Source organism: Polynucleobacter sp. AP-Nino-20-G2, assembly GCF_018688235.1.
GTDB lineage: Bacteria > Pseudomonadota > Gammaproteobacteria > Burkholderiales > Burkholderiaceae > Polynucleobacter.
This window is the reverse complement of sequence record NZ_CP061313.1, coordinates 1,741,186-1,798,056: the sequence shown is the minus strand read 5'-3', so window position 1 is coordinate 1,798,056 and position 56,871 is coordinate 1,741,186. Positions and strand designations below refer to the sequence as shown.

At 46.6% G+C, this 56,871-nt stretch carries 57 protein-coding genes, 1 tRNA gene and 1 pseudogene (2 of these 59 cut by a window edge); 31 read left to right on the top strand and 28 right to left on the bottom strand.

Annotation, left to right across the window (positions count from 1 at the left end; genetic code table 11):
* The 6 genes in view from glyQ to FD960_RS09295 are tightly spaced (at most 60 nt apart) and all read right to left on the bottom strand, a layout consistent with a single transcriptional unit that may run on beyond the window.
* A protein-coding gene (gene glyQ, locus FD960_RS09320; RefSeq protein ID WP_215298898.1) for a glycine--tRNA ligase subunit alpha crosses the window boundary here: on the bottom strand, positions 1-386 show its 5' end (the start). Its footprint begins 499 nt before the window's first position; the window shows 386 of its 885 coding nt (coding positions 1-386); it begins with the start codon at positions 384-386; the stop codon falls past the left edge of the window.
* Between the two features lie 60 nt (positions 387-446).
* On the bottom strand, positions 447-1,970 hold the full coding sequence (gene lnt / locus FD960_RS09315; RefSeq protein ID WP_251369785.1) for an apolipoprotein N-acyltransferase: 1,524 nt from the start codon (positions 1,968-1,970) through the stop codon (positions 447-449).
* A gap of 8 nt (positions 1,971-1,978) precedes the next feature.
* Positions 1,979-2,818 (bottom strand): HlyC/CorC family transporter, encoded by an 840-nt coding sequence (locus FD960_RS09310; RefSeq protein WP_215298896.1) that lies wholly within the window; start codon positions 2,816-2,818, stop codon positions 1,979-1,981.
* A 56-nt stretch (positions 2,819-2,874) separates the two neighbouring features.
* Positions 2,875-3,357 (bottom strand): rRNA maturation RNase YbeY, encoded by a 483-nt coding sequence (ybeY, locus tag FD960_RS09305; protein WP_251369784.1) that lies wholly within the window; start codon positions 3,355-3,357, stop codon positions 2,875-2,877.
* On the bottom strand, positions 3,347-4,693 hold the full coding sequence (gene miaB / locus FD960_RS09300) for a tRNA (N6-isopentenyl adenosine(37)-C2)-methylthiotransferase MiaB (protein ID WP_215298889.1): 1,347 nt from the start codon (positions 4,691-4,693) through the stop codon (positions 3,347-3,349). Before miaB ends, ybeY begins: the two co-directional genes overlap by 11 nt.
* A gap of 49 nt (positions 4,694-4,742) precedes the next feature.
* Positions 4,743-6,005, bottom strand: coding sequence for a putative Na+/H+ antiporter (locus FD960_RS09295; RefSeq protein WP_215298887.1), 1,263 nt, complete (start codon positions 6,003-6,005; stop codon positions 4,743-4,745).
* 83 nt (positions 6,006-6,088) lie between these two features.
* Here FD960_RS09295 and FD960_RS09290 point away from each other — a divergent pair, with 83 nt between their 5' ends.
* Positions 6,089-6,499 carry a rhodanese-like domain-containing protein gene (locus FD960_RS09290; RefSeq protein WP_215298885.1) on the top strand — a complete coding sequence of 137 codons (411 nt, stop codon included), beginning with the start codon at positions 6,089-6,091 and terminating at the stop codon, positions 6,497-6,499.
* Between the two features lie 111 nt (positions 6,500-6,610).
* Here FD960_RS09290 and FD960_RS09285 read toward each other — a convergent pair whose 3' ends face one another.
* Complete coding sequence (locus FD960_RS09285; RefSeq protein ID WP_215298883.1) at positions 6,611-6,898, bottom strand: glycine zipper domain-containing protein; 288 nt, start codon at positions 6,896-6,898, stop codon at positions 6,611-6,613.
* 52 nt (positions 6,899-6,950) lie between these two features.
* Complete coding sequence (locus tag FD960_RS09280) at positions 6,951-7,313, bottom strand: Rap1a/Tai family immunity protein (RefSeq protein WP_215298882.1); 363 nt, start codon at positions 7,311-7,313, stop codon at positions 6,951-6,953.
* A 139-nt stretch (positions 7,314-7,452) separates the two neighbouring features.
* Here FD960_RS09280 and FD960_RS09275 point away from each other — a divergent pair, with 139 nt between their 5' ends.
* From FD960_RS09275 to FD960_RS09265, 3 genes are read left to right on the top strand one after another with little or no spacing between them, the layout of a single operon-like run.
* Entirely contained in the window at positions 7,453-8,655 is a 1,203-nt protein-coding gene (locus FD960_RS09275; RefSeq protein ID WP_215298880.1) for an ammonium transporter, read from the top strand.
* Positions 8,656-8,691: 36 nt separating this feature from the next.
* Positions 8,692-9,216 carry a gamma carbonic anhydrase family protein gene (locus FD960_RS09270; protein WP_215298878.1) on the top strand — a complete coding sequence of 175 codons (525 nt, stop codon included), beginning with the start codon at positions 8,692-8,694 and terminating at the stop codon, positions 9,214-9,216.
* Between the two features lie 14 nt (positions 9,217-9,230).
* Entirely contained in the window at positions 9,231-10,160 is a 930-nt protein-coding gene (locus FD960_RS09265; protein WP_215298877.1) for an AEC family transporter, read from the top strand.
* Here FD960_RS09265 and maiA read toward each other — a convergent pair.
* Positions 10,131-10,811 carry a maleylacetoacetate isomerase gene (gene maiA, locus FD960_RS09260; RefSeq protein WP_215298875.1) on the bottom strand — a complete coding sequence of 227 codons (681 nt, stop codon included), beginning with the start codon at positions 10,809-10,811 and terminating at the stop codon, positions 10,131-10,133. The two genes, FD960_RS09265 and maiA, sit on opposite strands and share 30 nt — an antisense overlap.
* An 81-nt stretch (positions 10,812-10,892) precedes the next feature.
* On the opposite strand from maiA, the gene FD960_RS09255 reads away from it, so the two are divergent.
* Positions 10,893-11,522 (top strand): trimeric intracellular cation channel family protein, encoded by a 630-nt coding sequence (locus FD960_RS09255; protein ID WP_215298873.1) that lies wholly within the window; start codon positions 10,893-10,895, stop codon positions 11,520-11,522.
* Here FD960_RS09255 and ggt read toward each other — a convergent pair.
* Positions 11,509-13,107, bottom strand: a complete 1,599-nt coding sequence (gene ggt / locus FD960_RS09250) for a gamma-glutamyltransferase (protein ID WP_215298871.1) — start codon at positions 13,105-13,107, stop codon at positions 11,509-11,511. The genes FD960_RS09255 and ggt overlap by 14 nt on opposite strands.
* A gap of 309 nt (positions 13,108-13,416) precedes the next feature.
* Here ggt and FD960_RS09245 point away from each other — a divergent pair, with 309 nt between their 5' ends.
* Complete coding sequence (locus FD960_RS09245) at positions 13,417-15,087, top strand: MFS transporter (protein ID WP_215298870.1); 1,671 nt, start codon at positions 13,417-13,419, stop codon at positions 15,085-15,087.
* Between the two features lie 76 nt (positions 15,088-15,163).
* Here the strand turns inward: FD960_RS09245 and FD960_RS09240 are convergent, their stop codons facing one another.
* Positions 15,164-15,775 (bottom strand): MOSC domain-containing protein, encoded by a 612-nt coding sequence (locus FD960_RS09240; RefSeq protein WP_215298868.1) that lies wholly within the window; start codon positions 15,773-15,775, stop codon positions 15,164-15,166.
* A gap of 67 nt (positions 15,776-15,842) precedes the next feature.
* Here FD960_RS09240 and FD960_RS09235 point away from each other — a divergent pair, with 67 nt between their 5' ends.
* The 9 genes from FD960_RS09235 (at position 15,843) to FD960_RS09195 (ending at position 22,400) form a co-directional block, all read left to right on the top strand.
* Complete coding sequence (locus tag FD960_RS09235; protein WP_215298866.1) at positions 15,843-16,232, top strand: hypothetical protein; 390 nt, start codon at positions 15,843-15,845, stop codon at positions 16,230-16,232.
* 77 nt (positions 16,233-16,309) lie between these two features.
* Positions 16,310-16,386, top strand: a tRNA-Met gene (locus FD960_RS09230).
* 50 nt (positions 16,387-16,436) lie between these two features.
* Positions 16,437-16,973: a DUF2878 domain-containing protein gene (locus FD960_RS09225; RefSeq protein WP_215298864.1), complete on the top strand. Its 537-nt coding sequence runs from the start codon at positions 16,437-16,439 to the stop codon at positions 16,971-16,973.
* 122 nt (positions 16,974-17,095) lie between these two features.
* Positions 17,096-18,178, top strand: a complete 1,083-nt coding sequence (recA, locus tag FD960_RS09220) for a recombinase RecA (RefSeq protein ID WP_371817454.1) — start codon at positions 17,096-17,098, stop codon at positions 18,176-18,178.
* Positions 18,179-18,185: 7 nt separating this feature from the next.
* Entirely contained in the window at positions 18,186-18,722 is a 537-nt protein-coding gene (locus FD960_RS09215; protein ID WP_215298860.1) for a RecX family transcriptional regulator, read from the top strand.
* A 189-nt stretch (positions 18,723-18,911) separates the two neighbouring features.
* On the top strand, positions 18,912-20,081 hold the full coding sequence (gene sucC / locus FD960_RS09210; RefSeq protein WP_215298859.1) for an ADP-forming succinate--CoA ligase subunit beta: 1,170 nt from the start codon (positions 18,912-18,914) through the stop codon (positions 20,079-20,081).
* Positions 20,082-20,096: 15 nt separating this feature from the next.
* Positions 20,097-20,990 carry a succinate--CoA ligase subunit alpha gene (gene sucD, locus FD960_RS09205; protein ID WP_215298857.1) on the top strand — a complete coding sequence of 298 codons (894 nt, stop codon included), beginning with the start codon at positions 20,097-20,099 and terminating at the stop codon, positions 20,988-20,990.
* 82 nt (positions 20,991-21,072) lie between these two features.
* Positions 21,073-21,780 (top strand): TerC family protein, encoded by a 708-nt coding sequence (locus FD960_RS09200; RefSeq protein ID WP_215298855.1) that lies wholly within the window; start codon positions 21,073-21,075, stop codon positions 21,778-21,780.
* Between the two features lie 122 nt (positions 21,781-21,902).
* Positions 21,903-22,400 carry a pilin gene (locus tag FD960_RS09195; RefSeq protein WP_305849559.1) on the top strand — a complete coding sequence of 166 codons (498 nt, stop codon included), beginning with the start codon at positions 21,903-21,905 and terminating at the stop codon, positions 22,398-22,400.
* 75 nt (positions 22,401-22,475) lie between these two features.
* Here the strand turns inward: FD960_RS09195 and FD960_RS09190 are convergent.
* Positions 22,476-22,625: pseudogene (locus FD960_RS09190) on the bottom strand (cyclic pyranopterin monophosphate synthase MoaC); the annotation flags it as partial.
* Positions 22,626-23,230: 605 nt separating this feature from the next.
* Between FD960_RS09190 and FD960_RS09185 the strand changes: the two are divergent.
* Positions 23,231-23,779 (top strand): hypothetical protein, encoded by a 549-nt coding sequence (locus FD960_RS09185; protein WP_215298851.1) that lies wholly within the window; start codon positions 23,231-23,233, stop codon positions 23,777-23,779.
* Between the two features lie 434 nt (positions 23,780-24,213).
* Positions 24,214-24,627 (top strand): hypothetical protein, encoded by a 414-nt coding sequence (locus FD960_RS09180; protein ID WP_215298849.1) that lies wholly within the window; start codon positions 24,214-24,216, stop codon positions 24,625-24,627.
* A 324-nt stretch (positions 24,628-24,951) separates the two neighbouring features.
* Here FD960_RS09180 and FD960_RS09175 read toward each other — a convergent pair whose 3' ends face one another.
* Positions 24,952-25,935, bottom strand: coding sequence for a site-specific integrase (locus FD960_RS09175; protein ID WP_215298847.1), 984 nt, complete (start codon positions 25,933-25,935; stop codon positions 24,952-24,954).
* A 74-nt stretch (positions 25,936-26,009) separates the two neighbouring features.
* A complete protein-coding gene (gene moaC / locus FD960_RS09170; protein ID WP_215298845.1) occupies positions 26,010-26,489 on the bottom strand; it encodes a cyclic pyranopterin monophosphate synthase MoaC in 480 nt (159 codons plus the stop codon).
* Between the two features lie 29 nt (positions 26,490-26,518).
* Between moaC and FD960_RS09165 the strand changes: the two genes are divergently transcribed.
* Complete coding sequence (locus FD960_RS09165) at positions 26,519-28,231, top strand: M48 family metalloprotease (RefSeq protein ID WP_371817429.1); 1,713 nt, start codon at positions 26,519-26,521, stop codon at positions 28,229-28,231.
* Here FD960_RS09165 and FD960_RS09160 read toward each other — a convergent pair whose 3' ends face one another.
* The 5 genes from FD960_RS09160 to FD960_RS09140 are packed head-to-tail and all read right to left on the bottom strand — an operon-like array spanning position 28,232 to position 31,523.
* Positions 28,232-28,846, bottom strand: coding sequence for a DUF2946 family protein (locus tag FD960_RS09160; RefSeq protein ID WP_215298841.1), 615 nt, complete (start codon positions 28,844-28,846; stop codon positions 28,232-28,234).
* A gap of 24 nt (positions 28,847-28,870) precedes the next feature.
* Positions 28,871-29,305: a nuclear transport factor 2 family protein gene (locus FD960_RS09155; protein ID WP_215298839.1), complete on the bottom strand. Its 435-nt coding sequence runs from the start codon at positions 29,303-29,305 to the stop codon at positions 28,871-28,873.
* Positions 29,306-29,307: 2 nt separating this feature from the next.
* On the bottom strand, positions 29,308-30,348 hold the full coding sequence (gene waaF, locus FD960_RS09150) for a lipopolysaccharide heptosyltransferase II (RefSeq protein WP_215298837.1): 1,041 nt from the start codon (positions 30,346-30,348) through the stop codon (positions 29,308-29,310).
* Positions 30,349-30,393: 45 nt separating this feature from the next.
* Entirely contained in the window at positions 30,394-30,585 is a 192-nt protein-coding gene (locus FD960_RS09145) for a zinc-finger domain-containing protein (RefSeq protein WP_215298836.1), read from the bottom strand.
* A 14-nt stretch (positions 30,586-30,599) separates the two neighbouring features.
* Positions 30,600-31,523: a branched-chain amino acid transaminase gene (locus FD960_RS09140; RefSeq protein ID WP_215298834.1), complete on the bottom strand. Its 924-nt coding sequence runs from the start codon at positions 31,521-31,523 to the stop codon at positions 30,600-30,602.
* 213 nt (positions 31,524-31,736) lie between these two features.
* On the opposite strand from FD960_RS09140, the gene FD960_RS09135 reads away from it, so the two are divergent.
* The 7 genes from FD960_RS09135 to FD960_RS09105 all read left to right on the top strand — a co-directional run bounded on the left by FD960_RS09135 (position 31,737) and on the right by FD960_RS09105 (position 39,293).
* A complete protein-coding gene (locus FD960_RS09135) occupies positions 31,737-32,948 on the top strand; it encodes a phosphoglycerate kinase (RefSeq protein WP_215298833.1) in 1,212 nt (403 codons plus the stop codon).
* Between the two features lie 2 nt (positions 32,949-32,950).
* Positions 32,951-34,387, top strand: coding sequence for a pyruvate kinase (pyk, locus tag FD960_RS09130; RefSeq protein WP_215298831.1), 1,437 nt, complete (start codon positions 32,951-32,953; stop codon positions 34,385-34,387).
* A gap of 62 nt (positions 34,388-34,449) precedes the next feature.
* The gene (fba, locus tag FD960_RS09125) at positions 34,450-35,514 is read left to right on the top strand and encodes a class II fructose-bisphosphate aldolase (protein ID WP_215298829.1); all 1,065 of its coding nucleotides are present in this window, start codon (positions 34,450-34,452) and stop codon (positions 35,512-35,514) included.
* A gap of 7 nt (positions 35,515-35,521) precedes the next feature.
* A complete protein-coding gene (locus FD960_RS09120) occupies positions 35,522-36,418 on the top strand; it encodes a phosphoribosylaminoimidazolesuccinocarboxamide synthase (RefSeq protein WP_215298828.1) in 897 nt (298 codons plus the stop codon).
* A 93-nt stretch (positions 36,419-36,511) separates the two neighbouring features.
* Positions 36,512-37,006 (top strand): 5-(carboxyamino)imidazole ribonucleotide mutase, encoded by a 495-nt coding sequence (gene purE / locus FD960_RS09115; protein WP_215298826.1) that lies wholly within the window; start codon positions 36,512-36,514, stop codon positions 37,004-37,006.
* Between the two features lie 5 nt (positions 37,007-37,011).
* Positions 37,012-38,196 (top strand): 5-(carboxyamino)imidazole ribonucleotide synthase, encoded by a 1,185-nt coding sequence (locus FD960_RS09110; RefSeq protein ID WP_215298824.1) that lies wholly within the window; start codon positions 37,012-37,014, stop codon positions 38,194-38,196.
* A 2-nt stretch (positions 38,197-38,198) separates the two neighbouring features.
* Positions 38,199-39,293 carry an L-threonylcarbamoyladenylate synthase gene (locus FD960_RS09105; RefSeq protein ID WP_215298823.1) on the top strand — a complete coding sequence of 365 codons (1,095 nt, stop codon included), beginning with the start codon at positions 38,199-38,201 and terminating at the stop codon, positions 39,291-39,293.
* On the opposite strand, the gene dacB is transcribed toward FD960_RS09105, so the two are convergent.
* The 4 genes from dacB to FD960_RS09085 all read right to left on the bottom strand — a co-directional run bounded on the left by dacB (position 39,239) and on the right by FD960_RS09085 (position 44,752).
* Positions 39,239-40,738: a D-alanyl-D-alanine carboxypeptidase/D-alanyl-D-alanine-endopeptidase gene (gene dacB, locus FD960_RS09100; RefSeq protein WP_215298822.1), complete on the bottom strand. Its 1,500-nt coding sequence runs from the start codon at positions 40,736-40,738 to the stop codon at positions 39,239-39,241. The two genes, FD960_RS09105 and dacB, sit on opposite strands and share 55 nt — an antisense overlap.
* 117 nt (positions 40,739-40,855) lie before the next feature.
* Positions 40,856-43,294, bottom strand: coding sequence for an ATP-binding protein (locus FD960_RS09095; protein WP_215298821.1), 2,439 nt, complete (start codon positions 43,292-43,294; stop codon positions 40,856-40,858).
* Between the two features lie 7 nt (positions 43,295-43,301).
* Positions 43,302-43,925 (bottom strand): response regulator transcription factor, encoded by a 624-nt coding sequence (locus FD960_RS09090; protein ID WP_215298820.1) that lies wholly within the window; start codon positions 43,923-43,925, stop codon positions 43,302-43,304.
* On the bottom strand, positions 43,925-44,752 hold the full coding sequence (locus FD960_RS09085) for a diguanylate phosphodiesterase (RefSeq protein ID WP_215298819.1): 828 nt from the start codon (positions 44,750-44,752) through the stop codon (positions 43,925-43,927). The genes FD960_RS09090 and FD960_RS09085 overlap by 1 nt, the downstream gene beginning before the upstream one ends.
* Positions 44,753-45,069: 317 nt before the next feature.
* On the opposite strand from FD960_RS09085, the gene FD960_RS09080 reads away from it, so the two are divergent.
* The 3 genes from FD960_RS09080 to oxlT all read left to right on the top strand — a co-directional run bounded on the left by FD960_RS09080 (position 45,070) and on the right by oxlT (position 48,522).
* The gene (locus FD960_RS09080; RefSeq protein ID WP_015421939.1) at positions 45,070-45,360 is read left to right on the top strand and encodes a co-chaperone GroES; all 291 of its coding nucleotides are present in this window, start codon (positions 45,070-45,072) and stop codon (positions 45,358-45,360) included.
* Between the two features lie 27 nt (positions 45,361-45,387).
* Positions 45,388-47,040, top strand: coding sequence for a chaperonin GroEL (gene groL / locus FD960_RS09075; protein WP_215298818.1), 1,653 nt, complete (start codon positions 45,388-45,390; stop codon positions 47,038-47,040).
* Between the two features lie 213 nt (positions 47,041-47,253).
* Positions 47,254-48,522, top strand: a complete 1,269-nt coding sequence (oxlT, locus tag FD960_RS09070; RefSeq protein WP_215298817.1) for an oxalate/formate MFS antiporter — start codon at positions 47,254-47,256, stop codon at positions 48,520-48,522.
* A gap of 77 nt (positions 48,523-48,599) precedes the next feature.
* Here oxlT and FD960_RS09065 read toward each other — a convergent pair whose 3' ends face one another.
* The 4 genes from FD960_RS09065 to FD960_RS09050 all read right to left on the bottom strand — a co-directional run bounded on the left by FD960_RS09065 (position 48,600) and on the right by FD960_RS09050 (position 52,570).
* On the bottom strand, positions 48,600-49,565 hold the full coding sequence (locus tag FD960_RS09065) for a tripartite tricarboxylate transporter substrate binding protein (protein ID WP_215298816.1): 966 nt from the start codon (positions 49,563-49,565) through the stop codon (positions 48,600-48,602).
* A 110-nt stretch (positions 49,566-49,675) separates the two neighbouring features.
* The gene (locus FD960_RS09060) at positions 49,676-51,043 is read right to left on the bottom strand and encodes an NAD(P)(+) transhydrogenase (Re/Si-specific) subunit beta (RefSeq protein WP_215298815.1); all 1,368 of its coding nucleotides are present in this window, start codon (positions 51,041-51,043) and stop codon (positions 49,676-49,678) included.
* 32 nt (positions 51,044-51,075) lie between these two features.
* A complete protein-coding gene (locus FD960_RS09055) occupies positions 51,076-51,414 on the bottom strand; it encodes a proton-translocating transhydrogenase family protein (RefSeq protein ID WP_011903634.1) in 339 nt (112 codons plus the stop codon).
* Between the two features lie 25 nt (positions 51,415-51,439).
* Entirely contained in the window at positions 51,440-52,570 is a 1,131-nt protein-coding gene (locus tag FD960_RS09050) for a Re/Si-specific NAD(P)(+) transhydrogenase subunit alpha (RefSeq protein WP_215298814.1), read from the bottom strand.
* 174 nt (positions 52,571-52,744) lie between these two features.
* Between FD960_RS09050 and mnmA the strand changes: the two genes are divergently transcribed.
* Positions 52,745-53,860 carry a tRNA 2-thiouridine(34) synthase MnmA gene (gene mnmA / locus FD960_RS09045; protein ID WP_215298813.1) on the top strand — a complete coding sequence of 372 codons (1,116 nt, stop codon included), beginning with the start codon at positions 52,745-52,747 and terminating at the stop codon, positions 53,858-53,860.
* A gap of 24 nt (positions 53,861-53,884) precedes the next feature.
* On the opposite strand, the gene FD960_RS09040 is transcribed toward mnmA, so the two are convergent.
* On the bottom strand, positions 53,885-54,496 hold the full coding sequence (locus tag FD960_RS09040) for a glutathione S-transferase N-terminal domain-containing protein (protein WP_215298812.1): 612 nt from the start codon (positions 54,494-54,496) through the stop codon (positions 53,885-53,887).
* Positions 54,497-54,592: 96 nt separating this feature from the next.
* Here FD960_RS09040 and purB point away from each other — a divergent pair, with 96 nt between their 5' ends.
* On the top strand, positions 54,593-55,972 hold the full coding sequence (gene purB, locus FD960_RS09035) for an adenylosuccinate lyase (RefSeq protein WP_371817428.1): 1,380 nt from the start codon (positions 54,593-54,595) through the stop codon (positions 55,970-55,972).
* Positions 55,969-56,871, top strand: the 5' portion of a protein-coding gene (locus FD960_RS09030) for a 3-deoxy-D-manno-octulosonic acid transferase (protein ID WP_251369783.1). 480 nt of this gene lie beyond the right edge of the window; the window shows 903 of its 1,383 coding nt (coding positions 1-903); the start codon lies at positions 55,969-55,971; its stop codon lies off the right edge, out of view. The genes purB and FD960_RS09030 overlap by 4 nt, the downstream gene beginning before the upstream one ends.

Below are 56,871 nucleotides of genomic sequence, written 5' to 3'. Positions count from 1 at the left end.
TCCCAGCCCAGACCCCAGGCGCCCAAAGTTGGGTTTTCCCAGTCATCCTCAACAAAACGCACATCATTTTTTTGAAGATCTAGACCTAAGGCGGCAAGAGATCCCAGGTAGAGCTCGAGAATATTTTCTGGAGCTGGTTTGAGCACAACTTGATATTGATAGTAGTGCTGTAAGCGGTTTGGGTTTTCTCCGTAGCGACCATCTTTCGGTCTGCGCGAAGGTTGAACGTAGGCCGCCTTCCATGGCTCAGGGCCGATGGCCCTCAAGAAAGTGGCTGTGTGAGAAGTACCGGCACCGACCTCAAGGTCAATAGGTTGCAATAGGGCGCAACCTTGTTGGTCCCAGTAATCTTGGAGTTTGAGAATGATTTGCTGAAAAGTAAGCATGATTAACCTGGCTAAGCCTTTGATTTTACATGGCTAAGCTGGTGAACTATGAAATAACTGCTAAATCCGTCTTTGTCGAATTGCGCCTAGGACTAGCAGGAGGCAAGAAAGCCCCAAAATGGGGGCATTCCCCCACATGACATAAGGGGTTAGTCCAGAATAAGCCTGTACTTTGAACTCTAGAACACCTTGGGTGAATTTTGGCAGCTCAGCGAGAACTTGGCCGTTTGGCCCTAATACTGCTGTGATGCCGGTGTTGGTTGCCCGCACTGACGGTAGTCCGGTTTCTAGTGAGCGCAATTGTGAAAGCCTGAGCTGTTGTCCTGGCGCTTGAGAATCCCCAAACCACGCAAGATTAGTCATATTGATGAGTAAGTTGACTGGTTTGCTGCTTCCACGAATTCGCGTGGCTAGTTCGCCGCCAAATACGTCTTCGTAACAGATGGTGATAGCGGCATTAATGGTTTCTTGTTGGGCGCGCTGAATGCCAAAAGGAGCTTGGTCTGGCTTGCCGCGGGCAAAGTCACTCATGGGGACATTGAAGGCGTTTACAAACCAATGAAAACCAGGGGGGATAAATTCGCCAAACGGTACAAGGTGTGATTTGTCGTATTGATAACTTGGCATATTGGGGGAGATACCAAGCGCACGGTTGGTGTACTGCGAATCTTGGGATTGGGAAGTCTCACCAATGAGTCCAATCAATACATTGCTGAAGGAGTGGTTTGAGAAATCTTGCAATGATTGAATCAATCCCGAAGGAAGATTATTTTGAGGCCATGGATATGCAGTCTCTGGCGTAATGATGAGGTCGGCAGCCTGTTTTTTGATTGCAGCCGTATAAAAAATAAATTGCTCTTGAATCGCTTGAGGATTGAATTTAAGGCTTTGTTCAAAATTGCCTTGAATCAGTCGAATACTCAGCGGCTCTCCTGTGGGTTTGGTGAACGCCCAAATACCTACTAATTGCGAAAGCACAATCGCAGAGATGATGCATATGCCGCTAAAGCGAGCTTGTTTTTTCAATTGAAGGATTTCCCAAGAAATCCATATAACGAGAAAAGTGCAAACAAGGCCACCAAAGATGGGTGTGGCAGGGGCAAACGGGCCGTTGACTTGTGCCTCGGCAAAGCCCATCCACGGAAATCCAGTAAAAATGGTGCCCCGGATATATTCCACAATAACCCAGCTAGAGGCCAGCACTAGGCCCCTCAGGCGTGATGCTGTTTTGAGGTAGAGGGGTAAGCAAGCGCAGGCAAAAAATAATCCCATCCCAGTGGCCAGTAATAAAACTGCTGCCGCGGAGATGATGGCATGCATTCCCCCAACATCATGAAGGCTGATATATATCCACCAGAGGCCAATAACAAAATAGCCTAAGCCGAATGACAGGCCAGAAATCAGACTGCCTTTAATTGAATGAATGTGATTTTTTTGTAGTTGCCACCAAACTAAGCTGAGGATAGGGATTTGAATCCATCCGCCAAAGGGGAGTTCAGCGGCCCCGGCGAGTAGCGCGCCAAGCAGGGCGATGATGAGCAGTCTAGAGCCTCTGAAGGGGCTTACCGTTTGCCGATCACTCAAGTCAACGCTCAATCAGGTTTTTTGGGAAGTTGCCGAGCAAGTAGGATGTGAATTTGTCGTGGGTCAGCACGTTGCACTTCAAATTCAATCCCATCGATCTCAATGCGCTCACCAATTTTAGGTACTCGGCCCAAATGCTGAATCACTAAGCCGGCAACCGTTTCAATGTTTTCAACGTCGAATTGAGTGCCAATTACTTCATTAAATTGCTCGAGTTCGGTAATACCCTTGACTCGAATATCGCCGTTATCTAGAGAGATCAGGTTATCTGCCTCTTCATCGATATCGTGCTCATCTTCAATATCACCCACGATTTGTTCAAGCACATCTTCAATCGTAATGATTCCAGCAACACCGCTATATTCATCCACCACAATCGCCAGATGATTGCGATTATCTTTAAAGTCTCGCAACAACACACTCAGGCGTTTTGATTCAGGAATAAATACTGCAGGACGCAACCAATCACGTACCTGAAAATCTTTTTCTGTCGAGTGGCGCAATAAATCTTTTGCCAGTAATGTGCCAATCACATTGTCGCGGCTACCTTCAAATACCGGGAAGCGTGAGTGGGCTGCAGTGATAACGCTTTTGATGATATCTGGCAGCGGGAGATTGATGTCGATCCAATCGATTTGGGCTCTAGGTACCAGGATGTCGCGGGCGGATAGCCGACCCACCTGAAAAACTCCCTCAATCATGGAGAGCGCATCTGCATCAATTAAACCTTCAGTCTGCGCTTCCCTCAGGGTGTCAATCAGTTCTTGGCGTCGTTCGGCCGGACTGGTCGGTTGAGGCGTTAAAAAATCAGCTAGGCGCTCTAAAAGGGATTTATTGGGGTCAGGCATATGGCAAGAATATCGCAGAAATAAGTAACTTCAATGAAGTGCGGCCTCAAGAGGCTTTAAATGGGGATATATGGGTTAGTAAAGCCCAAAGACTGGAGGAGCGCAATTTCTCGGGCTTCCATTTTTTTGGCTTCTTTCTCCAACTCATGATCGAGTCCTTGCGCATGCAGGCATCCATGAATCACTAAATGGGCTAAATGGGCCTTCGCTGCTTTGCCTTGCTCGCGAGCCTCTTTTGTAATGACTGGCAAGCAGAAAATAATATCGGCCATTACCGTTTCTTTAGTCAACCCATAAGGGAAGGTTAGTACATTAGTGGCCTTATCTTTATTCCGAAAAGCCGCATTCAATTTTTTGCCTTCTGCTTGATTCACAAAGCGCAAAGTAATTAAGCCCTTATGGGGAGTTGCTGCTTTCACCCATTTTTTGATGAGGTTTGCTGAAGCAATGGTGCTGAGCGTATTTTCAATCGCCGCACTAGCAAGCTGAATCTCAATTTCTAATTTTGGTGAAATCTTGGCTGGCATCTTAATGGGCATGGGTATTTACCAACTCGCCTCTGAGAGTGTAGTTGAGTACTTCGGTAATGTGAATATCGACCATTTGTCCGATAAGAGTTTCGATATCTTCATCGGGCGCGGTGAAATGAATGACACGGTTATTGGCGGCACGCCCCTGCAGGTTAACGCCATCTTTAGCTAGACCTTCAATAAGTACCCGCTCGGTATTACCAAGCATTTTTTGACTAATGCGATTTGCTTGAGACTCTACAAGCGCAAGCAATGTCTGCAGTCGCTTTAGCTTTACCTCATAAGGGGTGTCATCGCTTAAGTTAGCTGCTGGTGTTCCAGGGCGAGCGCTAAAGATGAAGCAAAAGCTGTTATCAAAATTGAGCTCTTCAACCATTTTTAATAGCTTTGCAAAATCTTCATCAGTCTCGCCAGGGAAGCCCACAATAAAGTCGCTAGAGAGGGTGAGGTCCGGTCGAACAGCGCGCATCTTACGAATAATGCTTTTATATTCGAGGGCCGTATAACCACGCTTCATAGCTGATAGTACTGAATCAGAAGCATGTTGGACTGGTAGGTGAAGATGGCTTACTAGCTTAGGAACTTTTGCATACACATCAATTAAGCGCTGGGTAAATTCTTTAGGATGGCTAGTAGTGAAACGAATTCTTTCCACCCCCGGAATTTCTGCGATGTACTCAATCAGTAATGCAAAGTCAGCAATTTCTTCTGTGCCACCCATCTTGCCAAGATAGGCGTTTACGTTTTGTCCTAGTAAAACAATTTCTTTTACACCTTGCGCCGCAAGGCCGGCAACCTCAGTCAGCACATCATCAAATGGACGTGAGACTTCTTCCCCGCGGGTGTAGGGAACGACACAGTAGCTGCAATATTTGGAGCAACCTTCCATGATGGAGACATAAGCCGACCCACGAGTTTGTCGAGAAGAAGGAAGGTGATCAAATTTTTCAATTTCGGGGAAAGAAATATCTATTTGCGATCTTCCAGTCTCACGTCTTTGGGTGATGAGGTCAGAGAGGCGATGCAAGGTTTGCGGGCCAAAGACAACATCTACATAGGGCGCGCGACTAATGATTTGTTGACCCTCTTGGCTGGCAACGCATCCACCTACGCCAATTAATAAATTGGGCTTGGTTTTCTTCAGTTCGCGCAAACGACCAAGATCGGAAAACACTTTGTCTTCTGCTTTTTCCCGAATAGAGCAGGTATTCAATAGAACAACATCCGCATCTTCCGGAGAGTCTGTGAGTTCCATGCCCTCGTCGGCATGTAGGAGGTCGGCCATCTTGCCCGAGTCGTACTCGTTCATTTGACAGCCGAAGGTTTTGATATAGAGCTTTTTCATATGCCGTTCTCAGGTTTATAGCTGGGGGCGAAGCTCAGATTTTACCGTTTTACAACAGTCTATAGGCCAGAATCGCTACGAATGTTGGGGGAAGGGCGGCAATCAGGAGATAGAGTGCTGATACGGCACCATTCGGAAAGTGTGGGCGCAAAATGGCAATGCCGGCTGGATTGGGTGCATTGGCGATCACAGTGAGCCCTCCGCCGGCGACTGCTCCGCTTACCAAGGCTAGCTTGAATTCAGGAGAGGTGCCGGTCACTAGTGAGCCCAGATACGTCAGTGCCGCATTGTCGGTTAATGCTGTAAGGGCGAGACTTCCATAAAAAACAGCGGTAGGACTCATCATTTCAAGGACCGGCTGCAACCACCATCCTTGCTGAGCCCCCAAAACAACTAGTCCGCCCAAGAAGAAGCCCACCAATAAGGCTTCTTTCAAAATCAGGGGGCTTTGATATTTTGGGTATGCAATGGTGTAGCCAATAAAAAATAGGAGCAGCCACATGAAGATAACGGGGTCATGCGCGAATACCACTACACCAAGCAAAAATAATAGATGCACACAAATCACAGCCATTGGCATCTTTGCCTCTTTCTTTGAAGTGCTTGGTTCAATGAGTTGGCGATGAAAGAGGAGGGTCGCTCCGAGTGCGTTAATCACAATAGCGATGCAAGACTCGATGCCGAAATTCTTGAACATGAAGGCTGAGCTCCAATCCCAGGTGCTCGCAACCATCAACACGGGTGGTGCCGCAAAATTGGTTAGCGTGCCACCAATTGAGATGTTGACGAACAGTACACCCAGCGTTCCAAATAGCAAGGCTTTAGAGCATTGATGCCGGTAGACTAAATCGCGCAACAAAAATGCGGCCAAAGTCATGGCTGCGGGCTCGGTAATGAGTGAGCCCATCAGCGGCGTAATGGCTAGAGTTAAAAAATAGAGTACCGGTGCGCTTCGAGTTCTGAGAAGTAATCGAGTGCCTAAGCCTAAGGTCTGTAAGAGCTGTTCAGCGAAATATAGGATGGGTTTGCTACCCGCGACAATCATGATGGCAAAAACAAATAATGGCTCTGTGAAATTGCGCGTATTTAAAAAAGTCTTAGCGGTTTCTAAGTTTTCATTGAGGCCGATAAAAATCACGAGAATGGCGGCCCAAAATCCAAAGACAATTTCCACTTCGCCGAGTAGGTGCCATAGTCCGGCGTGCTTAGGTGATTTTTTTGCAAGCGTTTCGAAATATGAAGTGCAAAAGGTGTGTAGCACTGCAATGGCAAAAATAATGCTTGCACCAAGTTCTGTAGGCGTAAAGTTCATGGGGACATAGTATCAGGCGCGCTGTCGCCGTAATAACCCCAAGATTTACTATATAAAAAGTATTGATAATTTAGGAGGTTTCAATGGAATTGAAGTTGGGTTATCAAGAGTTGATTGCGCAAGCCATGGCTGAAATTGAGACTCTGCCTTTGGGGCAAGCTAAACAGTATTTAGAGGACGACAACACGGCGTTTGTGGATATTCGGGATGTGCGGGAGCTCGAGCGAGAGGGCGTAATTCCGGGAGCCTTTCATGCACCCCGTGGAATGCTGGAGTTCTGGGTAGATCCAGCTAGTCCGTACTACAAGCCTATATTTGGAGAGGGCAAACGTCTAGTGTTGTATTGCGCTTCTGCCTGGCGCTCAGCCTTGGCGACTCAAGCCCTGCAGAAAATGGGTGTGCCAAAAGTTTGCCATCTAGAGGGAGGATTTAACGCCTGGAAGAAAGCGGAATTTCCGGTTGCAGAGAAGACTTCAAAGGCTCATTCTGCATAAAGTCTGCACCTCAGGTCTGAAGAAAATAAAAACCCGATCTGCATAAAAGCAAATCGGGTTTTTTTACTGCGCACTAAAGCTAAATCAAGGCACCAAGGGTGCTAACAATGATTAGTTTGGAGCTTGATTCTTTTGATTATTTTTTCCAGCGTTGTAGCCTGAGTTGTATTCAGAAGCTTGCTCTTTTTTATACGCATCATATGCATAACCAGTGGCTGCACCAACTGCTGCGCCGCCTACTGCGCCCCAGATTGGGTTACCGTGGAAAATGGCTGTGCCGATTGCGCCAGCAGCAGCACCAATGCCAGCACCAGACATAGTACGTTGCTCTGTGTTGCTCATATTTGAGCATGCTGTGATTGCTAAAGTTGCGGCGGTAATAGCGATAATTTTTTTCATATCAACTGTTCCTTAAGTCTATATAGGTTGAATTGGCTAAGCGTCTTTTGGATTATTTTCTGGCGCAAGGAAAGCGTGCGGCCAAAAAGCCCAAGAAAACACCTGCGGCAGGCTTGTCCAAAACCTGTTGGTTGCTTTGTCCAAATTTCACAAACTCACCAATGACTTCATCGCGTGATGGAGCTGGTTGTTTTACACAGATGTATGGCTTGGCGCGTTGTGGATGACGTGTAGTCAAATAAGTGTCGTAAGCAGCAGTCGTGTAACCAATGCAGAAGCTGCGTGATTCTGGACTTGCTGGCAGCTTACAAACATTTACGAGTTCTTGAGTGCTCAATACTTGTATTTTTTCTTGAGCCTGAGCAAGGCCAGAAAACGCGCCTAGAACAGCTAAAACAGCGAAGATTTTTTTCATGGGTTCTCCCTTGGGTGTATGTAATTTTCATAATAAACCATATTAAGGGTATTGAATTGCACTAAATGAGTGCAAATTTGCCCAAAATCGGTCGCGATATTCCCCATAATGATGCAAAAAACATGAGGGGGTTACTTCAATGGAAACTTTGAAATCAGGCAGTGATGTTCTGTTTATCTTGCTCGGAGCCATTATGGTTTTGGCAATGCACGCAGGCTTTGCATTTCTCGAGCTGGGTACGGTTCGCAAAAAGAATCAAGTCAATGCGCTTGTCAAAATTTTGGTTGATTTTGCGGTTTCTACGATCGCCTATTTCTTTATTGGTTACAGCATTGCTTATGGCGTGAATTTTTTCTCTGGCGCAGAGTTATTAGCTGAGAAAAATGGCTATGAGTTAGTAAAGTTCTTTTTCTTGCTCACTTTTGCCGCTGCTATTCCTGCGATTATTTCCGGTGGAATTGCGGAGCGCGCTAAGTTCAACCCCCAATTAATCGCCACTTTTGTTTTGGTTGGCTTTGTTTACCCCTTCTTCGAGGGCATTGCTTGGAATCAGCATTACGGCATCCAGGCCTGGATCAAGGCATTTACTGGCGAAGAGTTTCATGACTTTGCTGGATCAGTTGTCGTGCATGCAGTGGGTGGTTGGATTGCATTGCCCGCAGTCATTCTGCTAGGGGCGCGTCGTGGCCGTTATACCAAGGATGGAAATATCGCAGCGCATCCTCCTTCAAGCATTCCTTTCCTGGCGCTAGGCGCCTGGATTTTGGCGGTAGGTTGGTTTGGTTTTAATGTGATGAGCGCTCAGACCATTGATAAGGTAAGTGGTTTGGTGGCGATGAATTCTCTGATGGCCATGGTGGGTGGCACCTTGGCTGCTTGGGTGATTGGTCGTAATGATCCTGGCTTCACCTATAACGGGCCCTTAGCTGGTTTGGTTGCGGTTTGTGCTGGCTCTGATTTGATGCATCCACTCGGCGCCTTGGTTGTCGGTCTCATTGCTGGCGCACTTTTTGTCTATATGTTTACCTTGGTGCAAAACCGCTGGAAGATTGACGATGTATTAGGGGTTTGGCCTTTGCATGGTCTGTGCGGATTATGGGGCGGCTTAGCTGCGGGAATTTTTGGCGCTAAGGCACTGGGCGGTATCGGTGGCATTTCTTTCATGGGGCAGTTGATCGGAAGTGCTTTAGGCGTTGGAATTGCCCTCACAGGTGGATTTGTGGTGTACGGACTTTTGAAGACCGTCTTGGGCATTCGCATGTCGCATGAAGAGGAATACGATGGTGCTGACTTAAGCATTCATCGCATCTCGTCTACTCCAGATCGCGAACCAAACTGGTAGGACTTCCCAAAATATAGCCATTACCTATAATGAGTCATGGCTATATTTGAACTAGATGGAAGCGCCCCACAATTAGCAGATGGGGCTTGGGTTGCCGAGAGCGCTGAAGTGATTGGCAGAGTTGAGCTACATCAAAATGCCAGCATCTGGCCTAAGGTGGTTATCCGTGGCGATAACGATCTCATTCAAATTGGAGAAGGTAGCAATGTTCAGGATGCATCTATTTTGCATACTGATCCTGGCTACCCGCTGGTTCTCGGTAAAGGTGTCACGGTTGGTCACCAAGTCATGCTACATGGTTGCAATATTGGCGACGGAAGCTTGATTGGTATCGGTGCAGTGATACTGAATGGCGCCAAGATTGGCAAGAATTGTTTAGTGGGCGCAGGTGCATTGGTTACCGAAGGTAAAGAGTTTCCAGATGGCTCAATGATCTTGGGCTCCCCAGCTAAGGTGGTAAAAACTTTAACTCCAGAGCAGATGGCGGGTATCGAAGAAATTGCAGGGCGCTATGTTAAAAACGCGCAACGCTATCAAAAGACGCTCAAGAAAATTGCGTAAAGAGCACTTCTAAATTGTTCTACGTATTTAATGTCGTATTGCCAGTATTCGCTCTTATTCTGATTGGCTATATTTGTGGCAGAACAGGCAAGCTAGGTGAGAGTGCATCCATCGAGTTAAATCGATTTGTTGTTTGGCTCGCATTACCAGCGCAGCTATTTAATTTTGCATCTAGCAGCAGTTGGCAAACACTTTGGCAACTGGGATTCATCACAGCATTCTTTACAAGTGGCCTCGTCGCATTTGTGTTGGTGTTTGGTATGAGCTGGTCTCGCGGTCGAGACGTAGCGGCCGCTAGTTTTTCTGGTTTAAGTGCCTCCTACTCCAACACGGGTTATATGGGCATTCCCTTGTGTGTATTAGCACTAGGTCAAGATGGCTTGGCTCCCGCCATCATCTCCACTTTTATTGTTTTTGTATTGTTCGCTTTAGCGACAGTGCTAATAGAAGTTGGCATTCTGTCGCATAAAAAGCCCCACGAAATTGTTTGGAGCGTTATTAAATCGCTTTGCTCTAATCCTTTATTGATTGCCCCAGTTGCCGGACTCCTTTGGTCATCCACCAATTTAGTTTTGTACGATCCATTGGCGCAGGTGATTGCTTTTTTAGCTGCTGCCGCTACCCCATGCGCGCTAGTATCAATCGGCCTGTTCTTGATGCGAAAAGAAAATTCTGCTTCTAGGCAGGTGTGGGTCATTAGCTTTGCCAAGTTGATTATTCAGCCTGCAGTGGCTTGGTTTATTGCGGGCCCACTCTTGGGTTTGCCTACGCTATGGGTTAGTGCCGCAGTCATTCTGGCGGCCTTACCAACTGGGACTGGCCCATTTATGCTGGCCCAGTATTACAACGCTGATGGGCGCATTATTTCTCGAACAGTCTTGATTACAACGCTTGGATCTTTATTAACTCTATCTCTATTTCTTTGGTGGAATAGCGGGGTTTGATCCTTCGGCATCAATTTGATTTTCCCAGGACGCATCAATAAAAGCCGGTAGCTGCATGCATTCATTGAAGATGGACATCAGTGTTGGATAGGCTTGCATATCTAAGTTGGCGCTCAAGGCATTGAAAATTTGCGGAATTAAGCAGGCCTCAAATAAACCTGGCCGATCTCCATAGCTAAAGCGACGCACTCTGGAGTCGCTACTTAATTGTTTTTCTAGGCTGCTTAGCCCTAGCCTCATCCAATGTCGGCTCCATGCATCCTTATCTTCTGCGCCGACTCCTAAGGTTTTTATGAGATAGCGCAACACCCTTAAATTTCCAATGGGATGAATGTCAACCGCGATGTCCATCGCTAGAGAGCGAATCCATGCCCTATCTATTGGGCTGTGGGGGAGTAGCGGGGGATTAGCTTGAATTTCTTCAAGATATTCCATGATGGCAAGCGACTGATGAATCGTATGTGCGCCATCGGCATACAAAGGGACTAAGTTATTTGGATTTTGCTTGCTGTACTCAAGGGAGTTTTGTTCACCACCGTTTTTGAGTAGGTGCACCGGAATCACTTCGTAATTAAGACCTTTTAGATTAAGTGCGATCCTGACCCGAAAGGCTGCCGAGCTGCGCCAAAAGCTATAAAGCTGAGTTTTCATAAGAGATTCCTGGAGACGATTGCCCTCAGTATATTGGGGGCTTCATTGATCGCGCACCCACGGTGATTTAGACTAGGTCCTATGGATCACATTAATTTTTGGATTGGCATGATTGCAACCGTGGCATTTGCCGTCACGGGTGTACTCGCTATTGCTGATCGCGGTGTCGATATTTTTGGTGTTCTGGTTTTAGGGGTGATTACGGCAATTGGCGGGGGAACCTTGCGCGACATCATTTTGGATGTGCCTGCGTTTTGGTCGATTTCACAAATCTACGTTTGGGTTGCTCTGGGCGCTTGTGTAATTACCTTTATCGCTGAATCCTTTTTTACCCAGCCACAAATTTATCGTTGGATGTTGTATATCGATGGTCTCGGTGCAGCCCTGTTTGGCATTCAGGGGGCTGACAAGGCTTGGAATCTCGATTTTGGTTTGCCTGTTGCGCCAGTCATTCTTGGGGTGGTGACGGCCATTGGCGGCGGCTTGTTGCGCGATATTCTGGCTGGCAGAAAAACATTATTAATGTCACATGAGCTATATGCGATTCCCGTCACTTTGGGATGCTGTCTCTATATTGTGATTCTGAACTTCCTTCCGCAATACACGCTAGAGGGTTCAGTGGTATGCATGCTCGCCATTTTTGGTTTACGCGCAGCCGCCATTTACTGGGACCTGCGCGTACCCAAATTATTGATTACTAAAACGCGCTAACTGCTCCATCGCTGCGAGGATCCCATCCGCCTTGCAAAGTGCCAGAAGGATCACGAATAATGCAGCCGGCATGTCCAACGGTTTCATCCCAGGCATCGAGCATTTCAATTTCGTGGCCTAAAGCGTGGAGCTCTTTGGCAACCCATGGACTAAAGCGTGACTCCAGTTTTAAGCTATCGCTAGTTTGTCCCCAGGTTCGACCTAGTAACCAGCGCGGACGACTAATGGCATCCTGTGGATCTAGTCCATAGATCGCTGTACGAGTGAAGACTGCGCACTGAGTTTGCGGTTGTCCATCTCCACCCATCGTGCCATAGACCATGGAGCGTCCATCCTTGAATAAAGCCATTGCAGGATTTAAGGTGTGGAATGGTTTGCGATAAGGCTCGAGGTGATTGAGGGTCTTGGGGTCAAGAGAAAAACTGCAACCCCGGTTTTGCCAATTCACGCCCGACTTAGGTAGAACAATTCCGGCGCCAAATTCGTGATAAATACTTTGAATGAATGAAACGCAATTGCCATTGCCATCAATCACGCCCATCCAAATCGTATCAGCAGGGCCTTTGCCTTGCCCCCAGGGAAGGGCTTTTTCTGGATCAATATTCTTTGCCAGTTTTTTCAAGAAGGCTGGCGACAGAAATGACTGCGCATGCTTAGTCATATAGGCGGGATCGGTGATGTATTGATCTCGGACTTTGAAGGCCTGCTTTGTTGCTTCAACACAATGATGTACGTATTGAGTGCTATCTACTTTGAAACGTTTTAAATTAAGCTGATCCAGGATGCCCAGAATCATGAGGGATACAACACCTTGTGTTGGTGGCGTCATGTTGTAGACGCTGCCAATCTTGTGCTTTAGCTCGAGTGGATCAATCAGCTTGGCTTGATGACGATGGAGATCATCCAGTCTCAGGGGGCTACCAATATCCGTGAGTTCTTTGGCTAGCAGATCGGCTAAGTCGCCACGGTAGTAGTCTTCAGTTCCCTTTTTAGAAATTTGCCGCAGGGTCTTGGCGAGTCGTTCTTGTTTAAAGATGCTGCCTGTCGCTGGCGCTTGTCCGTTGACTAAGAATGTTTCCGCAAATCCAGGGATATCAATTAAGTCGGCACGTTTTTTAGCGGTAAGACTGGATTGACTGTGGGTGACGGGTACGCCTGCTTCGGCATATTCAATGGCGTCTGCCAATAAGCGTGAAAGTGGAATTTTTCCACCAAGACCTTGTTTGGAGAGTTTGTGCGCCGCCCCCCAGCCTGAAATCGTTCCGGCTACGGTATTTGCTGCTACTGCACCACGAAATGGAATCGCTTTGGTGATGCCACGCTCCGCATACCACTGTTTTGTCGCTAAACCAGCAGCTGCACCGCAAGCATCAATGCCGCCCATCGCCTTTCCTGGCGAGCGAATTACCCAGAAAGAGTCGCCACCAATGGAGTTCATATGTGGGTAAACCACCGCGATAGTTGCGGCTGCGGCAATCATGGCTTCAAGCGCATTGCCGCCTTCCCTGAGAACCGCCAATGCTGACTCGGATGCTAAAGAGTGGGGTGCAACTGCCATCCCCCGAATACCCCATTTTTGCTGCATATTGATTTCTCCGTTGAAACACTTTATTCATAAAGCGTTTTTATTTTTTATTCTGAGCCTCTATTAAAAGCGAATTCTCTCCAGAGTAACGCATAACCATGCACTTAATTTGGGCGTGATGCTGACAAAGACAATCGCCTGCTTTTATTTCCTAATTGTTGTTTTGAGGTTGCTCCAGGGCTAATTTTTCGGGAAAACCCCGAGCCAATTTGATGGGGAATTACCCTAAGTAGTGGATTTCTTTGATTTTTTTCAAAGCATAATCGACCCGTTGTTTTTTATTTCAATAAAAATAGTTAGGAGCTACTGATGTCAACATCAACTAAAGCAGCCCCAATGACCGCTGAAGAACGCAAAGTTATTTTTGCCTCATCTTTGGGTACGGTTTTTGAGTGGTACGACTTTTATCTGTACGGTTCACTTGCCGCAATCATTGCTAAGCAATTCTTCTCAGGCTTAGATGCGGGCTCAGCCTTCATTTTTGCTTTGCTAGCGTTTGCTGCCGGTTTTATCGTTCGCCCATTTGGCGCTTTGGTATTTGGTCGCTTAGGCGATTTGATTGGTCGTAAATACACCTTCTTGGTGACGATCTTGTTGATGGGTGGTGCTACCTTTATCGTGGGTATTCTGCCTAACTACGCAACAATCGGTGTTGCCGCTCCAGTAATCTTGATCGCATTGCGTATGCTTCAAGGCTTAGCTTTGGGTGGTGAGTACGGTGGTGCGGCTACCTACGTAGCAGAGCATGCTCCTCACGGCCGTCGTGGCGCATACACAGCTTGGATTCAGACAACAGCTACTCTTGGCTTGTTCCTCTCCTTGCTCGTGATTTTGTTCACACGTGAATTCACTGGCGCAGACTTTGATGTCTGGGGCTGGCGCGTTCCTTTCATCGTTTCTATTGCTTTGTTGGCGATTTCTGTTTGGATCCGTTTGTCTATGAACGAATCCCCAGCGTTCAAGAAGATGAAAGAAGAAGGCAAATTGTCTAAAGCACCTTTGACAGAGTCATTCGGTCAATGGAAGAACTTGAAGATTGTTATCTTGGCATTGTTTGGTCTGGTTGCAGGTCAAGCAGTGGTTTGGTATACAGGCCAGTTCTATGCTTTGTTCTACCTCACACAAGTGTTGAAGGTAGACGCTAAGACAGCGAACTTGTTGATTGCTGCTTCATTGGTAATCGGCACACCATTCTTCGTAGTATTTGGTAGTTTGTCAGACAAGATTGGCCGTAAGGTCATCATCATGGGTGGCTTGTTATTGGCTGTAATCACTTACATCCCAAATACACCAGTGTCAGTATTTAATGCCTTGACTCACTACGCTAACCCAGCGTTGGAAAAGGCGATGACAACTGCGCCAGCAACTATTACTGCTGATGTGAATGAATGTACATTCCAATTCAACCCAACTGGTACAGCGAAATTCACTAGTTCTTGCGATATCGCAAAACAGGTGATGGCTTCTAACTCTGCTAGCTATAGCACTGTTGCGGCACCTGCAGGCTCCACAGCGGTTGTGAAGATTGGCGATATCGAAATCCCTGGCTACTCAGCAAAAGGCCTGGCGCCAGCTGATGCTAAGGAAAAAGATGCTGAGTTCAAGAAAGCAATTCGCGAGGCATTAAACAAAGAAGGTTACCCAGCAAAAGCAAACCCAGCTGACATCAACTATGTTGCTGTATTGCTCTTATTGGTTTACTTGGTGATTTTGGTAACCATGGTTTATGGCCCAATCGCAGCGATGTTGGTTGAGATGTTCCCAACCCGCATTCGTTACACATCCATGTCCTTGCCATACCATATTGGTAACGGTTGGTTCGGTGGCTTGTTGCCAACGATCTCCTTTGCCTTGGTTGCGCAAAACGGTAACATTTACTACGGTCTCTGGTACCCAATCATCATCGCTGCGATGACATTGGTAATCGGTGTACTGTTTGTACGTGAAACAAAAGACGTAGATATCTACGCAAAAGACTAAGTCACTCTAGTCTGCATCAAATCAAAACCTGACCACTAGTGGTCGGGTTTTTTTATTACCTCAATTAGTACCTCAGTTAATCCCAAAGATTCTTTTGATTGCCGCGATTCAATAGTGCTTGATTTTGATCTGCTATAGAAGTGATTCTTTGTCCTGGAGTGATTGCAATCTGTGCGCCAGGGGTAATCAAACCAGTACGATTAACGCGCAAATACCATCCGCTAAATCCAGATTGCAACATGGCTTTGGCAGCTCCCTTGTATCCCATCTTGGCGTTGAACTTAAAGCAGGGCTCGCGTAACTTGGTGACAGTGAACTCGAGATCGCCTATGGTTAGCACATCACCAACAAAGACTTCAGCTTCAAGTAAACCTTCAATGGTGAAGTTTTCACCAAAAGCCCCTATAGGAAGGTTTATTGACTTTTTTGTTTCTCGAGTGAGAAGTTCGCTCCAAAAAGTGTAATGCTCGATTGGGTAAACATAAATCGCTTTCTCCATTCCACCATGAACGGATGGATCGGCTTGTTCATCGCCTGTCACGCCTAGTCGAGTAATTTCTACTGGAAGTGGGTGGGCTAAATCACTAATAGATTGTTTGTTGATGGCAGAAGCCACTCGTTGGTAATTTGGGTGATGCGAGCCAAAAAGGGCTGCTACTTTACCGGTTGATATTGATAGTAGACGCATGGACTCGGATGACTGATAAGATGAATTGATCAAACTTAGAAAGTAAATGATGCATCTGTATAGGATAGTGGCAGCAATTTTTCTTTGTGCGCTTGCTAGTCAGGCCACCTTTGCAAAGTGGGATGAGGAGCGCGATGTTACGACCAATGGTAAGGATGAATTGGTTTATTACTACAAGACCAACGATCAGGGTCAGAAGCTGGTTTTGGATAAGTACATTAAGCGCCTGATCTTTATTCAACCAGATCGTCTTTATAAGCGCACTATTAGGCTCATTAAAGTAGATGGACAGCCAATTGAGGTGATGAGCGACCCCTTTTCTCACTACCCTGAGCAAACCGCGATTATTTTTGAGAACAAGGATGAAGTCCTGAAAAAGCTCTTTTTGGCGAAGAAAATCGAGGTTTTTGTGCGCTATAACCGCGATGAGGCTGTGAACACCTTCCAAATTAAGTAAAGGCTCCGCCCTTGCTGAAGCCCCCCATCCCCTTTGATTTAGACAGAACACTTCTGATCATTTACAATAACGAGTTCGGCGAATTAGCTCAGCTGGTTAGAGCGACGGAATCATAATCCGCAGGTCCGGGGTTCAAATCCCTGATTCGCCACCAAATCTAAAGGCCATTGCCCACCGGCAGTGGCCTTTTTCTTAGGTATGAGCATGGCTAAATTTTGGAACTTTGTCTTTTTCCAGCTGGGTTGGTTTGCCTGCGTCATGGGTGCGGCGAATCAGCAGGTGTTTTGGCCCGTCATTGGCACTTTGCTCTATATTGCTTTTTATATCTGGCGCTCTTCCCGTCGTATTTCCGACTTAAGGCTCATTATCATCTCAGTTATATATGGAGTGAGTGCTGACACACTTATTGCTAATTTGGGATTTCTGAGTTTTCAGGGTGCCTGGCCAAGCGCTTATCTTTCTCCATTTTGGATGTGGGCGCTTTGGGCATTGGTCGCTAGCACCATGAATAGTTCTTTAGCTTGGTTGCGAGATAGGCCGGTTTTGGGTGCTGTGCTTGGGGCGATTGCTGGCCCTATGTCTTATGAGGCTGGGATCAGGATGGGTGCAGGGGCTTGGGGAGTGAATGGACAGGTCGGAGGTCTTATTTTGCTTGGACTGGCTTGGGGCGCAGCCATTCCCCTGTTCTTTTATTGGGATCGACTTCTTGCAGGATCAAGCCTATCCAAAAATCAGCCATAAACCCTTAAAAAGTTTCTTGCAAATACTACTGTTTTTATATACAGTAACTTCTAAGTTGTTAAAAAATACAGAAACTTCGGGAAAAAGCCCAATACATAGCGAAAAGGAATTAAAAAATGGCCTTGGATGATAAGAAAAAATCAGCCTCATCAGAATTTGACGGCATGAGCGGAGACAAGCAAAAGGCACTAACTGCAGCCTTGGCGCAAATTGAGAAGCAATTTGGTAAGGGCTCAATCATGAGATTGGGCGATGCAGAGATTCATCAAGATATTCAGGTGGTATCCAGTGGTTCGCTGGGCTTAGATATTGCTTTGGGAGTGGGTGGTTTAGCACGTGGGCGCGTGATTGAGATTTACGGCCCAGAGTCATCAGGTAAAACCACTTTGACTTTGCATGCGATCGCAGAGATGCAAAAGATTGGCGGAACTTGCGCATTTATTGATGCGGAGCACGCCTTAGATGTTCAGTACGCTTCACGCCTTGGGGTGGATGTGAATAATCTGCTGATCTCACAGCCGGATACTGGCGAGCAAGCCTTAGAAATTGCCGATGCTTTAGTTCGTTCGGGCTCTATTGATTTGATCGTGATTGACTCTGTAGCGGCCTTGGTGCCACGCGCAGAGATCGAAGGTGATATGGGCGATTCTTTGCCAGGCCTGCAAGCCCGCTTGATGAGCCAGGCTTTGCGTAAGCTCACTGGCGCTATTAAGCGCACCAATACCACGGTAATTTTCATTAACCAGATTCGTATGAAGATTGGTGTGATGTTTGGCTCCCCTGAAACTACTACTGGTGGTAACGCGCTTAAGTTCTATGCTTCTATGCGCTTGGATATTCGCCGTATTGGTAGCATCAAGAAGGGTGATGAAGTGGTTGGTAACGAGACTCGCGTCAAAGTGGTGAAGAACAAGGTTTCTCCGCCATTCCGTGAAGCCATTTTTGACATCATGTACGGCGCCGGAATCTCAAGAGAAGGTGAGATTATCGATATGGGTGTAGAGGCCGATATCGTTGAGAAGTCTGGCTCTTGGTATAGCTATAACGGTGATCGCATTGGTCAGGGTAAAGATAATGTGCGTGAGTTCTTGAAAGAGAATCCAGCCATTGCCCAAGACATTGAAGCGAAGATTCGTGAGAAGTTGGGCGTGAAGGCTGGAACAGCTGTCGTGAGCGATGTTGTCAGCGAAGAAGAGGAAGCGTAATAGTTTGATGTCAGAGCTAAGTAGCGAAACAAGAAAAAGTAAGAAACAAAGCCCGAGTCTCAAAGCTCGGGCTTTGCGCCTTTTATCGATGCGTGAGTACAGCCGCAAGGATTTGGGTGTAAAGCTGGAGGAGGCTGTCGCGAGAAGCTTGAAATTGGTAGAGCCTCAGTCGGATTCTGAATCCACTATTCCTGGCAAATCCCTGGCCATTCAGATTGAAGAGGTATTGGATGATTTTGAGGCGCGTGGCTGGCTGTCTGATCAACGCTTTGCAGAGGCATTAGTACGACGCCGAAGCGAGCGATTTGGAACACGAAAAATCCAAGATGAACTTCAACAGGCGGGAGTAGATAGCCTAAAAACAGCGCATTTACTTAGAACCCTCAAGGAGACTGAGTACCAGAGGGCTCATGAGCTTTGGCTGCGTAAGTTTGGTAGCGTGGCTCAGGAGCAAAAGGAACGGGCTCGTCAGTATCGTTTTTTGGCCTCAAAGGGTTTTAGCGCTGAGGTGGTATCCAAGGTGGTAGCCGGTCGCTCTGACTAGGGCAAGTACGGAGCCAAAATGCCTGAATGCGGCATTGCAGCATGATAGACTTATGAGGTCGGTCAAGCCCTTCGCATTTATTCAAATTAGCATAATTAAGTTAATTATTGGGTAGGTATGAATTAAAGGCGAAATCGGTTTTACTAATCCTCATCGCTTGCTAAAAAAGATACCGTTTCGGGAGTAATAATGAAAATTCACGAGTACCAAGGCAAAGAATTACTACGCCAATTTAATGTGCCAGTTCCAAATGGCATTCCTGCATTTAGTGTTGATGAGGCAATTAAAGCTGCCGAAAAATTGGGCGGCCCAGTATGGGTTGTAAAGGCCCAAATTCATGCGGGTGGTCGCGGTAAAGGTGGCGGCGTGAAATTGGCTAAGAGCATGGACGAGGTGAAAAAATACGCTTCTGAAATCTTGGGTATGCAACTCAAGACGCACCAAACTGGTCCAGAGGGCCAGAAGGTAAATCGTCTTTTGATCGAAGATGGCGCTGATATCAAGAAGGAGTACTATTTCAGTATCGTTACTGATCGTGGTACACAGAAAAATGTGATCATGGCTTCCAGCGAAGGTGGCATGGACATTGAGGAAGTGGCTGAGTCACATCCTGAAAAAATTATTAAAGTGTTTGTTGATCCATTGATTGGTTTGACAGATGCGGATTGCGACATCATCGCTAAGGGCATTGGCGTTCCTGATGCTTCTATTCCAATGGCGCGTGATGTATTCAAGAACTTGTACAAAACTTATTGGGAAACCGATGCTTCATTGGTTGAAATCAACCCATTGATTCTCGAAGGCAACGGCAAGATTAAGGCGCTTGACGCTAAATTCAACTTCGATCCAAACGCTTTGTATCGTCATCCAGAAATCGTTGCATATCGCGATATCGATGAAGAAGATGCAGCTGAGATTGAAGCTTCTAAGTTTGATTTGGCCTACATTTCACTAGATGGCAACATTGGTTGCTTGGTGAATGGTGCGGGCTTAGCAATGGCGACTATGGACACTATTAAGTTGTTCGGTGGTGAGCCAGCAAACTTCTTGGATGTTGGTGGTGGTGCAACAGCTGAGAAAGTCACAGAAGCGTTCAAGATCATGCTCAAGAACAAGAGTGTTGAAGCAATTTTGGTCAATATTTTCGGCGGCATTATGCGTTGCGACGTGATTGCTGATGGCGTAGTTACAGCATGTAAAGCGGTGAATTTGACTGTACCTTTGGTTGTGCGCATGAAGGGTACCAATGAGGAGCTGGGCAAGAAGATTCTTGCGGACTCTGGTTTGCCAATCATTAGCGCCGATTCAATGGCAGAAGCTGCTACTAAGGTAGTTGCTGCTGTTGCGAAAAACAAATAATCAAGGAACTTCAATATGTCTATTTTGGTAAATAAAAATACTAAAGTAATTACTCAAGGTATTACTGGTAAGACTGGCCAATTCCACACTGAAAAGTGCCAGGAATACGCAAACGGTAAAAACTGTTTTGTTGCTGGTGTAAATCCTAAAAAAGCAGGCGAGTCAATTTTCAACATTCCAATTTATGGAACTGTTAAAGAGGCTGCTCAACAAACTGGCGCAACTACCTCTGTAATTTATGTTCCGCCTCCTGGTGCGGCAGCTGCAATTTGGGAAGCTGTTGAAGCCGACCTTGACTTCGTCATTTGCATTACTGAAGGCATTCCAGTCAAGGATATGTTGGAAGTGCGCAATAAGATGCATGCAAAAGAAGCCGCTGGCGGTAAGAAGACTTTATTGCTTGGCCCAAATTGCCCTGGAATTATTACTCCAGACGAAATCAAAATCGGCATCATGCCTGGCCATATTCATAAGAAGGGCCGTATTGGTGTTGTGAGCCGTTCCGGTACATTGACTTATGAAGCGGTTGGTCAATTGACAGCAATTGGTCTAGGTCAATCCACGGCGGTTGGTATTGGTGGCGACCCAATCAACGGTCTCAAGCATATTGATGTGATGAGAATGTTTAACGAAGATCCAGATACTGATGCAGTGATCATGATTGGTGAAATCGGCGGACCAGATGAGGCTGAAGCAGCACGCTGGTGCAAAGAGAATATGAAGAAGCCAGTAGTTGGATTTATCGCTGGTGTTACAGCGCCCCCTGGAAAACGTATGGGCCACGCTGGCGCATTGATTTCTGGTGGTGCCGATACTGCTGATGCCAAGCTTGCCGTAATGGAAGAGTGTGGCTTCAAAGTAACAAGAAACCCTTCAGAAATGGCTGCTTTACTCAAAGCCATGTTGTAATAAAAAAGCATGCCGATTCGTCGGCATGCTTTTAGTTATGCCTAGTAGTTAAAACTAAAACATATAAAAGCACGGAGACTTTATGGATTTTTCAGCATTTTCTGACGCAACTTTTTGGGCTGCGCTACTCTCAATTATCGTTGCTAATATTTTGTTGTCTGGTGATAACGCAGTTGTGATTGCACTGGCGTCACGTAACTTGCCTCCTCATCAGCAAAAGAAAGCCATTTTTTGGGGTAGTGCCGCTGCCATTGTGTTGCGTATCATTCTCACCATTACTGCGGTTGCGTTACTTACCCTTCCTTACTTGAAAATCGTTGGCGCGATCCTACTCGTGTATATCGGTGTTCAGTTACTGGCGGATAGTGATGGTGAAGAGGATATGAAGGCTGAGTCTAGTATTTGGGCTGCTATTCGTACGATCTTGATTGCTGATTTGGTAATGAGTTTGGATAACGTATTAGCCGTTGCCGCTGCCGCTCAAAAGGGGCCTGAAGAGACCCGTCTCTTGCTCTTGATTGTTGGTCTTGGTATGTCTATCCCATTGATCATTTTCGGAAGTGCTATGTTGCTGAAGGTAATGGAACGCTTTCCAATCATCATTACTTTGGGTGCGGGTTTATTAGGCTTGTTGGCTGGCGGTATGTTGGTTGAAGATCCCGCTATCAAAGATAGCATTCAAGCTGCTCTTGGTGATGCCAAGTTAGCCTTTGAAGTGATTGGTGTGGCGGTCGTGATTCTTCTTGGTACTTATATGAAGAAAAAGCACGCGGCTAAAGAAGCGCATTAATTTTCTATCGCATGAATCGGAAAAGCCGGCCCCTAAAGCCGGCTTTTCTTACATTTGGACATCTTGAGTTTGATGGGTATAGACTGGATGATGAGGTATTTAACCCTCAGGAGCCAATGAATATGTCTACACAAGATCAGCAGCACGAGTCCGGTTTTACCTTGATTGAGGTGATGGTGGTGGTCGCCATTATTGGTATCTTAGTTGCCGTAGCTGTGCCCCAGTATCAGGATTACATTGCACGTAGTCGTATCGTAGAGGGGATGAATCTTTCTTCTAGTGCAAAGCTTGCGGTAACCGAAGCTTTTGCAAGCAAGGGTACTGTCGCAATGGATGAGGCTACTAATGGCTCATTTACCTTTGTGCCTACTCGTAGCGTGAAGTTAATTGAGATTACGCCCTCAGGAGCAATCGCAATTGACTACCAAAATAATGTGGCGCCCGAGAATAAAAATACGCTGCACCTAATTCCGACTAATGATCCCGATGCCAATTTGCCAAAACCAATCGACCTCTCTAAACCTGAGGGATCGACTTGGGCTGGTGGTTGGTCTTGCCGCTCCACTGAAACAAATTTATTACCTCAGTTACTGCCTTCAGAGTGCCGTATTACGAAGTAACGTAGTTATCACTACCTCATAAGCAATTAAGCCACCCACGGGTGGCTTAATTGCTTACATAGTCCAGTTCTTCTATTAAGCCTTCCATTCACCAGACTTTCCGCCACTTTTCTCTAGAAGGTGAACATCTCCCATCACCATACCCCTATCAACAGCTTTGGCCATATCGTAGATGGTGAGGAGTGCTACCTGGACTGCTGTGAGGGCTTCCATCTCAACGCCGGTAACTTCAATCTTGGCCAAATCCTTAGGTTTATTTGGACAACATTTGGACAAAGATTAGCACGAGATGCGGTCTATCCGTATATGGAGTGGAAACAATAACAACCCCTACCCCTTGTATAAATATCCGAATGTGCTGCATTTGACCCCACCCCCAAGAATTCTGCAGATGGAACCTAATCCAACCTATGTACTTAAATCTGCTCGTTCAAAATTTATTTTTTGGGCACTTGCTTTTTGCGCCCTTTTTTTGCTATAGCTATTAGGGAGGGTTTAAAAAAGGAGCTGGGTATGCCGCTAGAAGAGCCACAAATCAGGAATTGCGAGTTTAAATATAAGTGCTCAAAGACATGGGAGAGTCTTGAATCGCTAGAAAACTACCCAGCGGGGGTTAAATACTGCTCTACTTGTCTAAGGGATGTATTTCTTGTCGAAACCGATTTAGACCTTAAAAAGGCAGTCTGGGCTAATCGTTGCGTAGCTATACCTTTAAAAATGCGTATTTCGATAATTGAAGAAAGTGCCTTAAAGAAAATGAAAGCAGGGCACGTAGTTGGCCATGTTAGCGTTGAAAACTTACCTAAAAGTCCATTGAAAGGGATTTCGCTATGAAACAGGCAGCAAGAAGCATGAAATTAGTTAATTTAATAAGACTCTTTGTGCTTTCAGTGACATGGGTTGTCGGAGCGCAGACATATGTTTATGCGAATCAAGACGAATGTAATAACGCTCTGACTGAGAGAAGTGGCGCCATATCTCTAGGAGACTGGAGATTGATGAAGCAGAAGGCTAATAAGGCGTTAGTTGAGTGTAAAGGCTTATATACAAAAAAATTTGAAAATGAAATTCGCACGGATATTGTTATTGCAGATTTTAAATTAGGGGATTACAAAGCAAGTCTTAAGGCTGCAGAACAATGCATAAGCGTTTATTACATGAGTCCAGTTTGCCATTATTGGCTTGCCGCAAATTATCGAGAATTAGGGAATGCACAAAAATTTGAGGGGGCAAAGAAGAGGGCTTATGAAGTTGCAAATTTAGTTATCAAGCAGTCATCGGATGCGCTTAATTCTTCTAGCTCCAGGGCATCAAGGATTGAGCTAGATGCGAATATTAAGACTTCTGAATCTGTGCTGAGAAATTTAAATGACCTGTAAGCGACCTCAAGGAATATTTATCCTTAAAAATTTCTTGTGCGCTTTCTTATCCTTGGGGTATTGCCTATCTTCAGTCGCTCAAGTAACAAGTTGGAAAAATTCGCCACAAAATTGGCAGAACTCTCAGGAGAACTGGAGTAATAGTTCTCAAAATTGGCAGAACTCTCCACAGAATTGGCAAAATAATTCTAGCAATTTGAACTCTCAGAATTCCTTATACGACAATCAAGGCAATCGAATAGGGTACGAAGTTAAATCCTCATCTGATGTAATTAATATATACGATAGTAGTGGTAACAGAGTTGGTTATCAGTCTGCCAAGTAATTCGTATCACAATAAAAATATTTATTGTATTTTTGGGGCGAAAAAATCTAATTTGATGTAGAAAACATTAAGCATTTTGCTTAAATTTAACAAACTAGATGGAGCTACTATGTCAGATTTAAAAGAAGAGTTAATTAGGAGGGCTAGAAAGAGTGAGCCTGCATTTGAGCCCTTTTCAGAAATGCAGGTAATTGAAAATTTGCTACGAATGGCGGGTACTGCTCATGCTATGGAAGTTGCTGCTTACAAAGCTTCAGAAATATTTGGATATGATTGGGCTGAAAAAGAACCAAAAACTGAACAAGGAAAGATATTCAAAGAGGAGTTAAGCAAAATAGTATCTAGGACTGGAAAACAGGAAGGCGATACCCGTTATGTCAGATGGCAACGTTTTCAAGCCTTTGGTAAGGTTCGTTTTTTAGACCAACAGTTGTCCCCCCCAACAAATAAGAAGCCTCTTAAAGTAGCAATAAAAAGGCCGCCTCACATATTAGGGGTTACTGGAGGATTAATGGGTAATTAGCATTGTTATAAATTGGCTTCTATTGTTAGGGCTATTGTTATCAAAAACTGCAAGATTTCCTAACAATAGAAAACCTATATAGCATATGGCTTTGCGAGGAATGTTAGGGGTATTGTTAGATTGTTAGCAAAAATTATATATATATAGCCTCTAAAAAATTTTGAGCATTAGCGAGTGCTTGTTGCATTGTGAGGAAAGCTCTTTCTCTTTCCCCCCATGTATAGGTCAAAATTTTCATAACAATCTAACAATGCACTAAAGCATTGAATTTAATAGTAAAAACAAATCGTATTACATAACATTCCAAAAAATTCCTAACAATATCTACCCTAGCTTTCGTGCAAGCTCTACGGGGTTTGGCTGGTAGTAGCGCTTTAATACCCCTAGACTTCTATGTCCTGATACATGAGATAGCTCTATTAAGTTAGGGAGCTTCATGGCAAGGGCGGTGATTGCTGTTCTTCTTAGGTCGTGAAAGCGAATATTTTCAATTCCAGCCCGCTTTCTTGCTCTATCAAAGTTTGCTGATACTGCTGCATGGTTGATAGGAAACACCCTGCCATCTATGCATCTAGGAATTGCCTGCAAAATTTCAATAGCAACGGAGGAGAGGGGGACAATGCGGCTATCCCCATTTTTGGTGATTTCTAAATAAGCGGTGCGCCTATCTAGGTCAATATGTTCCCATCTCAAACCCAATAGCTCACCTCGGCGCATGGCAGTTTCAAGAGCTAATAAGACTAAGGGTTGCATCCAAATACTTTTGCGGCCAGTTGGCTTTAGGGCATCTAACAATTTGTTAGTTTCCTCGTGATTCAGAACTCGGCTTCTACTTTGAGGGTTTATCGGCTTCTTAATCAGCAATACTGGGTTATTGATATTGATGCCCCATTCCCGTCTTGCATGGTTAATGATGGAGGAGAAATAAGCCAATTCTCTAATCACGGTAGCAGGTGCAACTTGCTTCAGCCTTGCATCTCTATATGCTGCCAACTTCTGGGGGGTTAAGGCTGCCATGCTCAGCTTAGAGATAGGAGTTCTGGCAAGTGCATGCAGGCGAATTACATCGGCACTTCCTCCCCGCATCGTGGGAAGCACCTCTTCTATATATCGAGTGATGGCTTCCTTAAATGTGGTGCGTTCTGCAAGGACAGTATTTACAAAGCTGCCCTTATCTATTTCTGCTTCAATTTGCCGTGCCCATTGCTGAGCATCTTGTTTGCTGTGAAATGATTTGGTAACTGGTGCATGGCCTTTGCGAATTACTCGTGCTTGCCATACTCCATTGCGATTGCGTATTGATGCCATTTCTTATCCCTCATTTGGACAAGATTTGGACAAGACTAAAAGTTACATGCTTTGAGACGAAGCTAGGTTAGCGTTTACTCTCCCGCCTTCCATTCACCAGACTTTCCGCCACTTTTCTCTAGAAGGTGAACATCTCCCATCACCATACCCCTATCAACAGCTTTGGCCATGTCGTAGATTGTGAGGAGGGCAACTTGGACTGCGGTGAGGGCTTCCATTTCAACGCCGGTGGGACCGGTGGTCTCAGCTCTCACTTTGCAGGTGATGCTACTTTCTTCTGCATTGAGTGAGAGCTCCAGACTAACGTGGGTCAGGGCTAGAGGATGGCAGAGCGGGATCAGATCCGATGTTTTCTTAGAGGCCTGAATACCTGCAATTCGGGCGATACCCAAAACATCCCCCTTTTTATGGGTGCCTGCCTCAATCATGTTGAAGGTTTGGGGAAGCATCGTAATCTTGCCTGTGGCGAGGGCGATTCGATGGGTATGGGGCTTATCGCCAACATTAACCATATGGGCTTGGCCGCTGGTATCAAAATGAGTTAGTTTGTTCATGGGATAAGTTTTACCATATAGGGATGGAAGTGAGAAAGTCATCAGAAAAATCATCTATTTTTAGGCGGATTCTGGCTGGCCAATTAATTTTGGCATTAGCTTGGCCTAGCGCTGGTTTTGTTTACGCTGCGGGAAGCGCTTCCTCGGCGGTGGTAGGTGATGTTTCTGTCCAGGGGGATTCAGCGGCTTTGCAAAATTTGGGGAGAGCCGTTCAGTCTCCCGATGCCCGCTCCTCAAACTTGCCAACCCGCAATACATCGCAATCTCAACCCAGTTTTGTATTACCCGATATGGGTGATCCTGGCGGTGATGCTTTAAGTCGCTTGGATGAGAAAAAGTATGGCGAAATGATCATGCGCCAGATTCGTCCGGATCCAGATTATTCAAATGATTTACCTATATACGACTTCTTAAATCAAATGGAGCGGCGCTTACTGCAGTCCGCGAAGCGCTTGCAACTGGGTGGTGCAAACGAGCAGGGTAGTGGTGCTTATAACTTTGAAGTATTTGCAGTGAAAGACAGCAGTATTAATGCGTTTGCTTTGCCTGGAGGATTTATTGGATTCCATACTGGTTTGCTGACCAGCGCTGAATCAGACTCCGAAGTGGCATCTGTGATGGGCCATGAGACAGGCCACGTCTTGCAGCGCCATTTGGCGCGTCAGATGGATCAGCAGACTACCAATACGATGATCGCTCTGGCAGGAATGATCTTGGGTGCTTTAGCTGCATCTCGCAATCCAGGTGCAGCCTCTGGTCTGATGCAGGGCGGTCAAGCGCTTGCCGTGAATAATCAGCTCTCCTATTCCAGGGATGCAGAGCGTGAAGCAGATCGCATTGGCTTTCAGATTTTGGCGGCCAGTGGCTATGATGTAAATGGCGCACCAGGGTTTTTCCAACGCTTGCAAAAAGCAACAGGGATTATGGATAACGGTGTTCCATCTTATGTGCGCACCCACCCCTTAACTACTGATCGTATTGCAGACATGCAGGATCGCGCGCGTAATATATCCAATAAGAATGTTCCCACTGCGGTGGAGTTTTACTTCATTAAAGCGCGTGCTCGAATGGAGCAGTCAGGCACCTCTAGCGGTATGTATGACCTTAAAAATCAGTTTGAGAGCTTGAGTAAGCAATCTAGCCCCGGCAAGCAGATGGAAGGGTTTTATGGACTAGCTCTCATTGCGCAGAAGCAGGGTCGCATCGATCAAGCGACAACGTATTTGCAACAAGCCCGCAATCTTGCCAATAGTGCAATTGCCCCAGGCTCGCCCGTTCAAAGACAGAGCCTCTCGCTGGATATCACCGCCTCAGAACTAGCTTTAGCCAAGGGGAAGAATGAAGAGGCTTTGCAGCTAGCGCAGGCTACCTTACGCGCTTATCCGCAATCTTATGCGGCGGGTGCCGCAATGATGAACGCTTACCTGAAGTTAGGCCGCACTAATGACGCTATTGCTTGGCTAAAGGCTCGCACTAGAGCACAGCCTAATGAGGTGGTTTGGTGGGCGATGCTCTCAAATGCCTATGATCAAGCAAAGAATGTGCCCATGCGCCATTACGCTTTGGGTGAAAAGTATGCGCTTGAGGGTGCGTGGCCATCAGCACTTGAACAATTAAAAATTGCACGCGCATCTGGCGGGGCAGATTTTTATCAAGGTTCAAGCATCGATGCTCGGCTTCGTGAAATGCAAAAGCAATACCAAGAAGAGCTCAAGGAGCAGGGCAAGAGCGCCCCAAGATAATCAGTTGCTAGGTTTTTTGATGAAGTGAAAGCGTTCGCTTAATTCTGATGAGTAAATGGGCTCAATGGGCAATTCTTTTTCATACCATTTCCATGTGCCCCTAAAACTGCAGGCATCTTCATGGATCTTGGAGTGCTCTGAAAAAAGATCTAAATCATGGTCATGTAAGAGTGCTACCGATACAGACTCTTGGTTGGTAAAAACATGACTTGCCACATTTTGCTCGGTTGGTTGTGAGATCAATCCCGCAATGTAAATATTGCCCATTTCATCGCTCAGCGCCAAGTGCGGTGTGATTGCGGTGCCACATTGTGTGAGCAGTTGAGGGCCGCTATCACTAGGAATGATTCGAGCGATCCATGGGGTAGCGTCCAGCGTGATGAACACTCTTTGAGGGCCATTTTGGAAGAAATATCTACCCAAGGTATCGCAGGCGTAATTTCTAGAAATGAATTCATTAAGGGCGACATGCTGAATGACGTTTCCTGCCAGTTGATTTCTCTGTGCATATTCATCGCGCATGCGCCATTGACCGCGCCGATCTAATGCTAGCCACCCAAAGCAATCAGGGACACTGGGCCACTTGATGAGGGATCGGAGAACCTGTTCATCCATTTAGTGGCGAGCCTTCACAGTGATTTAATGCAGGCCGTGAGGTGTTGAGGGTGCATCAAAAGTATCTTCAGTTGAATGGCTTGCATGCAAATGCGCAATGCGCCAGCCTTGACTGTCTTGTAACAGTACGAGGGTGATGTTTAAAAAGAATTCCGCTTCTATTTGATCGGCTCGTAAATGCACTGCTTCAGTGGTGTCATATACGGCAGCTCCAAGGACGGAGTGACTAATGCAGGCGATGGGCTCAAGAAAGAGCGCTTGTTTGGCGAGCAAGCGCTCTAAGCCTGCGCGGATTTCCGCATGGCCACTAAGACGCTGACCTTCTGGGAGTACGCAGGTGATTGAGTCATCATCTAGCCAAATTGCCAATGCTCCTTTGACATCCCGATGTTTTAGAGCGTCGCGCCATGCATCTACCACTTCGTCGGCATTTTGAAAGAGTCTGGCAAGTTTAGGCATATCTAACTTTCTAGTGTTTGAATGACGCTCATGACATTTTCGGGCGGGATATCTTTAAGACATTTGAGGTGGCCTAATGGACACTCTCTTTTATGACAGGGACTGCAAGGCAAATTTAACCAAAGCACTTTGGCTTTATCAGATAGGGGTGGCGTGTGGTGCGGATCGCTTGAGCCAAAAATGGCTACCTGCGGTACTTTTAATGCTGCACCGATGTGCATCAAGCCGGAATCATTACTTATCAGCGCTTTGCACATGCCGATGAGCGCAATCGCCTCATCTAGAGAGGTATCTCCACACCAGTTATGAATTTGAGGAAGCTGAGTGGCTTGTATTTGAATGCTTTCTGCTAAGGCGCGATCGCCTTTGCCACCCAAGAGAATAATGCTTGCTTGAGGCTCACGAGCAAGCAATTGCTGCCCAAGGTTAGCAAAGTGTTCGGTGGGCCAACGTTTTGTTGGACCGTATTCCGCGCCTGGACAAAAAACATAAATCCTTTTTTGATCAATACCGGCCTGCGCTAATTTAGAAAGCACAGATTGAGTTGCTACACCCGATACTTGAAGTTTGGGATCAGCACTCTTGTCTGGTCTAGATATTTCAACAGGTTCGAGCGCATTACTTAAGGCGAGGTAGTGATTTGCCATTGGCGGGCGATTCACTTTATTTGGATTCTCTAGGGCGATATTAATTAATCCAAAACGCAGTTCTCCGCGATAGCCAATGCGCAATGGAATATTAGCAAGCCATGGGATTAGCGCAGATTTAAAACTATTAGGCAGTACAAAACATGCATCGTATTGATTGACTTCAAGTTGTTTCGCTAGCTCTTTGCGCAAACTCCACTGCAATTGTTTGTGGGCTAATCCTGCTTCAATGACTTGGCTTACTTCGGTGCATGCGCGATATATGGGCGCAACCCAGGGACTTGCTACAACATCAATACGGGACTGCGGATAAATTTCTTTGAGATTCGCCAGCAGGGGCTGGGACATGACAGCATCACCAATCCAATTGGGGGCGATGATCAGAATACGGTTCATATGAGGTATCCCGACTCAGCACCCCGTGATGGGGTGCTGGTAGGCTTAGTGCCCGTGGGGCTCTGTGCCAGGAATGAGTTTGTACTCAGTGCCGCAATAAGGACACTTTGCTTCACCTGTTTTAGCAACATCTAGAAATACACGGGGATGTGAATTCCAGCTAGGAGTTTTATTGGTTGGGCAATGCAAAGGTAAGTCTGTATTGCCATTAACCATCACAACTTGAGCGTCACTCATTCTCTGATTTCCTATTACTTAACGTAAGTCAGCCAAGACTTATATTTATCGCTTCTGCCGTAGACCGCATCAAAATAGGTCTTCTGAATTTTCTCAGTGATTGGACCGCGCTTGCCATCACCGATAGTGCGATCATCTAATTCACGAATTGGCGTTACTTCAGCAGCGGTACCGGTAAAGAAAGCCTCATCCGCAGAATAGATCTCATCACGAGTAATACGCTTTTCGCGTAACTCGAGACCAAGGTCTTTTACGATTTGAATAATGGAGTCACGGGTAATGCCGTCTAAGCAAGATGCGAGGTCAGGTGTGTAAACAATACCATCGCTCACCATAAAGACGTTCTCGCCAGACCCTTCGGATACATAACCTTCAGTATCTAGTAACAATGCCTCATCGTAGCCATTGGCGGTAACTTCTTGATTAGCCAAGATGGAGTTGATGTAGTAGCCAGATGCTTTAGCGCGCACGAGTGAAGAATTCACAAAGTGACGGGTAAATGATGAAGTTTTGACGCGGATGCCCTTATTGAGGCCATCTTCGCCCAAATAGGCGCCCCATTCCCAGGCAGCGATAGCAGTGTGGATGCTATTGCCTTTAGGGGAAATGCCTAATTTTTGGGAGCCAATAAAAATAATTGGGCGGATATAGCAAGATTCCAGCTTATTGCTGTTCACTACATCAATAATCCCTGAGCTAATTTGCTCTGGGGTGTAAGGCATATTCATCTGGAAAATCTTGGTTCCATTAAATAGGCGCTTGATGTGTTCAGGTAGGCGGAAAATGGCCGTGCCCTGAGGAGTCTTATAGGCACGAATGCCTTCAAATACCCCCATTCCGTAGTGGAGACTGTGGGTTAGCACATGAATATTGGCCTCGCGCCAGGGAATCAGCTTCCCATCGGACCAAATAAAGCCATCGCGGTCGGACATCGACATTTTTTCTACCTTTTAAGTATTTAATAAATTAGATGATGCAATTCGGTAAAACGGGGTGCTAGGTAGGGGATTTTGGCCCCCTGAGCCTGAAATCGCCCAAGCCTTTATTGTAGAGCAGGCAGGGCGGTCTGATGGCTTCATTCCTTTGGGGTGGGGAGGCCAGACGATTTAGAATGGAGCATTCCCCATAAACCACCAAATTTGCTTATTCTCATGCCGGAATCCTTATTTAAAGTTAAACGACTCAGTGACTTAGCTGCAGCAGGCCTTTTGAAGGGAAAGCGGGTTTTGATTCGCGCCGACCTCAATGTTCCCCAGGATGATGTGGGCAATATTACTGAGGACACCCGCATTAGAGCCTCAATGCCTGCGGTTCAAATGTGTTTGGACGCTGGCGCTGCGGTGATGGTGACTTCTCACCTAGGACGTCCGACCGAAGGTGAATTTAAGCCTGAAGATAGCCTAGCTCCTGTAGCGGACCGCATTGCTACTCTTTTGAATCGTAAAGTGCCTTTAATTAGCGATTGGGTAAATGGTGGATTTGAAGTGAATCCTGGTGAGCTGGTATTGCTGGAAAACTGCCGCCTGAATGTGGGCGAGAAAAAGAATAATGACGAGCTGGCTAAAAAGATTGCTGCTCTCTGTGATGTCTATGTCAACGATGCTTTTGGTACGGCTCACCGTGCCGAAGCAACTACCAATGGCGTTGCTAAATATGCGCCAATAGCTTGCGCAGGTCCGCTGATGGCTGCTGAGTTAGACGCCTTGAGTCGTGCGCTTGCAAGTCCTAAGCGTCCTTTGGTGGCGATTGTGGCGGGTTCGAAAGTTTCTTCTAAGTTGACAATCTTGAAGGCCTTGGCAGACAAGGTGGATGAGCTGATCGTTGGCGGCGGCATTGCGAATACTTTTATGTTGGCGAAAGGTTTGCCAATTGGTAAGTCATTGGCAGAGCCGGATTTAGTCAACGAAGCCAGAGAAATTATGGAGATTATGGAAAAGCGGGGCGCGCATGTTCCGATTCCGGAAGACGTTGTAGTGGCAAACGAACTCTCTCCGCTAGCTCGCGCAAACCGTGTTCCCGCTGATCAAGTTGCTGAAGATGACATGATTTTGGATATTGGCCCTAAGACGGCTGCGCGTTTGTCGATCATGCTGGCACACGCTGGCACGATTGTCTGGAATGGCCCACTGGGTGTATTTGAGATCGATCAGTTTGGTGGCGGCACGAAGATGTTGGCAGCAGCAATTGCCCATTCACCCGCTTTCTCTATTGCAGGTGGTGGTGATACTTTGGCGGCGATCGCCAAGTATGGAATTGAAAATCAAGTGGATTACATCTCTACTGGCGGTGGCGCTTTCCTAGAATTCTTGGAAGGCAAAACCTTGCCAGCCTTTGCAGTGCTTGCTGAAAGAGCGAAAGACTAAGTATGTTGAGAGCAACCAAGATCATTGCCACACTAGGACCTGCTTCAGAAAAGCCTGAAGTATTACGCGAGATGATTCGCGCGGGTGTTGATGTTGTGAGGATGAACTTCTCTCATGGCACGGTGGCGGATCACAAAGCGCGTCACGATTTAGTGCGTAGTATTTCGGCGGAAGTGGGTAAAGAGGTTGGCATTATGGCCGACCTCCAAGGACCAAAAATCCGTGTTGGTAAGTTTGTTGATAGCAAAATTTTCCTCAAAGAGGGCGAGCAATTTATTTTGGATGTGGCTTGCGAGCTTGGTGATCAGGGCCGTGTTGGTTTGGATTACAAGGAGTTGCCGCAAGATGTGAAACCTGGCGATCGACTCTTACTCAATGATGGCTTGGTTGTCTTGCGGGTTGAGAGCGTGAAGGGCGGAGAGATCTTTACTCTCGTTGAGCAAGGTGGCCCACTCTCCAATAACAAAGGCATCAACCGAGCTGGTGGTGGTTTAACTGCTCCCGCTTTGACAGAAAAAGATATTGCCGATTTGGATGCGGCAATTGCAATGGGTGTGGATTTCTTAGCCATTAGCTTCCCAAAAGATGGTGCGGATATGGCTTATGCCCGAAAGCTGGCAGATGCTGCGAGCGCAAAGTATGGTGTTGGTAAAGTTCGCACGATCGCTAAGGTAGAGCGCGCCGAAGCCATTGAAATCGAAGCATTGAAAAGCATCATTGCCGAAAGTGACGGCATCATGGTCGCGCGTGGCGACTTGGCCATTGAAGTAGGTAACCCAGCAGTTCCCGCCTTACAAAAACGCATGATCAAGCTTGCGCTTGAGGCAGATAAGTTCACCATCACAGCGACACAGATGATGGAGTCCATGATTAATGCTCCAGTCCCTACACGCGCTGAAGTCAGCGATGTGGCAAATGCTGTATTGGACGGAACAGATGCGGTCATGCTTTCCGCTGAATCAGCTGCTGGTATGTATCCAGTTCAAACCATTAAAGCAATGGCAGAAATTTGCGTTGAGGCTGAAAAGTCAGATCGTGTAAAGCTCGATACGGATTTCTTGGATCAAACATTCTCTCGTATTGATCAAACGATTGCTTTAGGCGCCTTATTTACAGCACACCACTTGAATGCCAAAGCAATTGCAGCCTTAACTGAGTCAGGCTCAACCGCGGTGTGGATGAGTCGTCACAATATTCATTTGCCGATCTTTGCTTTGACTTCCAAAATTGCTACACAGCGGGCATTGAGTACTTATCGCAATGTATTTCCAATTGGATTGGATTACACCAAGGAGCGTGATGCTGCTTTGCAAGAGGTTGAGAATTGCTTGAAGCACTTGGGCGCGGTAGAAAAGGGCGATGTAGTTGTTCTCACTTCAGGCGAGCCGATGGGTGAGCCTGGCGGGACCAACTCACTCAAAATTATTCAAGTGAAATAATTTCACGTTGATTAGTCATATTCATTAATCATTCATCACTCACCATTCAATAAGAGATCATCATGGCTTTAGTATCTTTACGACAACTCTTGGATCATGCCGCTGAAAACGGTTATGGCTTACCGGCATTTAACGTTAATAATTTGGAGCAGGTAACTGCTATCATGGAAGCTGCGAATGAAGCAGACTCTCCAGTGATCATGCAAGCTTCTGCTGGCGCGCGAAAGTATGCTGGCGAAGCATTTCTACGTCATTTGATTTCCGCAGCCGTCGAAGCCTATCCACATATTCCTGTCGTAATGCATCAAGACCATGGTCAAAGTCCAGCAGTCTGTATGGCGGCAATTAAGAGCGGCTTTACTAGCGTCATGATGGATGGCTCTCTAGAGGCAGATGGTAAGACAGTAGCAAGTTATGAGTACAACGTCGATGTTTCTAGGGAAGTTGTCAAGTTCTCGCATTCGATTGGAGTTACTGTTGAAGCCGAGTTGGGCGTATTGGGTTCCTTGGAAACCATGCAGGGCGACAAAGAAGATGGTCATGGTGCTGATGGCAAGATGACTCGCGAGCAGTTATTAACTGATGTTGAGCAAGCCGCTGATTTTGTTAAAGCGACTCAATGTGATGCCTTAGCGATTGCAATTGGCACAAGTCACGGCGCTTATAAATTTACGAAGAAGCCAACAGGCGACATTCTGGCCATTGAGCGCATTAAAGAGATTCATGCGCGGATTCCAAATACGCATTTGGTAATGCATGGTTCTTCTAGCGTTCCTCAAGAGTTGCTCGCGGAAATTCGTGAGTTTGGTGGCGATATGAAAGAAACTTATGGTGTGCCGGTAGAAGAAATTCAAGAAGGCATTAAACATGGTGTGCGTAAGATCAATATCGATACGGATATCCGTCTTGCTATGACTGGCGCTATTCGCCGTTATTTATTTGAAAACCCTAGCAAATTCGATCCCCGTGACTATTTAAAGCCTGCTCGTGAAGCTGCTAAAAAAGTATGTATCGCGCGTTTCAATGCGTTTGGCAGTTCAGGTCAAGCATCCAAAATTAAGCCAATTTCTTTGGAGAAAATGGCCGAGCTGTATAAGAGTGGCAAATTAGCCCAGATTGTGAAGTGAGATAAATATGGCAGCTTTGTACGCAACCTCTATTAAGTCCCTCCCTTTGCTATCTAAAGGGAAAGTGCGTGATGTGTATGCACTCGGTGATGACAAATTATTGATGGTCACTACCGATCGTTTGTCCGCTTTCGATGTGGTGATGGGGCAGCCTATTCCAGAAAAAGGAATCGTGCTGAATCAAATGGCTAATTTTTGGTTTGATAAATTGGCCAACGTTATTCCGAACCACTTAACTGGCATTGATCCAGCAAGTGTGGTGGCGGCAGATGAGGTTGCTCAAGTTCAGGGGCGCGCTGTTGTTGCTAAACGCCTTAAGCCGATTTTGGTTGAAGCGGTGGTGCGCGGTTACCTCGCTGGTAGTGGTTGGAAAGATTACAAAGAAACCGGCAAGGTTTGTGGCATCGCATTGCCAGAAGGCTTGGAAAATGCTCAGAAATTACCGGAGCCTATCTTTACTCCAGCCGCAAAAGCGGAAGTGGGCGAGCATGATGAAAACATTTCTTTTGAAAAAGTTGTTGAGATGATTGGCGAAAAGCTTGCCAATCAAATTCGCGAGGTCAGCATTCGTTTGTATAAAGAAGCTTCTGAATATGCTGCGACCAGAGGAATCATCATTGCTGATACCAAGTTTGAATTTGGTTTGGATGATGCCGGTCAATTGGTATTGATGGATGAGATTTTGACGGCTGACTCCTCCCGTTTTTGGCCTGCAGAAACTTACTATGTAGGATCTAACCCGCCTTCTTATGACAAGCAGTTTGTCCGCGACTGGTTGGAAACAGCCATGGTAGATGGCAAGCTTTGGTCAAAATCACCTCCAGCGCCTGCGTTGCCGACTGATGTGATTGATAAGACGGCTGAAAAGTACCGCGAAGCCTTGGCTCGCCTGACTAAGGCTTAATTTCCTTTGGGCTATAAAAGGCTGGGATAATAGAGCCTTATAAGATTGACCTTAAAGAATAACTGCGTCAGACAAGAGTATTTGGAGAGCTAGATGAGTAAGAAGCCAATAGTCGGAATAGTGATGGGTTCCAATTCTGATTGGGACACCATGCAGCACGCCGCTCAAATACTCGAGCAATTTGGCGTTGCTCATGAGGCGAAGGTCTTGTCTGCCCATCGTATGCCAGACGATATGTTCCAGTATGCGGAGAATGCTCGTAGTAATGGTCTGCAGGCCATTATTGCTGGCGCTGGTGGAGCTGCGCATTTGCCTGGCATGCTTGCCTCCAAAACTATCGTCCCAATCTTTGGTGTACCTGTTGCTAGCAAATATTTGCGGGGCGAAGACTCTTTATATTCCATTGTGCAAATGCCTAAAGGCATTCCAGTCGCTACATTTGCTATTGGTGAAGCTGGCGCTGCCAATGCGGCTTTGCATGTGATTGCTAATTTAGCCTTGCATGATCCTGCGTTAGCGAAACAATTGGAAGAGTTTCGAGCAAAGCAATCTGATGCTGCTCGCTCAATGAATTTGCCGGGATATTAAATAAGATGGCGGAACGTTTGGAACCCATTTTGCCGGGTTCATATCTAGGAATTTTGGGTGGCGGACAATTGGGGCGTATGTTTACTCAGGCTGCTCAGGCTATGGGATACAAAGTCTGTGTTTTAGATCCTGGTTCTGACAGTCCCGCAGGCTCAATCGCCGAAAAATTTATTCAAGCTGATTACACTGACTCTGCCGCTTTAAAAGAGATGGCGACTCTGTGTAAATCTGTCAGCACTGAATTTGAAAATGTCCCCGCTCAAGCCTTAGATGAGCTTGAGTCTCTAGGGGTCTTTGTTGCGCCGCGTAGTAGTTGCGTGTCTTTAGCTCAAAACCGGATTGCCGAGAAAAAATTCTTGGCAACATGGAAATCGGAAACCAATATTAGCCCAGCACCTCACTTCGTGATTGAGCATGATGCGGATATTGCGCATATTCCTGCCGATCTCTTCCCTGGCATTTTGAAGACGGCTCGCATGGGATATGACGGCAAAGGCCAGGTCACGATTTATGAGGCCGAGCATTTGGCTGCTGCTTGGGCGGAGTTAGGCAAAGTTCCCTGCGTTCTCGAAAAGCGCATGGATTTAGATTTCGAAGTTTCCGCTTTAGTGGTGCGTGGTTACGATGATGCAGTGGTTTCGTATCCGGTTTCTCAGAATATTCATCGTGATGGGATCTTGCATACATCCACTGTGCCGGCACCATCACTCAAGCCTGCGCAAGAGAAGAAAATTATCGAGGCCGCTAAGGCACTGATTCGTAAGATTGATTACGTTGGTGTTTTGTGTGTGGAATTCTTTGTATTGAAGAATGGCGATATTGTTGCGAATGAGATTGCACCGCGTCCACACAATTCTGGTCACTACACCATGGACGCTTGTGTGAGCAGTCAGTTTGAGCAACAGGTGAGAAGTATGGCGCGTTTGCCTTTGGGTGATACCCGCCTGCTGGCCCCGGTCTCAATGTTGAATCTATTGGGTGATCTGTGGTTTGAGGGTAGTGAAGATAAAGCGAGAGAACCCGCTTGGGACCAAGTTTTGGCTCATCCTGACACTAAGCTGCACCTTTATGGCAAGTCTGATCCACGTATGGGTCGAAAGATGGGCCACATCAATTGCCTAGGCGAGTCAATCAATCAAGCTCGCCAAAATTGCGCTGCTGTTGCTGTTGAGCTGGGGATAGAGCCCTAGAAATGTCAAGCGATAGTAGCTCTCCGCAATCCTCTGCGGTGATTAATGAAGCAGTTCAATCTTTGCGTGATGGCGGTTTAGTAGCTTTTCCAACTGAAACCGTCTACGGATTAGGCGCTGATGCTAAAAACCCTGAGGCGATTAAGAAGGTATTTGCTGCTAAGGGGCGACCCTCTAATCATCCGCTGATTGTTCATGTGGCAGCTCCGGATAAGTTTGATCAAGCGCAAGTAGATTGGGTGCCAGTACTTGCTCCCTGGGTGAGGGATATCTCTGAGGATGCGCTTAAGCTGATGCATGCCTTTTGGCCCGGACCTCTCACCTTGGTATTTAAAAAAGATAAAAGTGTTCCGCTTGAGGCGACTGGTGGTCAAGATACTGTCGCAATACGCGCGCCTGCTCATCCGCTTGCGCAAGAGCTATTACGTAAATTTAAAGGCGGTATTGTTGGGCCATCTGCCAATCGCTTTGGTAAGGTTTCCCCAACGAGCGCTGCTGATGTCCGTAGTGAGTTTGAGGGCATGCTGGATCTGATGATCCTTGATGGCGGTGATTGTAAAGTGGGTATCGAATCTACCATCATTGATTTATCTTCTGGTGATCGTGCCGTTCTGCTAAGGCCTGGCCTCATTACCCCGGGCGAGATTTTGGCTAAGACCGGTATTCATGTGTATTTGCCTGGTGAGAGTATTCAAGCGAAAGAGGGCGGCGATCTTCCAAGAGTCTCCGGTAGCCTGCGTGCCCATTACGCCCCAACCACACCTCTGCGCATGTATTCGCCGGGGCGGGTATTGGATGCGCTGAGCGAGTTTCCAGATATTAAGTCACGTGTTGCGGTTGCTGTCTGGGATTCTGATTCTTCTCTAGGGGATGATGGTCATCCATCGGTGCATTTTGAAGAGATGGTGGTGCCGAGCGATAGCACTGCATTTGCAAGTCGGCTATATCGCTCTTTACGAGATTTGGATCAACAGGGTTGGGATCTCATTCTTTTCCCTGAGCCGCCGACGGGTGAAGAGTGGGATGGCGTCAGAGATAGGCTTCAGCGCGCGTGCTTTGGCTCCGGTCCATCGTCTAGCAGCCACGCTAGTAATTGATCGTGCGCCTCTAAACCTCTCCAAGCATTAGGGTGGTTAATAAAAGAGGTAACTGCATACATCTTGCCAGTCTTACTTATTACATAACCAGATATCGCTCTAACATCAGCAAGTGATCCAGTTTTAATTCTGGCTTCTGGTTTTTTCTTGAGATGTAAAAATTTACGTAGATGGGCCATCAGGCGATTTCTCATAGTCCCATCTGTGCCGGCAATCGGTAGGCTGTTATAAAAAATATCTCCCACTGGCAGGTTGCGAGCAGTCACTAATAGTTGATTCATATGCTCTGCTGAAATCGCTTCATTACGCGAGAGGCCGGAGCCATTTTCAACAACGAGTTCCGGAAACTGCAGTCCGGCGTTCTTGAGCCAGCTCTGAATTACGAGCTCACCATTCTCTGTGGTGGCGGGCTTACCCATTTTCTCCAGCGCCATAGTTAAAAGCACCTGGCGCGCCATCACATTATTGGAGTATTTATTAATGTCCTGAACATCGTCAGCTAGGTTAATTCCCTCAAACTGAAGCAGTAAGCGGGCTGCCAATGGAACTGAGCCAGCTTTCCCAGTTGGAGCTTGAATCCAAGACCCGCCCGCCAGTTCCCAGGCCGCAGCGAATCCTTGGGTAAGGAAGGTGTTGGCATCTAGGGCAACAACGTTGTAATTCACGCCCTTGCAGGCATTCGGAAAGCTTCCGGAAAACTGTGCATTGAGTAATTGTTCGTTATTGGAGGGGATACCTTCTGGGTCTAAATTAAAGCGAATATTGCTTTTCCAGTTTTCGCACGACGCATCAATCAATTGCATCTGATTAACCACCTTTAGCTGGGACAGTGGTGGTGTATATCTGATATCAATAAAGTCCGCAGTACGTGATTTTCCTAGCTGAAAAGATAGTGTTCTAAAAGAGTACAGCAGAGGATCCGGTGGAACGTTATAGGCACGTAAGGACTCGCCATCAATGGTGTTGTGTTCCATCACGCTAGGGGCATAGGCGCTTCTGTCAAAGACCAGATTGCCATCAATTTTCTGAATACCGAGGTTTTGAAGGGCCTTCATCAGCTTGGCTAATTCTTCAGGGATCAATTTTGGATCACCTGTACCCTGTAGATAAATATTACCCTTGAGGGTGCCTTGCCGAATGAGTCCATCGGTAAAGACATTGGTCCGCCAGCGATATTGAGGCCCCAAAATATCTAGTCCTGATAGGGTGGTTAAGAGCTTCATCGTTGAAGCTGGGTTCATGGGCTGTTTAGAGCGCCAGTCCAGTTCGGTTTTAGCGGAAACCTTGCCACTACGGCTTTGTTCAATTTCCACTACGGAGATCGTGATGGCCTCTTTGGGGATTTGATTTTTTTCTAAGCTAAGAGCAACCGCCTTAGGGATGTATTGCAATGCCGTTTCTTGGCTAACCAAGTCTGCCGCATAGGCTGGTGATTGGCCCAGCATGAGAAGCCACAGGGCAAGCAGCCACTTGCATGAAAGAGACTTGAAAGACTGTGGTGAATATCGATTACGCATTCCCCATAGGATAAACCTTGACGACTCTATCACCAAAGACTCTGCTTACTGACGATATCTTTTCTTGTAGTTCTCAATAACGCGGTTTTGCTCTTCTAGCAATCCAATGAATTTGGGGGCCCGTTCAGATATCGGCCCAGACACCTCTAGCTCTTTACACGCTTCAATAAATTGCTTAGCTTGCAGTAGCTGAGCTCCACCTTTGACTTTATGAACCAGACTACGGAATGTTGATTCATTTGCATCTAGATCACTTGATAAATCCTTTAAGACCTCATCATGGACTCGTTTAATTTCTTCTAAGATGATCAGTATCTGAGTGGGGTCATCTTTAATAAGATTTGAAAAAGCTTCGAAAGAATATTCATCCTCGGAAATTCCAGCGGCAGGACTGGAATCAAAGTAACGTAGCAATTCATTTTCAAGCGCTCCTAAACTCAGTGGCTTAATCAGAACGCTATTCATGCCAGATGATAAAAACTGGTGACGAGAATCTAAGGCGTAGATATCCGCAGTGATCCCGATAATGATGAGATCACGATTACCCTGCGCTCGAATTTGTTTTGCTAGATCTGATCCTTGCATTCCCGGCATAGATTGATCCGTGAGCATGAGATCAAAACGCTGTTCGCGGAGGAGATCTAGCGCGCTGTTCGCACTATCGCAAATCCATGATTTGATACCCAGAGCTTCGAGTTGTAGGGAGAGAATTTGACGGCTTGCCGGATGGTCTTCCACGACGAGGGCATGGATGGGGCTAGCCCCATCCGCCCTCTTAGAAATGAATTTCCTCTGCGAGTGCTTAAGGGAGTCAAAGAACGAATTTTTTGATGCGGCAATACTTGTTCTAGGAAAAGCCACTGAAAAATGCACATTGCTCCCAAAGCCTGGAGCGCTTTCAAAATAGAGATGGCTGTTCATGGAGATCACCAAATGATTCGTGATCGTCAAGCCCAGGCCTGTACCTCTGCTTTTTTCGCAAGAGTGAGCCTCATGCGTGGAGGGAACCTGTTCAAAGGCTTGTAGGGCGAGTTCAATTTGTTCGGCACCCATGCCAACCCCGCTATCGATCACCCTGAATTCAATGAGTTGCCCAGCGTGATCATCAGCAAGGACTGTGACGGCAAAATAAATTTCTCCCTGGTTTGTGAACTTAATCGCATTGCTCAGTAAATTTTGCAGAACTTGTCGCAATCTTAGGGAGTCGATCATCAATACTTCAGCAGCTCTGGGGTCAACCGTAGTGTGAAGAATGAGATTTTGTTGTTCTGCAACAGTGGAAAATGCCGAATGAATATCGATGACTAATTGGCGAAGGTCGCAAGGCTGTAAATTGAGGGTGAGTTTCCCCGCTTCAATTTTAGAAATATCTAGTACTTGATTGAGCATCCCCAAAAGAGACTCGGCGGAGGCTTGAGCGCTTCTAAGTAGGGGCTTATCTTTTTTGGGAAGCTGGGAGCTCCCCAGTAGTAATTCCTGTACACCCAAAACAGCATTCATCGAGGTACGAATTTCATGACTCATAGTGGCTAAAAAGGCAGATTTGGCTGCATTGGCTTTTTCAGCCAACTCCTTTGAATGTTTTAACTCCAGCGCTATTTGTTTCTGATGGGAATATTTTTTCTGAAGTTGATAAAAAATGATCCCTCCAAGAGTGATTAATAGTGCAAAGCTAAGCCATGGCATGGGTGATGTTGGAAACGGCCCGGATGTTTTCTGTGCGCTAGGTAGCCCAAATACATGGCCAGACTCAAGCGGGTCTAAGTCATCTAAAAAATGCCCTACCACTTGATGTAAAGCGGTATCTTGATGGGATATTAACCAGCGATAAGAAAAGGGCTCTCGGCCATACATCCCATCAACCTGTAGGTTTTCAAGATCAGGGTTTTGTAGAAGTTGGTGCGCTAAGCGAATAGGCATCACCAATGCTTCAATATCCTGACGCAAGAGTGCTTGCATCAAAGCTTTGGGATTGCCTGCTTGAATATCGGAGTTTGAGTTTTTTGTATCACTAAAGGGCGGGCTCTCAAATCCTCGATCGAAATAGACGAGTTTGGTGTTCTGTGCTGATGCCTCTGGCTTTACCCCTCTTTGGGTGACGATTGCATCATGCCCCCAAAATAGTGATTCGGTCAGCGTGCCAAATTGCTGAGTATGGTCTGTAATGGCGGGTGGATCGATGATGAAGTCAACTTCACCCTTCAGGAGTTGTTGCAAGCCATCCTCATCTGACTTTCTCCATATCGGTAGATATTGCTGTCGCGTGCATTCTTCAAGCTTTGTTAAGAGCGACCTAAAGATGCCCCTGTCTTTAGGATTTGTTGATTCCTGAAGGAAGGACGCATATTTTTCATGAATACTAAATCTCACGACAGGATGGGCATCGATCCATAATTGTTCTGCTGCGCTAAAGGGCTTGGCGTATACCAAGCCTCCACTCAGGCAGCAAATAGAAATAAAACCTTTCAATATGAACCGATGCATGCCTGTCTTAGCTTTCGATAATGTTGTTCATGCGGCAAAACAAGATCAAATCGGCAATATTATTAATACCCAGTTTGTCAAACACTCTCGTCTTATAGGTCGCAACGGTTTTATTGCTGATATGCAATAGATCTGATATTTGCTGGTTGCTATTGCCCTTGCCAAGGTATTTCATGACCTGTAGCTCGCGGTCCGATATCAACGCTAGTTTGTCGTCATCGCTTAGAGAGGTGTTGCCATTTTTACCGTGTGTGAAAAAGGTATAGCCCTGAGAGATGGCGACACATGCGGCCAAGATGATGTCTGCACCGGCAGTCTTATTGACAAAGCCATGAGCACCCAAGGATCTCACGCGTCCACCATATACCGCTTCATCAAGGCTGGATAAAACTAGGATCCGAACATCGGGATGCATGAGGCCGATGCGGCGAATCACATCAAAGCCATCCGTCTTGGGCATATCGAGATCTAGGATCACCATATTTGGATTGACTTCTTTAATCGAGCGAAGGCACTCCTCCCCGTTTTGCGCTTGCCCCACTATTTCAAAAAGCAATTGGTCCTGCAGCATGCTTTTTAAGGCCATCAACATGGCTGGATGATCGTCTACCAACATCACGCGTTTTCTCATTACTTGTCTCCATTGTGGTTTTTATGAGGGTGCAGCGAAAAAATGGCTTTAGCGATGCGACTATCGCTAATGTGAAGCATTTGATGGCGGCTAACCGGTGACATCATTAGTCCGCCGTAGCAGTGAGATGCTCCTAAGTTCGTTGCGTTCTCTAAATCTTTCAGCAAGGTGATCTTGCTGGCATAAATTGGACTGCGAAACGATTTAATTTGTGCATTAATTTCAGCTGGTAGACCATTGACTCGAAACTGACCTAATTCAAGATGAATCCCTTCCGGTTGCATTTCTTCAATCCAGCGCATGTGTGACGCTGCCCCGGAGAAATTGAGGAAGTGAATCAAGACGCCAAGTCGGCGCATGCGTAATAAACCCTCTTTGCTCAGATCTGCATAATCGGCGCCTTCATTTATTTGGATTCCTAAGTTGACCAAGCCAACTGGTAAGCGAGAATTGAGCGTCAGATCGATTAAGGCGTCCACAAAGTTGCTAGATGCCATGGACTTTTCGGGGATGGGCAATATTCCCGGAATAAAGCGACCGCTGCGATACCAGTAGGTGATCGTGTCTAACCCCTCCATAAATAAGCGGAGGAGCTGAGGTTCAGCGGCAGTGAGTAATGGTCTAAAGATGGATCCTGTCAGTTTTGTCCCTTGGGTGTTAAAGATGGGTTCATTACTAATCGCTTGTCGTTTAGACCAGGATTGGTATTCTTCGAGCGCTTCGCTACTCAGGCCAAGCCAAGGCTCGCCACAGACATCGCGCACTTCTTGGAAGGGTTTGTTCTTCCAAGCCTTTACAAGCGTGTACAGCCGGGATTTCGGGCTCATCAGCATTCTCCAGTCATTGATTAGCCAGTCTAGGCATGACAGATTGGAGCGGTAAGGGCTTAAGGCTTATTTATGTGTAGGAATCTTCCTACCTGCCTGCCTCAATTATAGAAAGTGGGTTTTCCCATATGAAATTTAAGGAGATTCCGCCCTTGAAATCGGAGGAGCCAGACCTATATAATCAGCACTCCCTACACGCGAGTGCTAAGATTGTCCTTGCTTAGGCTAATTTGCTTAGCTTCCGTGTGAAGAGATTATAAAGCTTTGATTTATATGGTTATTTTAATTAGTTAACACTTACTAACATAGGAGAAGGAATGAATCTGCGTCCTTTACATGATCGCGTAATCATTAAACGTTTAGATCAAGAATCAAAAACTGCCTCTGGAATCATCATTCCTGATGCTGCCGCTGAAAAGCCTGATCAAGGTGAAGTATTGGCAGTTGGCCCAGGCAAGCGTGATGACAGCGGTAAGTTGAATGCACCAGACGTCAAAGTTGGCGATCGCGTGTTATTTGGCAAATATGCAGGTCAAACAGTTAAGGTCGGCAGCGACGAGCTTCTCGTAATGCGCGAAGAAGACATCATGGCTGTTGTACAGAAGTAATTCGGTACTTAAGAAAGGAATTCAATCATGGCAGCAAAAGACGTCGTATTTGGAGATAACGCTCGCACCAAGATGGTGGAAGGCGTAAATATTCTTGCTAACGCAGTTAAGACCACTTTAGGACCAAAAGGTCGCAATGTAGTGATCGAGCGTTCATTTGGCGGCCCAACCATCACTAAGGATGGCGTATCCGTAGCAAAAGAAATCGAACTCAAAGACAAGCTCCAAAACATGGGTGCTCAGATGGTTAAGGAAGTTGCTTCCAAGACTAATGACATCGCTGGTGACGGTACAACTACCGCTACTGTATTGGCTCAGTCTATCGTTCGCGAAGGTATGAAATACGTAGTTTCAGGCCATAACCCTATGGATTTGAAGCGCGGTATCGACAAAGCGGTTGCTGCTGCAATCGAAGAGTTGAAAAAGATTAGCAAGCCTTGCACAACTACTAAAGAAATCGCTCAAGTTGGCTCTATCTCAGCGAATAGCGATCAAAGCATTGGTCAGCGTATTGCTGAAGCAATGGAAAAAGTAGGTAAAGAAGGTGTTATCACTGTTGAAGATGGCAAATCATTGGAAGATGAGTTGGAAGTGGTGGAAGGTATGCAGTTTGACCGTGGCTACCTCTCTCCATACTTCATTAACCAGCCTGAAAAACAAGTTGCCGTATTGGAAAACCCATACGTTCTCTTGTTTGACAAGAAAGTTAGCAACATTCGTGATTTGCTCCCAGTACTCGAGCAAGTAGCGAAATCTGGTCGTCCATTGTTGATCATCGCGGAAGATGTTGAAGGCGAGGCCTTGGCAACTTTGGTTGTGAACAACATTCGCGGCATCATCAAGACTTGTGCTGTTAAGGCACCAGGCTTTGGTGATCGTCGTAAAGCCATGTTGGAAGACATCGCTATTTTGACTGGCGGTACAGTGATTGCTGAAGAAATTGGTCTCACACTCGAGAAAACAACTCTTGAGCACTTGGGTCAAGCGAAGCGTATCGAAGTAGGCAAAGAAAACACCATCATCATCGACGGTGCTGGCGATGCTAAAGCGATTGAAGCTCGCGTGAAGAACATCCGTGTTCAGATCGAAGAAGCAACTAGCGACTACGACAAGGAGAAGTTGCAAGAGCGCGTTGCCAAGTTGGCAGGCGGTGTTGCAGTGATCCGTGTTGGTGCTGCTACTGAAGTTGAAATGAAAGAAAAGAAAGACCGTGTTGACGATGCATTGCACGCAACTCGTGCAGCGGTTGAAGAAGGTATTGTTCCTGGCGGTGGCGTTGCATTGTTACGCGCGATGCAAGGTATCAAGGGCTTGAAAGGCGATAACGCCGACCAAGACGCTGGTATCAACATCGTATTGCGCGCAATGGAAGAGCCGATTCGTATCATCGTTTCTAACGCAGGCGACGAAGCTAGCGTAGTTGTGAATGCGGTATTGGCTAGCAAGGGCAATAACGGTTACAACGCAGCAACTGGTGAGTACGGTGACCTCGTAGCTCAAGGTGTAATCGATCCAACTAAAGTAACAAAAACTGCGTTAGTAAATGCAGCTTCTGTTGCAGCCTTATTGTTGACAACTGATTGCGCAATCTGCGAAGCGCCAAAAGACGAGTCTGCTGGTGGCGGTATGCCTGATATGGGCGGTATGGGTGGCATGGGCGGAATGGGCGGCATGATGTAATTGCCGTTAATTTCCTCGGCTATCAAGCTGTAGAAACAAGAGCGCCTGGTTCAAAAGACCAGGCGTTTTTTATTGGTGCATATTGGTGCATCAAGTCAATGCAGAACGCACCAAAGAGGTGAATAGGTAAGAGATTACCCGAGCCTCCAAGAACACAATGAATTCCTAAAGATTGCATTTAGAAATTCTAGTAGTTCGAATAAGGAGACTTGTATGAGTACAGCAGCAATGGGTGCGGCACCTGCTAGCACTAACCCCCTGAAGTCCAAATGGGTGCAGCTTGCCCTAGGCGTCATTTGTATGATGTCCATCTCAAGCCCACAATATGTTTGGGCTTTGTTTACTAAACCCATTATGGGCCAACTTGGCGTCACATTAACCGAGTTGCAAGTAACGTTTTCTATTTTGATTGTCTTACAAACATTCTTTTCGCCATTTCAAGGGTATTTGGTCGATAAGTTCGGGCCACGTCTTCTCTTGTCTATCGGTACGATTTTGACTGGTATGAGTTGGGTGCTCTCCGCCAATCTCACTACTGTTTCTAATCTATACATTACCTATGGCGTCCTTGGTGGTCTAGGCACCGGTATTGTTTACATTGGTGTTGTTGGTCTCATGGTTCGTTGGTTTCCAAACAACCGTGGCTTTGCAGTGGGTATGGTTGCCGCGGGTTACGGTATTGGCGCTTTATTGACCACCTTCCCGATCGCTACTAGCTTGGCTGAAAGTGGCCTACAAGGCACTTTGACATTCTTTGGATACATCATTGGTGCGGTAGGTCTCTTGGCTGCTCAGGGCATTCGTGTACCTCATGCTGATCGCGTTCAGACCGCTGGTCAGATTGAGGCTGCCGCATCTGGTGTCCCACCTAAAATCATGCTCAAAACCCCGGTGTTTTGGCTGATGTTTTTAATGATGTCTATGATGTCGACTTCCGGTTTAATGGTGATCTCGCAGATGGGTGCATTTGCAAAAGACTTTGGCATCACCTCTGCCATGGTTTTCGGCATGGCGGCCTTGCCGTTGGCGTTAACCATCGATCGCGTCACCAATGGTTTGACTCGCCCCTTGTTTGGTTGGGTATCCGATAAGATCGGTCGCGAGTACACCATGACGATTGCATTTGGTCTGGAGGCGGTAGCAATGTTCTTCTGGGTAATGACACGCTCTGATCCTGTGATGTTTGTTATTTTGTCCGGCATTGTGTTCTTTGGCTGGGGTGAAATTTTCTCCTTGTTCCCATCGACTTTGACCGATACTTTTGGTCAAAAGCATGCGACTACTAACTATGGTTTCTTGTACATGGCGCAAGGTGTAGGCTCCATCATCGGTGGTCCAATTGCGGCGTATATCCATGGCGTAACTGAGAGCTGGATTCCTGTATTTGGAATCATGATTGCTCTTGATGCCACAGCAGCACTTCTTGCTTTCTTTGTATTGCGTCCAATGCGCGCAAACTACCTTAAGGCAAAAACGATGTAAAGCGCTGTTATTAACCAACGGCTCATTAGGCTGAAGTTAAAAGGCTAGCAACTGCTAGCCTTTTTCTTTGCGGGAAATTAATCAGGTCGAATGCCGCCATCCTGAATAAGCTTTTTCATTTTGATAAGTCCCTGAGAGATCATTTCTTTTAAGTGATCTGGACCCAAAGGTACAAACTCAAAACCCTGCTGTATTAATTGATCGCGTAGTTTTTGATCTTTTAATACCGTTGCAAGAGAGTCATTCAACTTGGTAATCATGGCTGGAGAAGTGCCTTTTGGCGCAACAATGGCACCCCAGGTTGAAAATTCATATCCTTTAACGCTTTCATTAATGGTGGGTGAGTTTGGCAGCAGAGCCGAGCGAGTCTTGCTTGCAACCCCCAGTACTTTTAGTTTGCCAGCACGAATATGTGGCAGTACGACCGATAGCGCACTCATCATCACTGGAATCTGCCCTGCCATAACATCAGTTACAGCTGCTGCTGCTCCGCGGTAGGGGATATGCACGATTGGTGCGCCGGTATATTGTCTAAAGATCTCCATTCCAATATGTTGCGGGGAACCATTTCCCCCAGACGCGTAATCAATTTTTCCAGGATTTTCCTTGGCAATGCGAATCAAGTCGGCGGCAGTATTTCCTGGAAATGCGGGGTTGGCTACCATGACGAAAGTTATTGCCGCAACTTCAGATACAGGCGAAAAACTTTGAATGGGATCATAGTCAATCTTTTTATAAAGATTGGGTAACATGGTCAAAATACTATCGTTAAAGGCCCCCAATACGTATCCATCGGGGTTGGCTTGGGCCACTTTATTGGCGCCAATTAAGCCGGCACCTCCTGGAATATTTTCTATGGTGATTGCTTGATCTAAATTCTCCCCCATTCTTTGGGCGATGGGGCGCATCAAAATATCGACTCCACTGCCAGCTTGCAAGGGCATGATTATTTGAATTGGGCGATTGGGGTATAAGTTTTGTGCTTGTACGGAAGTAAAGCAGAGCGCGCTTGTCACCACAAACAACAATAGTTTGACATTCATTTCTGTCTCATCTTTAGTTTTATTTTTACACTCTAGCGGTGCTGTTTTATATCTTAACGTAATAAAAAACCGCCCGTAGGCGGTTGTTTTATTTGGCTTGAGTAAAGCGCTTAGCTAACAGACTTCACCATATCTTCTACAACTTTCTTCGCATCACCGAAGACCATCATGGTTTTATCCATGTAGAAGAGCTCGTTATCGAGGCCAGCGTAACCTGCTGCCATAGAGCGTTTGTTCACGATAATCGTTTTGGCTTTGAATGCCTCTAAGATTGGCATACCAAAGATTGGGCTACCAGGTGTGCGCGCGGCAGGGTTCACAACGTCGTTTGCACCAAGCACTAGCACTACGTCAGCTTGACCAAAGTCGCTATTGATATCTTCCATCTCAAACACTTGGTCGTACGGCACTTCAGCTTCAGCCAAGAGTACGTTCATGTGACCAGGCATACGTCCAGCCACTGGGTGAATCGCATACTTCACTGTGACACCATGATGAGTGAGTTTTTCAGTGAGTTCTTTAAGAGCATGTTGAGCACGCGCAACTGCCAAACCATAGCCTGGAACAATCACTACTGTGTCAGCGTTCTCCATCAAGAATGCCGCATCTTCTGGTGAACCAGTTTTGTAGTTCTTTGGACCGCCATCATCAGCGCCACCTGCAGAAGCTTCGGCACCAAAGCCGCCAAGCAATACTGCGAGGATGGAGCGGTTCATCGCTTTACACATGATGTAAGACAGAATCGCGCCAGAGGAGCCAACGCAAGCGCCGGCAATGATCAATACGGGGTTGTTCAGTGTGAAGCCAATACCTGCAGCCGCCCAACCAGAGTAGCTGTTCAGCATCGATACCACCACTGGCATATCTGCACCGCCGATTGGGATGATCAAAGTCACACCCAATACCAAGGCAATTGCACACATGATGAGGAAAGCTTCGTGGCTGCCTGTCATGAAGTACATGATGCCGCCAGAAATCATGCCAATGGCAAGAATGAGGTTAAGTAGGTGTTGACCAGCGAACGTTACTGGCTTACCGCTTACCTTGCCTGATAGTTTTCCGAAAGCAATGACAGAGGCAGTAAAGGTGATTGCACCAATAAACGCGCCGATAAAGAGTTCAATCTTTTGTGCGCCAGTATGGTCATGAGCTGGGTTGTATACCGCTGCAATTGCGATCAATACCGCAGATAAACCAACGAATGAGTGCATGAGCGCTACGAGCTCTGGCATCTTCGTCATTTGTACGCGCTTAGCTGCAAGTGTTCCGATGATTGCGCCGCCGACAATAGCACCAATAATCAATGAGAAGACTGGCTTAAAGTCAGGAATCATGAAAGTGGTGATGACGGCTAGCAGCATGCCGATCATGCCAAAGGTGTTGCCTTGGCGTGAAGTGGTTGGTGATGATAGTCCGCGCAAAGCGAGGATGAATAACACCGATGAAATGAGATATGAAATCGCAGTGATGTTTGACATTATTTGGGTCTCTATTAGATCTTGTTCTAGTTTTATTTAGTTCCAGCCGCATCAGCCTTTGGGGCTTTTTTCTTGAACATTTCAAGCATGCGACGGGTGACCATAAAGCCACCAAAAATATTGATTGAGGCTAAGAAAACCGCTACTGCACCAATGATGCTGGTGAGAGTGATTTCATCGCCACCAATCACTTCTGTTTGTAACAGCGCGCCAACAATAATGATTCCGGAAATAGCATTAGTAACTGCCATGAGCGGGGTATGTAGTGCTGGGGTGACATTCCAAACTACGTGATAGCCAACAAAAATGGCCAACACAAATACGGTGATGTTTTGGACTGTGAGGATGCTTTGAAAAGCAGCGAGATCCATGATGTTTCCTTCGAATGAATTTTGATTAGTTTTTGCGGACGGCTAGGCCATCACGACACATTAAGCAGGCAGTAACGATGTCATCATCACTTGGGATAACTAACTTCGCTTCTTTGTCCACGATCAGCTTCATGAAATCGAGCAGGTTACGCGCATACAAAGCAGATGCGTCAGCAGCCACCATGCTTGCCAAATTGGTGTAACCCACAATCTTCACGCCATTCTTTTCAACAATCTTGTCAGCTTCTGTTAGTGGACAGTTGCCTGAGCCGTTATCGCCACGACCAGCAGCCAAGTCAATCACAATCGAGCCTGGTTTCATATTGGCAACAGTGTCGCTGTGCAGTAAGACTGGTGGCTTGCGGCCTGGAATGAGTGCAGTTGTAATGACGATGTCAGCTTGTTGAGCGCGTTCAGCAACCAAGGCTGCTTGACGTTTCATCCATGCCTCAGGCATTGGTCGGGCATAGCCACCAACACCTTGGGCAATTTCGCGCTCTTCATCTGTTTCGTATGGCACGTCAACAAATTTTGCGCCGAGAGATTCGATTTGCTCTTTAGCGGCGGGACGTACGTCAGAGGCTTCGATTACAGCGCCTAAACGTTTCGCTGTTGCGATCGCTTGCAAGCCAGCAACGCCAGCACCCAAGATTAATACGCGAGCAGCTTTGACGGTTCCAGCGGCGGTCATGAGCATTGGCATAAAGCGTTGATATTCATTAGCCGCAACCATCACAGCTTTGTAGCCGGCAATGTTGGCTTGTGAAGACAGCACATCCATGCTTTGAGCACGAGTAGTACGTGGCGCAGCCTCTAATGAGAATGCGGTCACGCCTTGAGCAGCCATCGCAGCAATGTTGTCGCTATCAAATGGATCGAGCATGCCAATGAGAACACTACCGGATTTAATTTGCTTGAGCTCTGCAGCTTCGGGCGCGCGCACTTTGAGCACAATCTCTGCGCCAAAGGCATCAGCTGCGCTTCCAATACTTGCGCCAACTGCTTCATAGGCGGAGTCTGGTTGGCTAGCTGAAACGCCAGCATCCTTTTGAATAACAACTGTATGGCCTTGGCCAATCAGTTTCTTAACGGTTTCCGGTGTCGCGGCAACGCGGGTTTCCCCAGGTCTGATTTCCAGCGGTACTCCTATGCGCATGGCATGTCTCCAAATGCAAATTTTTCAAAAAATCTATTTTAGTTAGAAGGGTGAAACTTCACCTATCTATTTACCCTCAGCGCCATTTATTTGGTTTTGCAGCAAATCTCGTAAATTTGCTGCAAGACTTTTACAATGGGGTTTTCAGCTTATATTGAATTTTCGCATTTTTTGATGATCCCGCTCAATTCTTCGGCAATACCCGTCTCAAATCCATCCAAAGTCGTTATTGGGATGTCTGGAGGGGTAGATTCGTCCGTTGCCGCTTGGATGCTGAAGCAGCAAGGCTATGAAGTAATTGGCCTTTTCATGAAAAATTGGGAGGATGACGATAACGATGAATATTGCTCTTCGCGCCAAGACTGGCTCGATGTGGTGTCAGTTGCCGATTTAATCGGTATTGACGTGGAGGCGGTTAATTTTGCTGCTGAGTACCGGGAGCGCGTTTTTGCTGAATTTCTTCGAGAATATGCTGCAGGAAGAACCCCCAACCCCGATGTATTGTGCAATGCGGAAATTAAATTCAAGGCCTTCCTAGATCACGCCATGAATTTAGGGGCAGACGCTATCGCCACCGGCCACTATGCCCGTGTGAGGCATGAGGGTGGGCGAGTGCAGCTTCTCAAGGCGCTCGATGCCAGCAAAGATCAAAGTTACTTCCTCCATCGCTTAACCCAGTCTCAATTGGCGAACGTTCTATTTCCTTTGGGTGAAATTCCTAAAACGGAAGTGCGCAAAATTGCTGAGGAGATTGGCTTGCACAATGCGCGCAAAAAAGACTCCACCGGAATTTGTTTTATTGGTGAGCGCCCATTTCGGGAGTTCTTAAATCGCTATCTACCGCGTACCCCTGGGCCCATCAAAACTCCTGAGGGAAAAACGGTGGGAGAGCATATGGGGCTTGCATTCTTTACGCTGGGTCAGCGCAAGGGGATTGGTCTGGGAGGCAGTCAAGATGGCAATGGTGATGCTTGGTATGTGGCTCGTAAGGATGTTGCCAACAACACTCTGTACGTCGCTCAAGGCCATGAGCACCCATGGTTATTGGCCAATCAGCTCTCAGCAATCGATGCCAGCTGGGTTGACGGTATAGCGCCCGTACCTGGCCAATATTCTGCAAAAACTCGCTACCGTCAAACGGATGCCCCCTGTACGCTTGCCGCTGGAACTGAAGGTCCGCTTAGTTTTGAGCTAGCGTTTCCTGAGGCCCAATGGGCGGTTACGCCAGGGCAATCTGCCGTTTTGTACGATGGAGATATTTGCTTAGGCGGCGGGATTATTTCCGCCTAAAAATAGCAAAAAAATCTAGTTTGCTTACGCTGGTGGATTAGTTTCTATAAACGACGGCCTTTGCATCAATTTTTGATACAGGGCATCTAAATTGGGGTACTGCGCCTGCCAGGCAACATTTGGGAAGCGGAATAATAGATATCCCAATGCGCATCCCACCGCAATATCAGCCAAAGTCATCTGATTGCCGTGACACCAAGCGTTTTCGCCTAATTTAGAGGACATTTGGGCAAGAACCGCATCAATTTTGCCCATTTGGCGCTCTATCCAAGCTGGACTTTGTTGCTCTGAGGGGCGCAAGGTTACTTCTAGGCGGGCCAAAATGCCGGCATCTTCAATACCGTCAGCCAACGTTTCCCAGGTTTTCACTGTGGCTCGCTCACGACTTCCTGCGGGGATGAGTTTGCCTACAGGGCTAAGCGTATCGGCATATTCCGCGATGACACGAGAGTCGTAAATTGCCTCACCGTCATCCAAAAGCAGGCAGGGAACCTTGCCCAATGGATTGTTATGGGTAATTTTGGTGTCTGCAGCCCAGACATTTTCAAGTTCTAGGTCAACATCAACCTTTTTCTCTAAAAAAACGATGCGTACCTTGCGCACGTAGGGGCTGGTGAGGGATCCGATGAGTTTCATGGAGCTAAGTATAGCCATGCTGGCCTAAAAAGGTTTGCCCCTCAAGAACGATTAAAATTAGCTTTTATTGACATATTCCATGTAAAGGCAATATCTGTGAGTCAGCCGCTTTCTACCCTTAATGCACTTTCCCCTTTGGATGGCCGTTATGCCGGAAAACTGGACGCTCTGAGACCTTGGCTATCCGAAGCCGCTTTTATGCGTCAGCGGGTGTTTGTGGAGATTCATTGGCTTTTGGCTTTGGCATCGGCCGGCCTGCCTGATGTTCCAAAAATTAGCGCAGCAGATGAAGCTTTTTTATTAGCCTTGCCTGAAAATTTCTCTGATGCGGATGCCCAACGCATTAAAGATATTGAGGCTGTTACCAATCACGACGTTAAGGCAGTTGAGTATTTCTTAAAAGAAAAAGTTTCTGGCCGTCCTGATTTGCTAAAGGCGAGTGAGTTCATTCACTTTGCCTGTACTTCGGAAGATATTAATAACACTTCCCATGGCTTGATGTTGCGTGGGGCGCGCGATGAGGTGTTATTGCCGCAACTCAGAAAAGTACTCTCCGTGTTAACAGACTTGGCAATTGAAAACGCCAAAGTGCCTTTGTTATCCCGCACTCATGGCCAGCCTGCATCCCCTAGTACTTTGGGCAAAGAGTTGGCTAATATCGCTAAGCGTTTAGAGCGTGCGATTGCTACGATTGCAGCCGTTCCCTTGTTGGGAAAAATGAATGGCGCAGTCGGAAACTACAATGCGCACTTGTCTGCTTATCCCAATTTTGATTGGGAAAATTTTTCCAAGAATGTTGTAGAGAAGCGTTTGGGATTAACCTTCAATCCTTACACCATTCAGATTGAGCCGCACGATGGTATGGCTGAATTGTTTGATGCGATCGCTCGTGCCAACACCATCTTGTTGGATATGGATCGTGACTTCTGGGCGTATATCTCTATTGGTTACTTTAAGCAACGCACCAAAGCAGGTGAGATTGGTTCGTCCACCATGCCGCATAAGGTCAATCCAATCGACTTTGAAAACTCTGAAGGTAATCTGGGTGTAGCAAATGCATTGTTGCGCCACCTGGCTGAGAAGTTGCCTATCTCGCGCTGGCAGCGTGACCTGACTGACTCTACTGTCTTGCGTAACCTTGGCCCAGCCTTTGGTCATAGCGTATTGGCGTACGATAGTGCCTTGCGTGGCCTAGGCAAGCTGGAGGTCAATCATGCCGCGATTGCTGCCGATTTGGATGAATGCTGGGAAGTATTGGCTGAGCCAGTGCAAACCGTCATGCGTCGCTACGGTATCGAGAATCCATACGAGCAACTCAAGGAACTCACCCGCGGAAAAGGGATTAACAAAGAAGATTTGCAAACCTTTATTCGTGGCTTGAAGATTCCAGATGATGCAAAAGTATTGCTGCTTGAAATGACGCCTTCTTCATATTTAGGTAAGGCGGTCGAATTGACCGAACGTCTGAAAAAGTGAGTTTGACTCCAAACCTTGGGAGTGCACCGCAAGATTTTCCTTACGGTGCCCGCCCTAAGTTCTGGTTTGCTGTTTATCAATTGCTTTGGCATCTGCTATTGCCTCTAGCATTTATTCGCCTTGCTTGGCGGGCGCGCCATTCGATTCAATACCTCCAACATTTCCCTGAGCGCTTGGGCTTTGCTTATAGAAAGCCCATTTCATTAGGTGCGATTTGGATTCATGCGGTATCGGTAGGTGAGACTCGTGCGGCTCAACCTTTGATTGAGGCCTATCTTGGGCGTGGTGAAACCATCTTGCTAACGCATATGACACTCAATGGCCGTCGCACAGGCGCTGCTTTATTTGCAAAGGCAATAGCATCTGGTCAGCTTCAGCAGGTCTACCTCCCATACGATGTGTGTTGGTCAGTCGCCAACTTCATTCGCACTTTTAAGCCTAAGCTGGGCTTGTTTATGGAAACCGAGGCATGGCCTACTGTGGTGTTTTACTGTGCGGAAATTGGCTTGCCATTATTTTTAGTGAATGCACGTTTATCTGAGCGTAGTGCGCGTCGCGTAAATCGCTTTGGTGAAGGGGGTCGAGCTTTGTTTCAGGCCTTTGCGGGAATCTTGGCTCAAACGGAATTGGATGCTCAGCGTTATCGAAGTCTGGGTGTGAAGCGGGTAGAGGTGGTGGGAAATCTGAAATTTGATGCCCCCCTGGATCCGGTCTTAATTCAGCAAGGTAAATCATGGAAACAAGAGCTTCACGCCAATCGTCGCCTGATGGTCTGCGCTGCCAGCACTCGCGATGGCGAGGAAGAAATTATTCTGAAGGCCTGGAAGGATTTATTGCTGAGTAATGCCTTTGAGATTGCGCCATTACTTTGTTTGGTGCCGCGTCATCCGGAGCGTTTC

Coding starts and splice junctions, on each gene's coding strand:
- FD960_RS09310 (WP_215298896.1), bottom strand. CDS start 2,818: ATGCCTGACCCCAATAAATCCCTTTTAGAGCGCCTAGCTGATTTTTTA.
- ybeY (WP_251369784.1), bottom strand. CDS start 3,357: ATGCCCATTAAGATGCCAGCCAAGATTTCACCAAAATTAGAAATTGAG.
- miaB (WP_215298889.1), bottom strand. CDS start 4,693: ATGAAAAAGCTCTATATCAAAACCTTCGGCTGTCAAATGAACGAGTAC.
- FD960_RS09295 (WP_215298887.1), bottom strand. CDS start 6,005: ATGAACTTTACGCCTACAGAACTTGGTGCAAGCATTATTTTTGCCATT.
- FD960_RS09290 (WP_215298885.1), top strand. CDS start 6,089: ATGGAATTGAAGTTGGGTTATCAAGAGTTGATTGCGCAAGCCATGGCT.
- FD960_RS09285 (WP_215298883.1), bottom strand. CDS start 6,898: ATGAAAAAAATTATCGCTATTACCGCCGCAACTTTAGCAATCACAGCA.
- FD960_RS09280 (WP_215298882.1), bottom strand. CDS start 7,313: ATGAAAAAAATCTTCGCTGTTTTAGCTGTTCTAGGCGCGTTTTCTGGC.
- FD960_RS09275 (WP_215298880.1), top strand. CDS start 7,453: ATGGAAACTTTGAAATCAGGCAGTGATGTTCTGTTTATCTTGCTCGGA.
- FD960_RS09270 (WP_215298878.1), top strand. CDS start 8,692: ATGGCTATATTTGAACTAGATGGAAGCGCCCCACAATTAGCAGATGGG.
- maiA (WP_215298875.1), bottom strand. CDS start 10,811: ATGAAAACTCAGCTTTATAGCTTTTGGCGCAGCTCGGCAGCCTTTCGG.
- FD960_RS09255 (WP_215298873.1), top strand. CDS start 10,893: ATGGATCACATTAATTTTTGGATTGGCATGATTGCAACCGTGGCATTT.
- ggt (WP_215298871.1), bottom strand. CDS start 13,107: ATGCAGCAAAAATGGGGTATTCGGGGGATGGCAGTTGCACCCCACTCT.
- FD960_RS09245 (WP_215298870.1), top strand. CDS start 13,417: ATGTCAACATCAACTAAAGCAGCCCCAATGACCGCTGAAGAACGCAAA.
- FD960_RS09240 (WP_215298868.1), bottom strand. CDS start 15,775: ATGCGTCTACTATCAATATCAACCGGTAAAGTAGCAGCCCTTTTTGGC.
- FD960_RS09225 (WP_215298864.1), top strand. CDS start 16,437: ATGGCTAAATTTTGGAACTTTGTCTTTTTCCAGCTGGGTTGGTTTGCC.
- FD960_RS09215 (WP_215298860.1), top strand. CDS start 18,186: ATGTCAGAGCTAAGTAGCGAAACAAGAAAAAGTAAGAAACAAAGCCCG.
- sucC (WP_215298859.1), top strand. CDS start 18,912: ATGAAAATTCACGAGTACCAAGGCAAAGAATTACTACGCCAATTTAAT.
- sucD (WP_215298857.1), top strand. CDS start 20,097: ATGTCTATTTTGGTAAATAAAAATACTAAAGTAATTACTCAAGGTATT.
- FD960_RS09200 (WP_215298855.1), top strand. CDS start 21,073: ATGGATTTTTCAGCATTTTCTGACGCAACTTTTTGGGCTGCGCTACTC.
- FD960_RS09195 (WP_305849559.1), top strand. CDS start 21,903: ATGTCTACACAAGATCAGCAGCACGAGTCCGGTTTTACCTTGATTGAG.
- FD960_RS09185 (WP_215298851.1), top strand. CDS start 23,231: ATGAAACAGGCAGCAAGAAGCATGAAATTAGTTAATTTAATAAGACTC.
- FD960_RS09180 (WP_215298849.1), top strand. CDS start 24,214: ATGTCAGATTTAAAAGAAGAGTTAATTAGGAGGGCTAGAAAGAGTGAG.
- FD960_RS09175 (WP_215298847.1), bottom strand. CDS start 25,935: ATGGCATCAATACGCAATCGCAATGGAGTATGGCAAGCACGAGTAATT.
- moaC (WP_215298845.1), bottom strand. CDS start 26,489: ATGAACAAACTAACTCATTTTGATACCAGCGGCCAAGCCCATATGGTT.
- FD960_RS09160 (WP_215298841.1), bottom strand. CDS start 28,846: ATGGATGAACAGGTTCTCCGATCCCTCATCAAGTGGCCCAGTGTCCCT.
- FD960_RS09155 (WP_215298839.1), bottom strand. CDS start 29,305: ATGCCTAAACTTGCCAGACTCTTTCAAAATGCCGACGAAGTGGTAGAT.
- waaF (WP_215298837.1), bottom strand. CDS start 30,348: ATGAACCGTATTCTGATCATCGCCCCCAATTGGATTGGTGATGCTGTC.
- FD960_RS09145 (WP_215298836.1), bottom strand. CDS start 30,585: ATGAGTGACGCTCAAGTTGTGATGGTTAATGGCAATACAGACTTACCT.
- FD960_RS09140 (WP_215298834.1), bottom strand. CDS start 31,523: ATGTCGATGTCCGACCGCGATGGCTTTATTTGGTCCGATGGGAAGCTG.
- FD960_RS09135 (WP_215298833.1), top strand. CDS start 31,737: ATGCCGGAATCCTTATTTAAAGTTAAACGACTCAGTGACTTAGCTGCA.
- pyk (WP_215298831.1), top strand. CDS start 32,951: ATGTTGAGAGCAACCAAGATCATTGCCACACTAGGACCTGCTTCAGAA.
- fba (WP_215298829.1), top strand. CDS start 34,450: ATGGCTTTAGTATCTTTACGACAACTCTTGGATCATGCCGCTGAAAAC.
- FD960_RS09120 (WP_215298828.1), top strand. CDS start 35,522: ATGGCAGCTTTGTACGCAACCTCTATTAAGTCCCTCCCTTTGCTATCT.
- purE (WP_215298826.1), top strand. CDS start 36,512: ATGAGTAAGAAGCCAATAGTCGGAATAGTGATGGGTTCCAATTCTGAT.
- FD960_RS09110 (WP_215298824.1), top strand. CDS start 37,012: ATGGCGGAACGTTTGGAACCCATTTTGCCGGGTTCATATCTAGGAATT.
- FD960_RS09105 (WP_215298823.1), top strand. CDS start 38,199: ATGTCAAGCGATAGTAGCTCTCCGCAATCCTCTGCGGTGATTAATGAA.
- dacB (WP_215298822.1), bottom strand. CDS start 40,738: ATGCTGGGCCAATCACCAGCCTATGCGGCAGACTTGGTTAGCCAAGAA.
- FD960_RS09095 (WP_215298821.1), bottom strand. CDS start 43,294: ATGCATCGGTTCATATTGAAAGGTTTTATTTCTATTTGCTGCCTGAGT.
- FD960_RS09090 (WP_215298820.1), bottom strand. CDS start 43,925: ATGAGAAAACGCGTGATGTTGGTAGACGATCATCCAGCCATGTTGATG.
- FD960_RS09085 (WP_215298819.1), bottom strand. CDS start 44,752: ATGAGCCCGAAATCCCGGCTGTACACGCTTGTAAAGGCTTGGAAGAAC.
- FD960_RS09080 (WP_015421939.1), top strand. CDS start 45,070: ATGAATCTGCGTCCTTTACATGATCGCGTAATCATTAAACGTTTAGAT.
- groL (WP_215298818.1), top strand. CDS start 45,388: ATGGCAGCAAAAGACGTCGTATTTGGAGATAACGCTCGCACCAAGATG.
- oxlT (WP_215298817.1), top strand. CDS start 47,254: ATGAGTACAGCAGCAATGGGTGCGGCACCTGCTAGCACTAACCCCCTG.
- FD960_RS09065 (WP_215298816.1), bottom strand. CDS start 49,565: ATGAATGTCAAACTATTGTTGTTTGTGGTGACAAGCGCGCTCTGCTTT.
- FD960_RS09060 (WP_215298815.1), bottom strand. CDS start 51,043: ATGTCAAACATCACTGCGATTTCATATCTCATTTCATCGGTGTTATTC.
- FD960_RS09055 (WP_011903634.1), bottom strand. CDS start 51,414: ATGGATCTCGCTGCTTTTCAAAGCATCCTCACAGTCCAAAACATCACC.
- FD960_RS09050 (WP_215298814.1), bottom strand. CDS start 52,570: ATGCGCATAGGAGTACCGCTGGAAATCAGACCTGGGGAAACCCGCGTT.
- mnmA (WP_215298813.1), top strand. CDS start 52,745: ATGATCCCGCTCAATTCTTCGGCAATACCCGTCTCAAATCCATCCAAA.
- FD960_RS09040 (WP_215298812.1), bottom strand. CDS start 54,496: ATGAAACTCATCGGATCCCTCACCAGCCCCTACGTGCGCAAGGTACGC.